The 56,641-nt window shown below is 63.7% G+C and carries 48 protein-coding genes and 1 pseudogene; 22 read left to right on the plus strand and 27 right to left on the minus strand.

Going from position 1 to position 56,641, the window contains the following annotated elements:
• Positions 1–18 precede the first annotated feature (18 nt).
• The 4 genes from N0K08_RS19585 to N0K08_RS19600 all read left to right on the plus strand — a co-directional run bounded on the left by N0K08_RS19585 (position 19) and on the right by N0K08_RS19600 (position 5,126).
• Positions 19–951 carry an electron transfer flavoprotein subunit alpha/FixB family protein gene (locus tag N0K08_RS19585; protein ID WP_261502085.1) on the plus strand — a complete coding sequence of 311 codons (933 nt, stop codon included), beginning with the start codon at positions 19–21 and terminating at the stop codon, positions 949–951.
• A 134-nt stretch (positions 952–1,085) separates the two neighbouring features.
• Positions 1,086–2,225: an ABC transporter substrate-binding protein gene (locus N0K08_RS19590; protein ID WP_261502086.1), complete on the plus strand. Its 1,140-nt coding sequence runs from the start codon at positions 1,086–1,088 to the stop codon at positions 2,223–2,225.
• Positions 2,226–2,268: 43 nt separating this feature from the next.
• Positions 2,269–4,089, plus strand: coding sequence for an acyl-CoA dehydrogenase C-terminal domain-containing protein (locus tag N0K08_RS19595; RefSeq protein ID WP_261502087.1), 1,821 nt, complete (start codon positions 2,269–2,271; stop codon positions 4,087–4,089).
• 77 nt (positions 4,090–4,166) lie between these two features.
• Positions 4,167–5,126, plus strand: coding sequence for an NAD(P)H-dependent flavin oxidoreductase (locus tag N0K08_RS19600; RefSeq protein ID WP_261502088.1), 960 nt, complete (start codon positions 4,167–4,169; stop codon positions 5,124–5,126).
• A gap of 256 nt (positions 5,127–5,382) precedes the next feature.
• Here the strand turns inward: N0K08_RS19600 and N0K08_RS19605 are convergent, their stop codons facing one another.
• Genes N0K08_RS19605 through N0K08_RS19615 form a run of 3 tightly spaced genes read right to left on the minus strand, consistent with a single transcriptional unit; the run spans position 5,383 to position 8,376 of the window.
• Positions 5,383–6,390, minus strand: coding sequence for a cytochrome d ubiquinol oxidase subunit II (locus N0K08_RS19605; protein ID WP_261502089.1), 1,008 nt, complete (start codon positions 6,388–6,390; stop codon positions 5,383–5,385).
• A gap of 10 nt (positions 6,391–6,400) precedes the next feature.
• Positions 6,401–7,777: a cytochrome ubiquinol oxidase subunit I gene (locus tag N0K08_RS19610; RefSeq protein WP_261502090.1), complete on the minus strand. Its 1,377-nt coding sequence runs from the start codon at positions 7,775–7,777 to the stop codon at positions 6,401–6,403.
• A gap of 14 nt (positions 7,778–7,791) precedes the next feature.
• Positions 7,792–8,376, minus strand: a complete 585-nt coding sequence (locus N0K08_RS19615) for a GbsR/MarR family transcriptional regulator (RefSeq protein ID WP_261502091.1) — start codon at positions 8,374–8,376, stop codon at positions 7,792–7,794.
• A gap of 220 nt (positions 8,377–8,596) precedes the next feature.
• Here N0K08_RS19615 and N0K08_RS19620 point away from each other — a divergent pair, with 220 nt between their 5' ends.
• Positions 8,597–9,727, plus strand: coding sequence for an acyltransferase family protein (locus tag N0K08_RS19620; RefSeq protein WP_261502092.1), 1,131 nt, complete (start codon positions 8,597–8,599; stop codon positions 9,725–9,727).
• Between the two features lie 44 nt (positions 9,728–9,771).
• Here N0K08_RS19620 and rnk read toward each other — a convergent pair whose 3' ends face one another.
• The 3 genes from rnk to N0K08_RS19635 form a co-directional block, all read right to left on the minus strand.
• On the minus strand, positions 9,772–10,185 hold the full coding sequence (rnk, locus tag N0K08_RS19625; RefSeq protein ID WP_261502093.1) for a nucleoside diphosphate kinase regulator: 414 nt from the start codon (positions 10,183–10,185) through the stop codon (positions 9,772–9,774).
• 264 nt (positions 10,186–10,449) lie between these two features.
• The gene (gene fghA / locus N0K08_RS19630) at positions 10,450–11,316 is read right to left on the minus strand and encodes an S-formylglutathione hydrolase (RefSeq protein ID WP_261502094.1); all 867 of its coding nucleotides are present in this window, start codon (positions 11,314–11,316) and stop codon (positions 10,450–10,452) included.
• A gap of 90 nt (positions 11,317–11,406) precedes the next feature.
• A complete protein-coding gene (locus N0K08_RS19635; protein WP_261502095.1) occupies positions 11,407–12,513 on the minus strand; it encodes an S-(hydroxymethyl)glutathione dehydrogenase/class III alcohol dehydrogenase in 1,107 nt (368 codons plus the stop codon).
• A 160-nt stretch (positions 12,514–12,673) separates the two neighbouring features.
• Here N0K08_RS19635 and N0K08_RS19640 point away from each other — a divergent pair, with 160 nt between their 5' ends.
• The gene (locus N0K08_RS19640; protein WP_261502096.1) at positions 12,674–13,699 is read left to right on the plus strand and encodes a GlxA family transcriptional regulator; all 1,026 of its coding nucleotides are present in this window, start codon (positions 12,674–12,676) and stop codon (positions 13,697–13,699) included.
• A 19-nt stretch (positions 13,700–13,718) separates the two neighbouring features.
• Here the strand turns inward: N0K08_RS19640 and N0K08_RS19645 are convergent, their stop codons facing one another.
• The 12 genes and pseudogenes from N0K08_RS19645 to N0K08_RS19700 form a co-directional block, all read right to left on the minus strand.
• On the minus strand, positions 13,719–14,048 hold the full coding sequence (locus N0K08_RS19645; protein WP_261502097.1) for a protealysin inhibitor emfourin: 330 nt from the start codon (positions 14,046–14,048) through the stop codon (positions 13,719–13,721).
• 147 nt (positions 14,049–14,195) lie between these two features.
• Positions 14,196–15,434: an MFS transporter gene (locus tag N0K08_RS19650; RefSeq protein ID WP_261502098.1), complete on the minus strand. Its 1,239-nt coding sequence runs from the start codon at positions 15,432–15,434 to the stop codon at positions 14,196–14,198.
• Positions 15,412–16,821 (minus strand): carbamoyltransferase C-terminal domain-containing protein, encoded by a 1,410-nt coding sequence (locus tag N0K08_RS19655; protein WP_261502099.1) that lies wholly within the window; start codon positions 16,819–16,821, stop codon positions 15,412–15,414. Before N0K08_RS19655 ends, N0K08_RS19650 begins: the two co-directional genes overlap by 23 nt.
• 190 nt (positions 16,822–17,011) lie before the next feature.
• On the minus strand, positions 17,012–18,112 hold the full coding sequence (locus N0K08_RS19660; protein WP_261502100.1) for a SagB/ThcOx family dehydrogenase: 1,101 nt from the start codon (positions 18,110–18,112) through the stop codon (positions 17,012–17,014).
• Between the two features lie 538 nt (positions 18,113–18,650).
• Positions 18,651–19,564: pseudogene (locus tag N0K08_RS19665) on the minus strand (IS5/IS1182 family transposase).
• A gap of 404 nt (positions 19,565–19,968) precedes the next feature.
• Positions 19,969–21,279 (minus strand): citrate synthase, encoded by a 1,311-nt coding sequence (locus N0K08_RS19670; protein ID WP_261502101.1) that lies wholly within the window; start codon positions 21,277–21,279, stop codon positions 19,969–19,971.
• A 24-nt stretch (positions 21,280–21,303) separates the two neighbouring features.
• On the minus strand, positions 21,304–21,603 hold the full coding sequence (locus N0K08_RS19675; protein ID WP_261502102.1) for an FAD assembly factor SdhE: 300 nt from the start codon (positions 21,601–21,603) through the stop codon (positions 21,304–21,306).
• Complete coding sequence (locus tag N0K08_RS19680; protein WP_261502103.1) at positions 21,603–22,304, minus strand: succinate dehydrogenase iron-sulfur subunit; 702 nt, start codon at positions 22,302–22,304, stop codon at positions 21,603–21,605. The genes N0K08_RS19675 and N0K08_RS19680 overlap by 1 nt, the downstream gene beginning before the upstream one ends.
• 28 nt (positions 22,305–22,332) lie before the next feature.
• The gene (gene sdhA, locus N0K08_RS19685) at positions 22,333–24,138 is read right to left on the minus strand and encodes a succinate dehydrogenase flavoprotein subunit (protein ID WP_261502104.1); all 1,806 of its coding nucleotides are present in this window, start codon (positions 24,136–24,138) and stop codon (positions 22,333–22,335) included.
• Positions 24,139–24,172: 34 nt separating this feature from the next.
• Positions 24,173–24,538 (minus strand): succinate dehydrogenase, hydrophobic membrane anchor protein, encoded by a 366-nt coding sequence (gene sdhD, locus N0K08_RS19690; RefSeq protein WP_261502105.1) that lies wholly within the window; start codon positions 24,536–24,538, stop codon positions 24,173–24,175.
• A gap of 35 nt (positions 24,539–24,573) precedes the next feature.
• The gene (gene sdhC / locus N0K08_RS19695; protein WP_261502106.1) at positions 24,574–25,008 is read right to left on the minus strand and encodes a succinate dehydrogenase, cytochrome b556 subunit; all 435 of its coding nucleotides are present in this window, start codon (positions 25,006–25,008) and stop codon (positions 24,574–24,576) included.
• A gap of 138 nt (positions 25,009–25,146) precedes the next feature.
• Positions 25,147–25,926 carry a GntR family transcriptional regulator gene (locus tag N0K08_RS19700; RefSeq protein ID WP_261502107.1) on the minus strand — a complete coding sequence of 260 codons (780 nt, stop codon included), beginning with the start codon at positions 25,924–25,926 and terminating at the stop codon, positions 25,147–25,149.
• 214 nt (positions 25,927–26,140) lie between these two features.
• Between N0K08_RS19700 and N0K08_RS19705 the strand changes: the two genes are divergently transcribed.
• The 14 genes from N0K08_RS19705 (at position 26,141) to N0K08_RS19770 (ending at position 45,510) form a co-directional block, all read left to right on the plus strand.
• Positions 26,141–27,127 (plus strand): malate dehydrogenase, encoded by a 987-nt coding sequence (locus N0K08_RS19705; RefSeq protein WP_261502108.1) that lies wholly within the window; start codon positions 26,141–26,143, stop codon positions 27,125–27,127.
• A 15-nt stretch (positions 27,128–27,142) separates the two neighbouring features.
• Entirely contained in the window at positions 27,143–27,919 is a 777-nt protein-coding gene (gene tam, locus N0K08_RS19710) for a trans-aconitate 2-methyltransferase (protein ID WP_261502109.1), read from the plus strand.
• Positions 27,916–28,953 carry an HpcH/HpaI aldolase/citrate lyase family protein gene (locus N0K08_RS19715; RefSeq protein ID WP_261502110.1) on the plus strand — a complete coding sequence of 346 codons (1,038 nt, stop codon included), beginning with the start codon at positions 27,916–27,918 and terminating at the stop codon, positions 28,951–28,953. Before tam ends, N0K08_RS19715 begins: the two co-directional genes overlap by 4 nt.
• A 27-nt stretch (positions 28,954–28,980) precedes the next feature.
• Positions 28,981–29,571 (plus strand): hypothetical protein, encoded by a 591-nt coding sequence (locus N0K08_RS19720; RefSeq protein ID WP_261502111.1) that lies wholly within the window; start codon positions 28,981–28,983, stop codon positions 29,569–29,571.
• Positions 29,572–29,630: 59 nt separating this feature from the next.
• The gene (gene acnB, locus N0K08_RS19725) at positions 29,631–32,222 is read left to right on the plus strand and encodes a bifunctional aconitate hydratase 2/2-methylisocitrate dehydratase (RefSeq protein ID WP_261502112.1); all 2,592 of its coding nucleotides are present in this window, start codon (positions 29,631–29,633) and stop codon (positions 32,220–32,222) included.
• Between the two features lie 270 nt (positions 32,223–32,492).
• Positions 32,493–35,396, plus strand: coding sequence for an aconitate hydratase (locus N0K08_RS19730; RefSeq protein ID WP_261502113.1), 2,904 nt, complete (start codon positions 32,493–32,495; stop codon positions 35,394–35,396).
• Positions 35,397–35,614: 218 nt separating this feature from the next.
• Positions 35,615–36,361 (plus strand): TSUP family transporter, encoded by a 747-nt coding sequence (locus tag N0K08_RS19735; RefSeq protein ID WP_261502114.1) that lies wholly within the window; start codon positions 35,615–35,617, stop codon positions 36,359–36,361.
• 143 nt (positions 36,362–36,504) lie between these two features.
• Positions 36,505–37,893 carry an aminopeptidase P N-terminal domain-containing protein gene (locus tag N0K08_RS19740; protein ID WP_261502115.1) on the plus strand — a complete coding sequence of 463 codons (1,389 nt, stop codon included), beginning with the start codon at positions 36,505–36,507 and terminating at the stop codon, positions 37,891–37,893.
• A 61-nt stretch (positions 37,894–37,954) separates the two neighbouring features.
• Entirely contained in the window at positions 37,955–38,731 is a 777-nt protein-coding gene (locus tag N0K08_RS19745; protein ID WP_261502116.1) for an abortive infection protein, read from the plus strand.
• A gap of 313 nt (positions 38,732–39,044) precedes the next feature.
• On the plus strand, positions 39,045–40,487 hold the full coding sequence (gene pyk / locus N0K08_RS19750; RefSeq protein WP_261502117.1) for a pyruvate kinase: 1,443 nt from the start codon (positions 39,045–39,047) through the stop codon (positions 40,485–40,487).
• A 309-nt stretch (positions 40,488–40,796) separates the two neighbouring features.
• Positions 40,797–41,861 carry a class II fructose-bisphosphate aldolase gene (gene fba / locus N0K08_RS19755; RefSeq protein ID WP_261502118.1) on the plus strand — a complete coding sequence of 355 codons (1,065 nt, stop codon included), beginning with the start codon at positions 40,797–40,799 and terminating at the stop codon, positions 41,859–41,861.
• A gap of 255 nt (positions 41,862–42,116) precedes the next feature.
• Entirely contained in the window at positions 42,117–42,833 is a 717-nt protein-coding gene (locus N0K08_RS19760) for a hypothetical protein (RefSeq protein ID WP_261502119.1), read from the plus strand.
• 152 nt (positions 42,834–42,985) lie between these two features.
• Entirely contained in the window at positions 42,986–44,659 is a 1,674-nt protein-coding gene (locus N0K08_RS19765; RefSeq protein ID WP_261502120.1) for a long-chain-fatty-acid--CoA ligase, read from the plus strand.
• A gap of 116 nt (positions 44,660–44,775) precedes the next feature.
• On the plus strand, positions 44,776–45,510 hold the full coding sequence (locus tag N0K08_RS19770; protein ID WP_261502121.1) for a 5'-methylthioadenosine/adenosylhomocysteine nucleosidase: 735 nt from the start codon (positions 44,776–44,778) through the stop codon (positions 45,508–45,510).
• A gap of 148 nt (positions 45,511–45,658) precedes the next feature.
• On the opposite strand, the gene corA is transcribed toward N0K08_RS19770, so the two are convergent.
• The 4 genes from corA to tsaB all read right to left on the minus strand — a co-directional run bounded on the left by corA (position 45,659) and on the right by tsaB (position 48,901).
• Complete coding sequence (corA, locus tag N0K08_RS19775) at positions 45,659–46,645, minus strand: magnesium/cobalt transporter CorA (protein WP_261502122.1); 987 nt, start codon at positions 46,643–46,645, stop codon at positions 45,659–45,661.
• A 268-nt stretch (positions 46,646–46,913) separates the two neighbouring features.
• Positions 46,914–47,720 (minus strand): uracil-DNA glycosylase family protein, encoded by an 807-nt coding sequence (locus N0K08_RS19780; protein WP_261502123.1) that lies wholly within the window; start codon positions 47,718–47,720, stop codon positions 46,914–46,916.
• Positions 47,711–48,202, minus strand: a complete 492-nt coding sequence (gene rimI / locus N0K08_RS19785; RefSeq protein ID WP_261502124.1) for a ribosomal protein S18-alanine N-acetyltransferase — start codon at positions 48,200–48,202, stop codon at positions 47,711–47,713. Before rimI ends, N0K08_RS19780 begins: the two co-directional genes overlap by 10 nt.
• Before the next feature lie 6 nt (positions 48,203–48,208).
• Positions 48,209–48,901: a tRNA (adenosine(37)-N6)-threonylcarbamoyltransferase complex dimerization subunit type 1 TsaB gene (gene tsaB, locus N0K08_RS19790; protein WP_261502125.1), complete on the minus strand. Its 693-nt coding sequence runs from the start codon at positions 48,899–48,901 to the stop codon at positions 48,209–48,211.
• A gap of 116 nt (positions 48,902–49,017) precedes the next feature.
• Between tsaB and dacB the strand changes: the two genes are divergently transcribed.
• On the plus strand, positions 49,018–50,517 hold the full coding sequence (dacB, locus tag N0K08_RS19795; protein ID WP_261502126.1) for a D-alanyl-D-alanine carboxypeptidase/D-alanyl-D-alanine endopeptidase: 1,500 nt from the start codon (positions 49,018–49,020) through the stop codon (positions 50,515–50,517).
• Between the two features lie 229 nt (positions 50,518–50,746).
• On the opposite strand, the gene N0K08_RS19800 is transcribed toward dacB, so the two are convergent.
• Genes N0K08_RS19800 through purE form a run of 4 tightly spaced genes read right to left on the minus strand, consistent with a single transcriptional unit; the run spans position 50,747 to position 54,426 of the window.
• Entirely contained in the window at positions 50,747–51,703 is a 957-nt protein-coding gene (locus N0K08_RS19800; protein ID WP_261502127.1) for an SGNH/GDSL hydrolase family protein, read from the minus strand.
• Between the two features lie 53 nt (positions 51,704–51,756).
• Positions 51,757–52,752, minus strand: coding sequence for an L-threonylcarbamoyladenylate synthase (locus N0K08_RS19805; RefSeq protein WP_261502128.1), 996 nt, complete (start codon positions 52,750–52,752; stop codon positions 51,757–51,759).
• A gap of 13 nt (positions 52,753–52,765) precedes the next feature.
• A complete protein-coding gene (locus N0K08_RS19810) occupies positions 52,766–53,932 on the minus strand; it encodes a 5-(carboxyamino)imidazole ribonucleotide synthase (protein WP_261502129.1) in 1,167 nt (388 codons plus the stop codon).
• Positions 53,929–54,426 (minus strand): 5-(carboxyamino)imidazole ribonucleotide mutase, encoded by a 498-nt coding sequence (purE, locus tag N0K08_RS19815; RefSeq protein ID WP_261502130.1) that lies wholly within the window; start codon positions 54,424–54,426, stop codon positions 53,929–53,931. The genes N0K08_RS19810 and purE overlap by 4 nt, the downstream gene beginning before the upstream one ends.
• Before the next feature lie 92 nt (positions 54,427–54,518).
• On the opposite strand from purE, the gene N0K08_RS19820 reads away from it, so the two are divergent.
• Positions 54,519–55,475 (plus strand): tetratricopeptide repeat protein, encoded by a 957-nt coding sequence (locus tag N0K08_RS19820; protein ID WP_261502131.1) that lies wholly within the window; start codon positions 54,519–54,521, stop codon positions 55,473–55,475.
• Positions 55,476–55,677: 202 nt separating this feature from the next.
• Here the strand turns inward: N0K08_RS19820 and N0K08_RS19825 are convergent, their stop codons facing one another.
• Positions 55,678–56,598 (minus strand): phosphoribosylaminoimidazolesuccinocarboxamide synthase, encoded by a 921-nt coding sequence (locus tag N0K08_RS19825; RefSeq protein ID WP_261502132.1) that lies wholly within the window; start codon positions 56,596–56,598, stop codon positions 55,678–55,680.
• Positions 56,599–56,641: the final 43 nt, after the last annotated feature.

Genomic DNA, 56,641 nt, shown 5'->3' on the forward strand with positions numbered 1-56,641 from the left:
TCTAAGGAGTTGATGGAAATGACCGCACTGGTAATTGCAGAACACGACAACGCGTCCATCAAGCCCGCGACCCTCAACACCGTCACCGCCGCTGTCGCTTGCGGTGGTGATGTGCACGTGCTGGTGGCCGGCCTCAACGCCGGCGCCGCCGCCGCTGCCGCCGCCCAGATCGCTGGCGTGAGCAAAGTCATCCACGCCGACGGTGCCAGCCTGGCCCACGGCCTGGCCGAGAATGTCGCCGCCCAAGTGCTGGCCATCGCTGGCAACTACAGCCACATCCTGTTCCCGGCCACGGCTGGCGGCAAGAACGTGGCCCCGCGTGTGGCCGCCCAGCTCGACGTGGCGCAGATCAGCGACATCACCAAGGTGATCGCCGCCGACACTTTCGAGCGCCCGATCTACGCCGGCAACGCCATTGCCACCGTGCAAGCGCTGGACGCGACCCGCGTCATCACCGTGCGCACGACCGGCTTTGACGCAGCGGCAGCCACCGGTGGTTCCGCCGCCGTGGAAACCGCCGCCGCCGCGGCCGACGCCGGCCAGAGCACCTTCGTCGGCAGCGAAATCGCCAAGAACGACCGCCCCGAACTGACCGCCGCCAAGATCATCGTTTCCGGTGGCCGGGCGCTGGGCAGCAAGGAAAAGTTCGACGAAGTGATCACGCCCCTGGCCGACAAGCTGGGCGCGGCCATCGGTGCTTCGCGCGCCGCTGTCGACGCAGGCTACGCTGCCAACGACTTGCAGGTCGGTCAGACCGGCAAGATCGTCGCGCCGCAGCTGTACATCGCGGCCGGCATCTCGGGTGCGATCCAGCATCTGGCAGGCATGAAGGACTCCAAGGTGATCGTGGCGATCAACAAGGACCCTGAAGCGCCTATCTTCTCGGTGGCCGATTACGGCCTCGAAGCGGACCTGTTCACGGCCGTGCCGGAGCTGGTCAAGGCGCTGTAAGAACGCTGCCAAAAGAAAGAGGGGCCCTGGCCCCTCTTTTCTTGTCGGGCGACAGACGCACGTTCAGGCGCTGCCGACCCCCCTCGTATAAAAATACTGCAGCGGCGACGCACGCTACAGAGGGAGACAACCGCATGAAATCTATCATCGCATCTTGGCCACGGGCCGCGGCCGCGCTGGCTTGCAGCCTGGCCTGCCTGAGCGCCAGCGCCCAATGGGTCGTGGGGCAGGTGGCGCCGTTGTCGGGCAAGGGGGCCACTCAGGGCCGGGCCTACGCACAGGGCATGCGCCTGCATTTTGAACAGGTCAACCAGGCCGGCGGCATCCAAGGTCAGCCGGTGCAGCTGGCGATGCTGGACGACGGCGGTCATCCCGACGAAACCGTCACACGCACCCGTGAATTGCTGGCCAAGTCCAAACCCGTGGTGCTGGCCGGCTACATGGGCAACAGCAATCTGGCGGGGCTGCTGGGCAGCGGTTTGCTCGAGCAGGAACGCATCAGCCTGGTGGGCTACCAGGGCAATGACACGCAAGTGGCGCGCGCCGCACAGATTTTCAGCACCCGCGCCAGTCTGCAGGACGAAATGGCCAAGATCGCCAGCCATCTGGCCACGGTGGGCATCACCCGCCTGGCGCTGGTGATCGAACCGCGGGCCGACGCCGAGGCGGTGGTCCAACTGGTCACCCAGGCCGTGACACCGGCCGGCGCCAAGCTGGTAGCCCAGCTGACGCTGAAGGACGGGCGCAATCCGGTGACCCAGGCGATTGCGCAATTGCAAAAAACCAAGCCGGCGCCGCAGGCCATCCTGCTGGTCGCGTCCAGCCCCGCGACGGCGGCTTTTGTCGAGGCTTACCGCATGGAGTCGGGGACGGCGCAGATCTATGCCAACTCCGGATCGGACATCGAGCAGTTGGCCAAACGCCTGCCGGTCGAGTTCATGAGCGGCCTGTCCATCGCGCAGGTCGTGCCCAATCCCTACAAGGTGTCCATGCGCTTGAACAAGGAGTTCCGCGATGCCCTGGCGGCCCATCCCAAGGTGGTGGACGTGCCGGTGAGCTACGCCATGATGGAAGGCTATGTGAACGCCAAGGTGATCGCCGAAGCCTTGCGCCGCTCCCAGCCCGTGAGCCGTGAAAAGCTCACCGCCAGCCTGCGCAACTTCAGCGCCCAGGATCTGGGCGGCTACTGGGTCTCGTTCAAGCCAGATTCGCAGTTCGGCTCACGCTTTGTCGATCTGTCCATCGTCAGCGCTTCCGGGCGCATCAGCCACTAGGCTGCGGGCGGGCCTGCCCGCCAATGCATTCAAAGGAAATTTCATGAGTTATTCCGCCCCTCTCAAAGACATGTTGTTCAACCTGGAGCACCTGGCCGGACTCGATCAGGTGGCACAGATTCCCGGCTTTGAAGATGCCGGGCTCGAGACGGCCCAGGCCGTGCTCGAGGAGTGCGCCAAGCTGGCCGAAGGCGTGATCGCGCCGCTGAACCGCGCGGGCGATCTCGCCCCCTCGAGCTGGAAAGACGGCGTGGTCACCACCACCGAAGGCTTCAAGCAGGCTTTTCGCCAGTACGCCGAAGGCGGCTGGCAAGGTTTGCAGCATCCGCAGGATTTCGGCGGCCAGGGCCTGCCCAAGGCGATTGGCGCGGCCTGCATCGAAATGATCAATGCGGCCAACCTGAGCTTTGCGCTGTGCCCCTTGCTCACCGACGGTGCCATCGAAGCCCTGCTCACGGCCGGCAGCGATGAGATCAAGGCCACCTACCTGGAAAAAATGGTCACCGGCGAGTGGACCGGCACCATGAACCTGACCGAGCCCCAGGCCGGTTCGGACCTGGCCCTGGTGCGCACCCGCGCCGAGCCCCAGGCCGACAAGAGCTACAAGGTCTTCGGCACCAAGATCTTCATCACCTACGGTGAGCACGACATGGCCGAGAACATCGTGCACCTGGTGCTGGCGCGCGTGGCGGGCGCACCCGAAGGCATCAAGGGCATCAGCCTGTTCGTGGTGCCCAAGTTCCTGGTGAACCAGGACGGCAGCCTGGGTGCGCGCAACGATGTGCAGTGCGTGTCCATAGAGCACAAGCTGGGCATCAAGGCCTCGCCCACGGCCGTGCTGCAATTCGGCGACGGCATCCAGGGCAGCGTTGCGGACAGCACGGGCGCGGGCGCCGTGGGCTATCTGGTCGGCGAGGAAAACCGCGGCCTGGAATACATGTTCATCATGATGAACTCCGCGCGCTACGCGGTGGGCGTGCAAGGCATTGCGATCGCCGACCGGGCTTACCAGCAGGCCGCGGCCTTCGCCAAGGAACGCGTGCAAAGCCGTCCCGTGGACGGCAGCGTGAAAGCCAGCGCAACCATCATCCACCACCCCGACGTGCGCCGCATGTTGATGGGCATGCGCTCCTTGACCGAAGGCTGCCGCGCGCTGTCGGCCACGGCGGCCGCGGCCTACGACCTGGCTCATCACCACCCCGATGCCGCGCAGCGCGCGCACAACGCGGCGATCTATGAGTTCATGGTGCCGCTGGTCAAGGGCTACAGCACGGAAATCGGCCTGGAAGTCACCAACCTGGGCGTGCAAGTACACGGCGGCATGGGCTTCATCGAGGAAACCGGCGCGGCCCAGCACTACCGCGACGCGAAAATTCTCACCATCTACGAAGGCACGACCGCCATCCAGGCCAACGACCTGGTGGGCCGCAAGACGCTGCGTGATGGCGGCGCCACGGCGCGCGAACTGGCAGGCCAGATCGCGCAGACCGAGCAGCAATTGCAGGCCTCGGGCACCCCGGCCGCACTGTCGGTGGCGCGCCAGCTGCAAAGCGCGCGCCTGGCATTTCTCGAAGTGGTGGACTATGTCCTGGCCAACGCCAAGACCCAGCCCAACGCCGTGTATGCGGGCAGCGTCCCCTATCTGATGCTGGCCGGCAATCTGATGGCCGGCTGGCAGCTGGGCCGCGCCCTGTGCGTGGCCGAGCAGTTGTTGCCCACGGGACAGGATGAGCGCTTCTTGCGCGCCAAAATCGCCACGGCCCAGTTCTACGCCGAGCACATCCTGGTCAGGGTCTCCTCGCTGCGCGACAGCGTGCTGCAGGGCGGAAACAGCGTGATGGCGCTGGCCATCGAAGATTTCTGATCTGAACCGCCACCGCTGCAGGCGCCCGCCAGAGTTGCGCCGCGGCGACCCCTATGTTCCCAAGAGAGGAGACAAACATGTCCAAGCTTCCCAAGGCCTTGCAAGGTCTGTCCTTGCCGGTGATCGCTTCGCCGCTGTTCATCATCAGCAACCCGAAAATGGTGATCGCCCAGTGCCAGGCCGGCGTCGTCGGCTCCGTGCCTGCGCTCAATGCCCGGCCCGCGGCCCAGCTCGAAGACTGGCTGGCCGAGATCACCGAGACGCTGGACGCCTACAACCGGGCCCATCCCGACCAGCCGGCCGCGCCGTTCGCGATCAACCAGATCGTGCACAAGAGCAATGACCGGCTGGACCACGACATGGAAGTCTGCGCCAAGTACCACGTGCCCATCGTCATCACGTCGCTGGGCGCGCGCGAGGACGTGAACCAGGCCGTGCACAACTGGGGCGGCGTGGTGCTGCACGACATCATCAACAACAAGTTCGCGCACAAGGCTGTGGAAAAGGGCGCTGACGGTCTGGTGGCCGTGGCCGCCGGCGCGGGCGGCCACGCCGGTGGGAAAAGCCCGTTTGCGCTGATCCAGGAAATCCGCCAGTGGTTTGACGGCCCGCTGGCCTTGTCGGGCGCGATTGCTTCAGGCGGCGCGGTGCTCGCGGCCCAGGCCATGGGAGCCGACTTCGGCTACATCGGCTCGGCCTTCATCGCCACCCATGAAGCGCGTGCCAGCGAAGCCTACAAGCAGGCCATCGTCGAAGGCAACTCCGACGACATCGTCTACAGCAACCTGTTCACCGGCGTGCACGGCAACTACCTCGCACCGTCGATCCGCGCCGCGGGCCTGGACCCGGACAACCTGCCCGAGTCGGACCCCAGCAAGATGAACTTTGGCGGCGCCTCCACCAAGGCCTGGAAAGACATCTGGGGCTGCGGCCAGGGCATTGGCGCGATTTCGTCCGTGGTCAGCGTGGCCGAGCTCGTGGCCCAGCTGCGCAGCGAATACCAGGCAGCGCGAGAGAGATTGAAATGCACCCCCTGAGCGGCTGACGCCGCTTCCCCCTCTCATCCTTCGGTGGAGGGGGACGGCAGCCTCGGTGCGGGGCGGCCCTTCCTCGCTGCCCCCTTGCTGGGGCACGCCAGTTGCGTAGGCTGTGCGTTTTTGCTGGCGGAGGGCGTCAGTAACCGTAGCGGAGCCTTTGAAAAGACCACGTTCGCCGCCGCCGGGCCGCCCCAAGGCGGCGACGGCCCCCTTGGGGGGCAGCGGCTACGCGAAGCGAGCAAGCGTGGGGGCGACCTTACAACCCATAGCGCAGTGCGCTGGCTTTGCCGTGGAACACGTAGTACATGAAGATCGTGTAGGCGATGATCACCGGCAGCACCACGGCCACGCCCACGCCCATGAAGCCCAGGGCTTCGACCGAAGCCGCGGCCTCCCACAGCGTCATGCGGTCGATGACGATGTAGGGGTAGATGCTGTAGGCCAGGCCGAAGAACGCCAGCACCACGATGCCTGCCGTGGCCACGAAGGCCGTCCAGCCGTAGCCTGCGGCGATGATGCCCGGACGGGTCACCACATGGTGTATGGCCCAGAAGCCCAGCAGACAGGCGATGGGAATCGGCAGCAGCAGGAAGAACTCCGGCATGGTGAACCATTTGTCGAACACCGACCGGCTGACCAGGGGCGTGGCCACCGAGATCAGCGCCAGTGACAGCGCCATGGGCCACAGCGCACGCCGGGCCCAGACGGCGGCCCGGGCCTGCAGGCTGCCTTCGGTCTTCATGATCAGCCAGCCGCAGGCCAGCAGGATGTAGACCGCGGGCAGGGTCAGGGCAATCACGGCCGAGAACAGCAGGCCCCAGGCCGAATGGTCAAAGCCCAGCACGTAGCTGCCCAGCATCCAGCCCTGGGCAATCGACGTGACCAGCGAACCGGCGAAGAACAGTTGGTTCCAGCGCGCCTTGTGCTCGTCGCGCGCCTTGACGCGAAAGTCGAACGATACGCCGCGCAGGACCAGGCCGACCAGCATGGCCAGCGTGGGCAGGTACAGCGCGCTCAGCACCACGCCGTGGGCGCGCGGAAACGCCACCAGCAGCACGCCCACGCCCAGCACCAGCCAGGTCTCGTTGGCGTCCCAGAACGGTCCGATGGAGCTGACCATGATGTCCTTGTCGTCGTCAGGCACCAGCGGCAGCAACATGCCTACGCCCAGATCGTAGCCGTCCAAAATCACATAGATCAGCATGCACAAGCCCATCACGGCCATGAAGGCCATGGGCAGCCAGTGGGCCCAGTCGATAGTCATGGTGTGCTCCTTAAATGGGTTGGGGTGCGGGGGGCTTGACCGCCGCCGTGGGCATGGTCGAATGCTCGGCCATATAGGCCAGCACGGCGATGTAGGACAGCAGCAGGAAGGCGTAGAGCAGCAGATAGACCGTGAGCGACAAGGCCACCGTGACCGGCGCATGCGGGGCCACCGCTTCCGAGGTCTTCAGCAGGCCGTAGACCAGATAGGGCTGGCGGCCGATTTCGGTGACGAACCAGCCCGCCAGCGTGGCGACCCAGCCCGAAAACGTCATGCCGACCAGCGTCCACAGCACAGGGCGGGACAGCTGCAGCGCATCGGCCTTTTGCCGGCGTTGCTGCCAGAGCTTCCAGCCGCAGAACCAGGACACCAGCAGCATCAGGCTGCCTACGCCGACCATCACGCGAAAGCTCCAGAACACGGGCGCGACCGGTGGATGCGCGCCCGGAAACTCGTTGAGTCCCTTGAGTTCGGCATTCATGTCGTGGGCCAGGATCAGGCTGGCCAGCTTGGGAATTTGCAGCGCGTAGTCGGTGCGGCCTTCGGCTTCGTTGGGCCAGCCCAGCAAAGTCAGGGGCGCGCCTTTTTCGGTGTGCCAGATGCCTTCGATGGCGGCGATCTTGGCCGGCTGGTGCTCCAGGGTGTTGAGCCCGTGCTGGTCGCCGAAAAACACCTGCAGCGGGATCGCCACGGCCACGGCCGTGATGGCGGTGCGCAGCGCGCGATAGGTGCCGGGCGTGGCCTTGCCGCGCAGCAGTTGCCAGGCGCTCAGGCCGGCGATCAGAAAGCCCGTGGTCAAGGTCGACGCCAGCAGCATGTGGGCCAGGCGATAGGGGAAGGACGGGTTGAAGATGATGGCCAGCCAGTCGGTGGGGTGGAACACGCCATCAATCAGCGCATAGCCCGCCGGTGTCTGCATCCAGGAGTTCAGGCTCAGGATCCAGAATGCCGACAAGGTGGTGCCGCCGGCGACCAGCAGCGTGGCCGCAAAGTGCACGCGGTCAGACACCCGTCCCTTGCCGAACAGCATGATGCCCAGGAACGAAGCTTCGAGGAAAAAGGCGGTGAGGATTTCGTAGCCCAGCAGCGGCCCGGCGATGTTGCCGGCCCGCTCCATGTAGCCCGGCCAGTTGGTGCCGAACTGAAAGCTCATGGTCACGCCCGAGACCACGCCCATGGCGAAGGACAGGGCGAAGACCTTGGTCCAGAAGTAGTAGGTCTGCTCCCAGGCGCTGGCTTCCGCGGTGTTGTGGGCTGCCTGTGCCCGGTTGTGGCGCACGCGAAAGTAGACCAGGAACCAGCACAGTGCAATGTTGATGGTCGGGAACAGGATGTGGAAGGAAATATTGGTCGCGAACTGTATGCGCGACAGCGTCAAGACGTCCATGGCGAGAGCCTTTCTTAGTCCGTTTTGCTGCTGCGCGCAGCGCTGCTTTTGCCGGTCAGCCGGTCCTTGAGCTCCAGCACCCGCGTCACGGTCGCGCCCATGCCCATCAGCTGCTTGGCGGTTTCCGGCGACAGGCGCTGGATTTCATCGAACCAGGTCATCAGACGGTCGATGAGTTCGTGCATGTCGCGCATGCGTTCCTGCGCATAGCGCTCTTCTTCGCTTTGCGGATCTTCCAGCAGGGCGGCGCGCAGCATGGACTGGGTGGGCTCGATTTCCCGGCGGCGGCGTTCCTCGGCCAGGCGGCGGAAAATTTCCCAGACGTCCTGGGGGGCATCAAAGTATTCACGGCGGTCGCCCGGATGGTGGCGCAAATGCACCAACCGCCAGGCCTGCAGCTCCTTGAGCCCCATGCTCACGTTGGAGCGCGAAAAAGCCAGCGCTTCGGCAATCTGGTCTGCGTTCAGCGCCACGGGCGACAGGAACAGCAGTGCGTAGATCTGGCCCACGGTACGATTGATGCCCCAGCGGCTACCCATCTCGCCAAAATGTGAAATGAATTGACGGTTGAGTTCGGGAAGAGGAGTGCTTTGCGTCATGGAGGCATTGTCCCTTTGTTTATTTGCATTTCAGTAATTACTGAAAATTCAAAACACTAAAGTAGGGTCATTTTTCCGCGATCACGCTCCGGCGCCTGCAATGGATGGGCGAAAAGCGCAAAATCCAGGGCGCATGCCATCGCATGCCTGCTTATTCGGCCATACCGGCGCCTTGGGCGTTGTAGGTTGGCACCGCCACTGTGATCCCTTTTCCCCTTTTATGTCTTCTACGTTACCTGCCTCGCGCAATGCCGTCATCGACTGCACCAAGGGCCTGGCCTGCGCTGCCATTGTCTGGCATCACCTGGCTTTTTACGGCCCCTTGTCGGACGTGCTGCTGCCCTACGCCCCTGGCCTGATCGGCTGGTTGTCCGAATACGCACGCATGGCCGTGCAACTGTTCCTGGTGCTCGGCGGCTACCTGGCCGCGGCCAGCCTGGCCCCAGCCGGCCTGGCCCGGCACAGCCAGGCGCTGCCCCTGATAGGCAAGCGTTTCATGCGCCTGGTCGTGCCTCTGGCCGTGGCGCTGATGATCGCGGTGCTGGTGTCGGCGCTGGTGCGGCCCTGGTTCGCGCATTCTTCGGTGTCAGATGAGCCCAGCCTGTCCCAGCTGCTGGCCCATGCCCTGCTGCTGCAAGGCATTCTGGGCGAGGAGTCGTTGTCGGCCGGTGTCTGGTATGTGTCCATCGACTTTCAACTGTTCGCGCTGTCGGCGCTGATGTTCGCGGCCTGCCGCTGGCTGGCCGCGCGCCGACCCGTGGCCGACCCGGCGGCGCAGCCGGGCTTGACGCCTGGCCAGATGCTGGTCGTGGCGCTGGCGGCCGCCTCGCTGTGGAGCTTCAACCGGGATGCGGACCTGGATAACTGGGCGTTGTACTTCTTTGGCGCCTACGGCCTGGGCATGATGGCCTGGTGGGCCTCGCGCTCGGCCCGTCCCTGGGCCTGGAGCGCGGCCATGGCCGTGCTGCTGGCCGTGGCGCTGTGGCTGGAGTGGCGCACGCGCATCGCGCTGGCCGGTGCCACGGCCCTGGCCCTGGTGGCCGTCATGCGCAGCCCGCGGCTGACCGCCTGGCGCGGTGTGGCGCCCTTGCAGTGGCTGGGGCAGATTTCCTACTCCGTGTTTCTGGTGCACTTCCCCGTGTGTCTGCTGGTCAACGCCGTGGTGGACCATCTCTGGCCCGGTTCGGTGCCGGCAAGCCTGCTGGGCCTGGTGGGGGCGTTTGCGCTGTCGGTGGCCGTGGGCCATCAGCTGTATGAGCGCGTGGAGCGCCGCATGCCCAACTGGCAGGTCGCCTTGCGCTGGCAGGCCGGCCTGGTCGGTGCAGGCCTGGTGACGGCCTGGTTGAGTTGAAGTGAAGCCTTCCCTGGCGGCGAAGCCGCTCAGGGGACTTTCTTTCAGCGGTGCAGTTCGCCCGCGCTTTCGGGCTGATAGATGATGCCGGTCACGCGCACCGTCATGGTCTTGCCGCCGGGGCCGGGCCAGGCGAGTTCGTCACCCACAGCCAGGCCCAGCAGCGCACTGCCAACGGGGGCGAAGATGGACACGCGGTCGGCGCTGCCATCGATGTCGCGCGGGTAGACCAGGGTCAGGCGGAAGTCTTGCCGTGTCTCGAGGATCTCGAACTGCACGGTGGAGTTCATGGTCACCACGTTGGGTGGAATCTGGTCGGGCTCGACCACGTCCGCGCGGTCCAATTCGGCCTCGAGATCGGCCTTGCCGGGAAAGACGGATGCGGGAAGGGCCGCCAGCAAGGCCTCGATGCGGTCGAGATCCAGGGAGGAAATGGTGATCTGGGGCTTGCGTGTCATGGGACAACCTTGCTGAAGACTAACACTCGACTGTAGGGGATGTACCTATGTCGCACTATTCTTGTGCGAATTGGCCGGGCGGCTCAGTTGTTCCTGATGCCACCAGTTTGGGGTGTTTTTCAACGATCGCATAGCCTGCAGTGCTACGCAACTGGCGTGCTCCAGCATGGGGCAGCGAGGAAGGGCAGCCCCGCACCGAGGCTGCCGTCCCTGGCCGGGCGCCCCCCTCCACCGAAGAATGAGAGGGGGAAGCGACGGAGTCGCTCAGGGGGGGTTCAATTGCCTCGCGTGGTGGCGCAAATGGTCGTCGATGAACGTCTGGATGAAGTAGTAGCCGTGGTCATAGCCGGGCTGGCGGCGCAGCGTCAAAGGCTGGCCGACCTGGGCGCAGGCCGCTTCCAGGGCTTCGGGCAGCAGCTGTTTTTCCATCAGGAATTTGTCCGCCAGGCCTTGGTCGACGAGGATGCCGCCGGGGTAGGGCACGGACTCTTGCGCGGCCATCAGCGCGCTGGCGTCATGCGCGGCCCAGGCCGATTCGTCTTCGCCCAGGTAGCCGGTGAAGGCCTTGCGGCCCCAGGCGCATTGGCTGGGGTTGGCGATGGGGGCGAACGCCGACAGGCTTTTGAACAGGCCAGGGTGGCGCAGCGCCAGGGTCAGCGCGCCGTGGCCGCCCATGGAGTGACCGAAGATGCCCAGGCGGTCCATGTCAATCGGCAGCTTGTGGCCCAGCAGCGGCAGCAGCTCTTCGACGATGTAGCTTTCCATGCGCCAGTTCAGGCCCCAGGGGCGGGTGGTGGCGTCGAGGTAAAAGCCCGCGCCCACGCCAAAGTCCCAACTGGCCGACTCGCCGGGCAGGTCGGCGCCGCGCGGGCTGGTGTCGGGGGCGATCAATGCCATGCCCAGTTCGGCCGCCAGGCGCTGGGCACCGGCCTTGGTCATGAAAGTTTCCTCGGTGCAGGTCAGCCCGGCCAGATAGACCAGGGCCGGCACCTTCTCACCGGCCACGGCCTTGGGCGGCAGATAGACCGAGAACTTCATAGGCAAACCGATTTCGGTCGACGCGTGGCGGTAAAAGCGCTGGGCGCCACCAAAGGCGGCGTGGGCGCTGAGCAATTCCAGGGTGGCAGTCATGCAGGTGTTTCCTCAAAATGACACTGCCCGTGCAGTGGGGCGGCACGGGCAGTCGTGGAGCGCTCAGGTGAGCGCTTCGCGTAGCGGTTCTTAGTAGACTACAACTGAACGAATGGACTCGCCCGACTTCATCAGATCAAAGCCCTTGTTGATGTCTTCGAGCTTGAGGTGGTGGGTGATCAGGTCGTCGATGTTGATCTTGCCTTCCATGTACCAGTCGACGATCTTCGGCACGTCGGTGCGACCGCGCGCGCCGCCGAAGGCCGAGCCCTTCCATTCGCGGCCCGTGACCAACTGGAATGGGCGCGTGGAGATTTCGGCTCCGGCTTCGGCCACGCCGATGATGATGCTCTGGCCCCAGCCCTTGTGCGTGCATTCCAGCGCCTGGCGCATCACCTGCGTGTTGCCAATGCACTCGAAGCTGTAGTCGGCGCCGCCGTCGGTGATCTGCACGATGGCATCGACCACGTTGTCGACTTCCTTGGGGTTGATGAAGTGGGTCATGCCGAACTTGCGCGCCATTTCCTGGCGTTCGGGGTTGATGTCCACGCCGATGATCTTGTCCGCGCCGACCATCTTCGCGCCCTGGATCACGTTCAGGCCGATGCCGCCCAGACCGAAAACGGCCACGTTGGCGCCGGCTTCGACCTTGGCGGTGAACAGCACCGCGCCCAGACCCGTGGTCACGCCGCAGCCGATGTAGCAGACCTTGTCGAACGGCGCGTCGCTGCGGATCTTGGCCAGCGCGATTTCAGGCACGACGGTGTAGTTGGAGAAGGTGGACGTGCCCATGTAGTGCAGGATGGGCTGGCCGTCGATGCTGAAGCGGCTGCTGCTGTCGGGCATCAGGCCCTTGCCCTGCGTGGCGCGCACGGCCTGGCAGAGGTTGGTCTTGCGCGACAGGCAGAACTTGCACTGGCGGCATTCGGCCGTGTACAGCGGAATCACGTGGTCGCCCTTTTTCAGGCCGGTCACGCCCGGGCCTACGTCGACCACCACGCCTGCACCTTCATGGCCCAGGATGGCCGGGAACAGGCCTTCCGGGTCCGCGCCCGAGAGCGTGTAGTAGTCGGTGTGGCAAATGCCCGTGGCCTTGATCTCGACCAGCACTTCGCCGAACTTGGGGCCTTCGAGGTCCACGGTTTCAATGGTCAGGGGCTGGCCTGCTTTCCAGGCGACGGCGGCTTTGGTTTTCATGGGGGAGTCCTTGGGACAAAAAAGAGGGGGAGGGTAGGGGACAATGCCGGGGCAGCCGGCGTCCCGCCCGCAGTGGCATGACTGTAGGGCATGGCTGCAGCCTTGAAAAGTGCCATGGCCGACAACGCGGCCGCAATGTCCGAATTCCAGTGACCAGCCCATGGACCATTCCTCTCCCACAGCCCATACCCCCCATTCCGGCGCCCACAGCGTCGACATCCTGGTCTATCCCGGCTTCAAGGCGCTTGAAGCCATAGGCCCGATGTCGGTCTTCGATTACGCCAACGTGCACCTGGCCTTGCAGGGCCGGCCCGCGGGCTATGCGGTGCGCGTGGTGGCCCAGGCCCGCGGCGCAGTGCGCTCGGACACCTTGATGGCCCTGGAAGCCACGCTGAGCCTGGCCGAGGCCGAAGCCGATCCGGCCTGCACGGTGCTGCTGGTGGGCTCGCGCCAATTGGCCCAGACCGTGGATGCGCAAAGCGAGCTCGTGGCCTGGACGGCGCGCGTGGCGCAGCGGGTGGCGCGGGTCATCGCGCTGTGCTCGGGCAGCTTCTTCCTGGCCGCGGCCGGCCTGCTCGACGGGCGGCGCGCCGCCACCCACTGGAGCGTGGCGGCCCTGCTGCAGCAGCGCTATCCGGCGATCGACGTCGATGCCGATGCCATCTATGTGCGCGACGGCCACTTCTGGACCTCGGCCGGCGTGACGGCCGGCATCGACCTGGCGCTGGCCGTGGTCGAAGAGGATTTCGGCCATGCGCTGGCGCTGGATGTGGCGCGCGATCTGGTGATGTACTTGAAGCGCCCGGGCGGGCAGTCGCAGTTCAGCGTGCAACTGGCCAGCCAGGCCACTCAGAACGGCGCCGTGAAGAGCGTGCAGGACTGGGTGCTGGCCCATCTGGCCGAGCCGCTGGGCGTAGCCGTGCTGGCCGAGAAGGCGGCCATGAGCGAGCGCCATTTCCGCCGCGTATTCCAGCAGGAGACCGGCCAAAGCCCCTCGGCCTTTGTCGAGGCGGCGCGGCTTGAGGGCGCCAAGCTGCTGCTGCAGGCCCCGGGCCATCTGCCGCTCAAGACCGTGGCGGCCCGCGTCGGCCTGGGCTCGGAGCAGGCGCTGCGCCATTTGTTCGTGCGCCACCTGGGCATCACGCCCGTGGCCTACCGCGAGCGCTTTGGCGGGCAAAGCCGGTAAAGCAGCGCCGACCCGGGCCTCAAGGGGAAACGAGTTCGTCGCGCAGGCAGTTCAGGATGGCTTCGGGGACAGCCGTTTCGGCCACGACCACCGTGTGAAGCCGGTTGTCGCACTGTCGGGTGAGGCTGTAGCGAAAGGCATCGCGCGTCTGGACCAAGGCGTCAATGGGATGCAGAAAGAGCTCTTGCAGCGTGGCCTGGTCGACGAGGCTCAGGCCATGGGCCATGATGAAGCCGCGGCTGCGCAGGCGCGCGCCCGGCATGCCGTAGCCCGCCAGCCCGCCCAGCCGTTCCACATCGATTCTTCCCCAGCCGCTGACCGGATCCGCGGAAAGTGTGTCGCTTGCCATCACTGTGCCCTCCTTTTTTGGCCGGCGCACCAGGCCCGGGCAAGTCACCTCGGCCGTGGCGCACAGTGCATTCATCGTAAGCCTGCGAGGTCTGCGCCGAAGCCAAGGCCCTGCCGGCGCGGATGACTTCGGCTGGAGGTGCCGCCTTCAATCCGTTGGCATTCCATGCTTTGGAGGCGCGACCATGACAGTCCAGAGCAGGGCAAGGGCAATCACGGCCGAGACGCCAAAAGGCATTGCCCGCGATTGCACGCTGATGAGCCAGGCGCCGATGAGGGGGCCTGCAACCACGGCCGCCATCTGAAGGCTTCGCGCTGAGGTGCTGACCCTGCCCAGCAGATGGGGCGGGCACAGGTTCTGCATGTTGACATTGCAGCCAATCATGAAAATCTCGTATCCCAGCCCATTGATGAACCACAGAAACATCAATGGCACGATGCCGATGGCCTGGGCATAAAAACCCGAAAGAATGGCGGCGCTGGCGGTTGCCGTGAAAAACAAGGCAAGCCCGGTTCGCATGAGCTGGCTGGGATGCGCACTCTTCCCAAAAAAGCGCACCAACAAGGCACCGCAAACGGCACCAAATCCCGTCGACGAAACCAGCAGGGCGAACGCGGTTGCATCCAGCTGGATGGAGTTCAGAAAGGCCGCCAAATGGGGATCGTAGATCGCCAATGCAAGCGATACGCCTATTCCCAGACCTATGCTCACGACCAGACCAGAGGGAAGCGTTCGTATCGACTTCCACCCGTAGGAAAGCCCTTTCCAGGCATCGATCAAAAGGTGCTTTCCCCTTTCTTGGTGCGTCGTTGCCGACTGGGGCAAGAAGAAGAGCCACAGTGCACACACCAATGTCAGGGCGCACGACAAGAGAAAGATCAGCTGCGCATCCATGGTCAATGTCGCCGCGCCTGCAATCAATGGCGTCATGACCTTGGTGACTTGATCGAGCGCGCTGAGGCTGCTGAAGTACTGGACGCGTGCGGCCGGGGCCACCAGCTGCTGGGTCAATATCGCCGTCGCGGGCCAGTAGAAAACGTTGGCCACGCCTTTGAGTAGTACCAAGGCGGCAAAAAATTCAAATCCCGGTGCAAAAGCGATGAAACCGGTGAGGGCGGTCCGCGCCACAGCTGCGCAGCATGCCGCACGTCTTGCATCCAGCTGGTCCAGCAGTGCTCCGATCATGGGGCCCAAAAAAAGACCCGGCAGGCCGAAGCATGAAGCAATGAAGGCAATTTGAGCTGGGGTAGATTCCCAAAGAAATGCTGGTACTGAGAATATCAGTAATATGTCAACCCACTGTGAAAATCCAGCACAAGTTTGAATTATCAGAAGATATCGAGCATGCTCGCGCTGTGGGTGTTTATTTTTGTTTGAGATTGGCATCAGTTTTCTTTATGAAAGTTCTATTTTCGAAAACAAATCCATCGAGATTTTTTTCTAAAGAAAATTTATAAAGATCGCTGAGTTTGTTTAGAAAGCCATTGCCGTTGAAGTTCAAAGATGTATTGCACAGCACGGAAATTCCAGATATCTCCTTGAACTTTAAAAGCAATTGATGGAGGACAGGGTTTTGATAGTTGGAGATGGATTGTGGTCGGGAGGAACCATCGATGTGCGTCACTGCTGGAATTGATGGTGATATGACTTTTCTGAATTCCAGCATGTAGGGGCTGGGGGTCGATGGATAGAAATAATATTCCATATCTTCCTCCAGGCAAACCGGTGCTATTGGTCTGAAAAATTCTCGATTTTTTATAGAGTTCAATCGATTCAACATGCCAGGAGAGACCGGCGAAGCCAGGATGGATCTGGCGCCGAGGGATCGAGGGCCAATTTCATATCGTCCACGCATCCATCCAAATACATTTCCTTTCATTAGTAGGCTGGCAACATGTGCTGGGTCGTAGTCATATTCAATGAATCCTGGGAAATTATTAATATCCGCAGTGGGATTTTCTCCACTGTAGACGTTCCATCTGACTTTTGCTCGCCCTGTTAATTCCAGCATTGCATCTACAGCTGTCCCGATCGCTGACCCACTGTCGTTCGTGCAAGGTGGAATAAAGACATCTGAAAACAACCCGCTTGAGATCCATTTTGAATTCCATTCGCAATTTAATCCGCAGCCTCCAGATATCAGAAGAGGGTATTTTTTGGTTATTACTGAGCGTGCTGCATTTTCGAATGTTTGATAAATTCTATCTGCCAAGAGCTTTGCTAAATCTGCAAAATCAGGATGAGTTATGCCGCAATTGTAGTAGGAGTATGACTTGAAATCCTCCTTGCTGAAATTCTTTGCTTTGACTTGTGGGTCAAGTATTCGATCAATGAGATCCCGCCCCTCTTTGGGAACGGATTTTCCAGTGGAAAAGGCAGAGATGGCCATTAATTTTCCCGCGTCGCTGAGTCTAATTGCTCCTCGGTACATGCTGAAACTTGGGTCAGCCAATGCGTATAAAAATGCATAACGGTGGCCAGGGTTCAGCAGGACTTCCCTTAGCTTCATGATCTCAATATTTTCGTTTATGAAATAAATTGATCCAATGTATCCTTCCCACACCAAGGCATAACAAGGATTTCCTTGTTTGAAAGGGGACAGGCCGTAAGCGCAAAGCAAGTGCGAGCGTTCGTGGCTTGAGGAAAAATAGAATATAGGCTTTCCTGCAAGGGTTGCTTCGTGGTGCGATCCTCGATTGATCCCCAAATATCCCGCTTCGATTGAAGTTCCTTCGGGATCGATGCCTTCGCTCCATCCGCCAGAGGCGATCACATCAGGAATAACGTTTCAGGCTGAGAAAGATTTCAGAAAAGTTTTGCAGTCTATCTCTGAATATCTCTTGCCATTATCCTTTTCACTTTCGTAGGAGAAGTCAAGAACGCCATTAATGATGTGAGCTATTGCTCCATCGTGGCCGTTCTTAATTCCTAAAATTCCAGTTTTTTTGTTTCTTGATACTTTTTCAAGAGATTTGAATTTTGTTGAATTCATTTCGTGACTCTCTGGAGAAAGAACTCCCAGACCCACTGCCAGCTCCGACAATTAACATTGGTTCCTCTTTTTCATGGGGGCAAGACAATAGTTCTGAAATATCTTTGTCATGAAAATATCCTGTAATCCAGGGGTGAAGCCCTTTGGCAGTAATGCACATATTAAGAGTCTGGGAGAGGTGTCCTACATCCATCAGCATTGGCCGATAAGCTCTGGAGTGAGGGTACTTCCACCATAATTTATCCATTCGGCAGGTCATGATAATGGCGAAGGCCAGATCATTGGCCCAATTTTGATTGCAAAGATAGGTTCCTATCGGATATTTTGCGTTGCCTTGAAGTACATTTTCGAGTTTATGTCGGCGCGAGAGGTAATGGTAAATACCTGATGGTAAGCCATTAATGTTAATTGCCCAAAGGTAGGGCTCGGTGCACTGCAGTCCACCGGTGGACGGTGATGTACGACGATACCCATGCACTTTTGCATTAAGTGGCGTGGTGGGGTCAGGGGAGCATTGATCACCAAAGGTTGCGAATAGAATGTCGGATAGGTCAGATAATTCTGCGCTAGAGCCATTAAAATCCCTGCATGTTCGACGATTAATCAAAGTATCCCATAAGGATATTGATTTAAATGAATCGATGTTGGGATCTGGTAGATTGAATATTTTCCCTCCTCTAATGACATCTATTTCAGGTTCGTTATGTGCGATGGATGCGCAATATTCGATGTAACTTTTTGCGTTCTCTGAGTTTGTTTTTTCAAAGCCTCTGAATTCTGGGGGGGAAGGGTGGCAGGTCCCATAGTGGTAAATATGGGCCAGCCAATCCCACCCCCAGTGGGATTCATGCTTCTTCTTTACTATGACAGCCGAGTTAAATATCTCTCTGTCCAGGGATGTGTTTTTTAAAAAACTTCCTTTTGAAAAATCAATTAATCTGGATGCATGCCTGGGTGTTATCTCGAACTGTTCATGTGATTTGTAATTCCAGAATATCAACTTTCCTTTGTCTATTTTTAGAAAGTGATGATCTTCCAGCCAAAATCTGTTGTTTTCTTGGTTGTTAAGCATGATTTATGATTTTGATGAAGTATGTGTTTTCGATTTATATTTTCATATAAAATAATATTTCCAATATGGATGAGTGAAGCGGAGTGGTTTAACCATGTTCCAATGTGTCTTGTAGGCGTCATGAGATTGGCACTTAAGGATGGGTTCGATGAAAACTTTTTTCATGATAGTCCTCGTGGTGGTTGAGTCAGCGAAGTTAATGGAGTTTTTACTTTAACAACAGAGGAAGATGAAATAAAGCTAGAAGTTGCTTGGATTTCCTGGAGAATTGCAACAAAGTGCATTGAGTGGTCTGTGCTTGTGTGAATATTCTCTTTTCTTTTCTTTTCTTTGCTTTAGCGCCAGGAGTCCGCGAGCCGGTGTCACCGCTGACAAAGCAATGCGTTGCGTCATGCTGGAGCGTTTTAGCTCTAAGGACGGTCTGCACAAATGGGTGCGGGCTGTACTTGGGCGGTTCATTTGGCCCAGAGTGCGTCCAGGTGTGCTTCCGGAGGGGGAAAATGCAGTTCGCGTCCGTTTTTGTTCTGTTTGGGCGGACTCATGCCCCCGCTCCCATCAACGACCGGCGTACCATCCACAGATTGAGCAGTACAAACAGCGTGTGCAGTTGAACGGTTTTCATGATCAAGCTGCAGTGGCGCCCCTTGACTTGGGATGGGTGCTCGATCTTGGCTTGAGTGCGGGCCTTGATTTACTCGATGTGCTCAGTCAAGGTGTTCTAAGGCCTGTTCTTGTTCAGCAGCCTCCACAACCTCCGGCGTATGGCGATGTGTCAGCCCACACGGGCTTGGGCGTTCGGCCTCTTGTGCGCCCCTTGGAAACTCGCATCGGCAAGGACATCGCGCTCAAATAGCGAGTCGGCATTCACCATGTTTCTGACGCTGCTTGTAGTGCCACGCACGGTATGTACCAGAGCGGATGTTGCATCCACGCGAATGTGAGCCTTCGCGCTAAAGTAACACTGCTGGCCTTTGCAGCTTTGCTTCATCTGCAGGTCATGCTCACCGCTAGCGTTCTTGGTCGAACTGGGCGCCGAGATCAGCGTGGCTTCGACTACTGTGTCGCTGCGCTGCATCAAGCCCTTGGCTCAAAAAATCGTTGAACATTCCAAGGATTTTCTCGGCGAGCTTGTGCATCTCCAGCACATTTCGAAACCGCAAGATGGCGCTCTATTCTGGCAGCTGATCATCCCAGCCGCCTAAGCTGGCGAAGTCCTGGAACAACTGGATGTCGTGCAGCGTGGGTGCTAAACATGAATCACTGTTGCATGAATTGGATGCGCGGCAACGGTTCAACTGGAAACGGCGGATGACAGCTCTTGCCTTGGGGTATGTAGGGCGCAACCATTGTCACCAGGTTTACCCAAGGCACGACACGCTCCACATCTTCAAGAACCTCTCGACGACGCGTGCACTTCGTCGAAGTTCCTAATCTCAGGCTCATTTGACTCATGAGCCACAATGATTTCAGGCAATCGGGTCTGCCCCAAGCCCATATCTTGGCGACTTGTGCAGACTTTCCCTAGGGGCTGCCAACCCAACCGTTGAGCCGTCGTTGCTTCCATTGTTGTGGTGCCCACACCGTCTGCGGCTGCGGCCCTGGTCTCGAATGCATGCCGGGGGGTGTGAACGGCTCTAAGCACATCGCTCCTCCGTCGACAGTGCACGTTCTGCGTCAAGCTTAGGGCGAACGAATAATTCAGCGGTTATCCAGTGTTAACCATAGCGGCTACGTCGAAGGTGATGTTGATCGCTTGATGCGAAAGCGTTCAAGACACGGGTAAACAGACGCAAAAAAGCCCGCAGGGCCAAAGGCATTGCGGGCTTGCTGTGGGCGCGGCCGGGGCCGCGCGCCGATCAACGCTGGGCCAGGGGCTTGACGTCGCGGCTCACGGAGCCGGTGAACAGCTGGCGGGGACGGCCGATCTTGTACTCGGGGTCACCCATTTGTTCGTTCAGCTGGGCGATCCAGCCGACAGTGCGGGCCAGGGCGAACACGCCGGTGAAGATGTTCACGGGGATGCCCATGGCGCGCTGGACGATGCCGGAGTAGAAGTCGACGTTGGGGTAGAGCTTGCGCTGCACGAAGTAGTCGTCTTCCAGGGCGATCTTCTCGACGGCCTTGGCCAGTGCGAACAGAGGATCGTTTTCCAGGCCCAGTTCGGCCAGCACTTCATTGCAGGTTTCCTGCATCAGCGTGGCGCGGGGGTCGTAGTTCTTGTAGACGCGGTGGCCAAAGCCCATCAGCTTGACGCCGGAGTTCTTGTCCTTGACCTGTTCCATGAACTCACCGACCTTGGCGATGCCGCCGTTGGCCTGGATCTGTTCCAGCATGTTCAGGCAGGCTTCGTTGGCGCCGCCGTGGGCAGGGCCCCAGAGGCAGGCCACGCCGGCCGAAATCGCGGCGAACGGGTTGGTGCCCGACGAACCGCACAGGCGCACGGTGGACGTCGAAGCGTTTTGCTCGTGGTCAGCGTGCAGGATGAAGATGCGGTCCAGTGCGCGTTCGAGCACGGGGTTGACGACATAGTCTTCGCAGGGGTTGCCGAACATCATGCGCAAGAAGTTGCCGGAGTACGACAGGTCATTCTTGGGGTACATGTAAGGCTGGCCGACGCCGTACTTGTAAGCCATGGACACCAGGGTAGGCATCTTGGCGATCAAGCGGATGGCGGCGATTTCACGGTGCTCGGGATTGTTGATGTCCGTGCTGTCGTGGTAGAAGGCCGACATGCCGCCCACCAGGCCCGTCAGGACGGCCATGGGGTGTGCGTCACGACGGAAGCCGCGCAGGAAGAACTGCATCTGCTCGTTGACCATGGTGTGCTGGGTCACGCGCTCGACGAAATCCGCCTTTTCGGTTGCGTTGGGCAGTTCGCCGTACAGCAGCAGATAGCAGGTTTCGAGGTAGTCGCAGTTCTTGGCCAACTGGTCGATGGGGTAGCCGCGGTACAGCAGTTCACCCTTGTCGCCATCGATATAGGTGATGGCCGACTGGCAAGACGCCGTAGAGAGGAAGCCGGGATCGTAAGTGAACATGCCGGTCTGGCCGTACAACTTGCGAATGTCAATCACGTCAGGGCCAATATTGCCTTGGTATACGGGCAATTCAACGCTGGGGCTGCCATTAGTGAACGACAGCGTTGCTTTGTTATCGGCGAGTTTCATTTCCAACTTCCTTCTCTAGTTTGCCTAGCCTACATGCGATAGTGATCCGGGCTTGCGCTTGCGCACCAGCTCCAGTACTTCTTTGATTTCTTCTGTGTCGAGTGCGCCTTCTGGTTCCTTGCGAAGCAGGAACAGGTCCAGAAGGTCGTTGTCTGCCAATTCCATCAGGGCAGACAGGCCAGCTGCGTGTCTGTGCGTCAGCTGGTCTCCGTAGGTGGCGAAGAACTGCTCGATGAAGATATCGTTCTCGACCAGGCCCCGGCGGCTGCGCCACTGAAGCAGGTTGCGTTCGCGTTCGTCGAGCAGGGTGTTCGTCATGTTCATCAGACGGCGCGGCGGACCATCAATTCCTTGATCTTGCCAATGGCCTTCGTGGGGTTCAGGTGCTTGGGGCACACGTCCACGCAGTTCATGATGGTGTGGCAGCGGAACAGCCGGTACGGATCTTCCAGGTTGTCCAGGCGCTCGCCCGTGGCTTCGTCGCGGCTGTCGGCGATGAAGCGGTAGGCTTGCAGCAGACCGGCGGGGCCCACGAACTTGTCGGGGTTCCACCAGAACGAGGGGCAGCTGGTCGAGCAGCTCGCGCACAAGATGCACTCGTACAGGCCGTTGAGCTCTTCACGCTCTTCGGGCGACTGCAGACGCTCTTTCTCGGGCGTGATCGTCTCGGTGATCAGGTAAGGCTTGATCGAGTGGTACTGCTTGAAGAACTGGGTCATGTCCACGATCATGTCGCGGATGACTGGCAGGCCTGGCAGGGGCTTCAAGACGATGGTGCCGGGCAAGGTGTTCATGTTGGTCAGGCAGGCCAGACCATTCTTGCCGTTGATGTTCATCGCGTCGGAGCCACACACGCCTTCACGGCAGGAGCGACGGAACGAGATCGTGGGATCCTGTTCCTTGAGCTTGACCAGGGCGTCGAGCAACATGCGTTCCTGGCCGTCGAGTTCGACTTCCACGGTTTGCATGTAGGGCTTGGCATCCTTGTCCGGATCGTAACGGTAGATTTGGAATTTACGCTTCATGGTGTTTTCTCGTCAGGCTGCGGGGCGATCAGAACGTACGGACCTTGGGAGGCACGCTGTCCACCGTCAGGGGCTTGAGGTTCACGGGCTTGTAGCTGAGCGTGTTGCCAGCGCTGTGCCACAGGGTGTGCTTGAGCCATTCCTTGTCGTTGCGACCAAGGGGGAATTCAGCGTGGTCGGCATCGTGTTCGTAGTCGTACACGGTGTGGGCGCCACGGCATTCCGTGCGCGCTGCGGCCGACGTCATGGTGGCCTGGGCGACTTCGATCAGGTTGTCGACTTCCAGGGCTTCCATGCGGGCCGTGTTCCAGACCATGGACTTGTCCTTGAGGGTCACGGAAGCCACGGTGTCACGGATGGCGTTGATCTTGCCCACGCCTTCGTCCATGCTCTTTTGCGTGCGGAACACGCCGGCATGCTGCTGCATGGTGGTGCGGATGTTGCCGGCCACGTCCTGGGCGTAGGAGCCGTCGGTCGAGTCTTGCAACTGGTTGAGGCGGGCCAGGGTGCGGTCCGCGCCGTCGGCTGGCATGGGCTTGTGCTCCACACCGCTGCGCACGAAGTCGACGATGTGGCGGCCGGCGGCCTTGCCGAAGACCAGCAGGTCGAGCAGCGAGTTGGTGCCCAGGCGGTTGGCGCCGTGCACCGACACGCAGGAGCATTCGCCCACGGCGTACAAGCCGTTGACGACCTGGTTGGCCTGGCCGTCATGGACCACGACCTGACCGTTGATGTTGGTGGGGATGCCACCCATCTGGTAGTGGATGGTCGGCACCACGGGAATGTCTTCCTTGGTGATGTCGACGTTGGCGAAGTTCACGCCGATTTCGTAGACCGAAGGCAGACGCTTGTGGATGGTGTCGGCGCCCAGGTGGCTGAGCTTGAGCATCACGTGGTCCTTGTTCGGACCGCAGCCGCGACCTTCCTTGATTTCCTGGTCCATGGAGCGGGACACGAAGTCACGCGGAGCCAGATCCTTCAAGGTGGGCGCATAACGCTCCATGAAGCGCTCGCCTTCGCTGTTCAGCAAGATGGCGCCTTCGCCACGGCAGCCTTCGGTCAGCAGCACGCCCGCACCGGCCACGCCGGTGGGGTGGAATTGCCAGAATTCCATGTCCTGCAGCGGGATGCCGGCACGTGCCGCCATGCCCAGGCCGTCGCCGGTGTTGATGAAGGCATTGGTCGAAGCCGCGAAGATGCGACCCGCACCGCCGGTGGCCAGCAGCACGGCCTTGGCCTGCAGCTCGTACAGGTCACCGGTTTCGAGTTCCAGGGCGGTGACACCGACCACGTCGCCGGCTTCGTCGCGGATCAGGTCCAGCGCCATCCACTCGACGAAGAAGTTGGTCTTGGCCTTGACGTTTTGCTGGTACAGCGTGTGCAGCATGGCGTGACCGGTACGGTCAGCGGCAGCGCAGGCGCGTTGCACGGGCTTTTCGCCGTAGTTGGCGGTGTGGCCGCCGAACGGACGCTGGTAAATCGTGCCATCGGGGTTGCGGTCGAACGGCATGCCGAAGTGTTCGAGCTCGTAGACCACCTTGGGGGCTTCACGGCACATGAACTCGATCGCATCCTGGTCGCCGAGCCAGTCGGAACCCTTGATGGTGTCGTAGAAGTGATAGTGCCAGTTGTCTTCCGACATGTTGCCCAGCGACGCGGACACGCCACCCTGGGCGGCCACGGTGTGCGAACGGGTGGGGAAGACCTTGGACAGCGAGGCCACATTCAGGCCGGCACGGGACAGTTCCAGGGCGGCACGCATGCCGGAGCCGCCAGCGCCGACGATGACGACGTCAAACTTGCGCTTGGTGATTTTTGCTTTGGTGTAGCTCATTCTTAACCTTCAATCGTGGAGATCGTTGTGTGGATCACAGGCGCCACAGCACCTGGAAGCCCCAGCCTGCACAGGCTGCAAGCCAGACCAGGGTGAGCACTTGCAGCACGAAGCGGATACCCACGGGCTGGACATAGTCCATCCAGACGTCGCGCATGCCGACCCAGGCATGCCATGCCAGGGCAATGATCACGGCAAAAGTCAGGCCCTTCATCCACTGGGCGGCAAAGATGCCGGCCCACAGGTCGTAGCCGATGGCGCCCTTGGAGAAGATCACCTGGGCCAGCAAGGCGACGGTGAAGAGGGCCATGATGACCGCAGTGGCGCGCTGGACCAGCCAATCGCGCAGACCGTAGTGGGCACCGACGACGGTGCGTTTGGAGCCGTAGTTCACGGACATGTGAATTCCTTTGTATGCAGGGAGCGGGGAGCGGATCAGTACAGGCCGAACAGCTTGGCGCCGAGCACCGCTGTCAGGCTAAGGCTGATCACCAGGGTGGCGATGGCCGACGATTTGCCGAATTCCTTGGTCACGGCAGCGTGGCTGATGTCCATCCAGATGTGGCGCAGGCCGGCGGTGAAGTGGTGCAGGTAGGCCCAGATCAGGACCAGTACCACCAGTTTCAGGACGGCGCCCGGCACGAAGCCGATGCCGGCGCGGAAAGCGGCCGTGAAGGCGTCGAACGAAATTTCAGACGTCAGCGACTTGTCGAACATCCACAGGATGAAGGGCAGCAGCAGGAGCATGATCGCGCCGCTGGCACGGTGCAGGATCGAAACCCACGCAGCGACGGGCATGCGGTAAGTGGGCAGGTCTTTGAGTGCGTTGATGTTGCGGAACTCTGGCCGCTTTTTGGCTAACTCTGTCATGGGATGCGCTTTCGTGGGTGGTAACTGCTTCGTAATCGGGCGATGCGATCGACGCAAAATTCTATTGCAATGCAGCGGCAAAGGCTCGCGTGCTGCGGCGTATTTTCGTCATTTGCGTTGATTTTCGCCCGCCTGTACTCAATTCAGGGCGTTTCGGTAGTGGTGGGTGTCGGTGCGGTAGAGCCCGCGCCGTAACTCCATCGGAACATCGTTGTAAGTGTAGGCCACACGCTCGACACTGAGCAATGGCGTGGAATTACTTACTGCCAGCAGTTCGGCCTGCTCGGCATCGGGCAAGACGGCGCGGATTTTCTCGTCCGCGCGCACCATGCGCACGCCGTATTCGAGTTCGAACATGGCATAGGTCGGGCCCTGGTAGGAGCCCATCTGCTCGGCTGTGAGGCCTTTGAAGGCCTGGCCAGGCAGCCAGATTTCCTCGAGAATGGTCGGCACGCCGGCAAACGCCAGCACGCGGCGCACCTGCATCACGGCATCGCCGCTGCGCAGTGCCAGCAGGCGGGCCACTTCGGCGGGCGCGCGCAGGCGCTTGCAGTCGATGATCTGGCGCTGGGCACGGCCTTCCTCGCGCAGGTCGCCGACGTCGGGCTGCAGCTTGAGAAAGCGGTACTGGACCTGCTGGGCGGCGTGGGTGGCGACAAACGTGCCCTTGCCCTGGCGACGCATCACCAGGTTCTCGGCCGCCAGCTCGTCAATGGCCTTGCGAACGGTGCCCTGGCTCACGCGAAAGCGCGCGGCCAGCTCCATTTCGCTGGGAATCAGCTCGCCCGGGCGCCATTCTCCGGCCTCCAGGCCCTGCAGGATCAGTCCCTTGATCTGTTGGTACAGCGGGCTGAAGGCAGGACCCTGGGCTGGCGCGGTCGGCGGCGTGTCAGTGACGGGTGTGGAAGGAAAAGACATGTAGTTTTGTGTAATGGTTAGCGCCGGCGACGCACGGGTGGCGCTCATTGCACAGAGCCTCGATCATATCTTATATAAGACATAAGACAAATTGACCGGAGGGCAAAATCAAGCGTACACTTGCGCCCTGTTTGCGGGGCACAGGCTTGCTGGTAACAACAGATGCTGGTGCAAGAATGCGCCCACCATTTTTTCTGTTTCTGGAGTTATCACTATGAGCAAAGCACCTGTTCGCGTCGCCGTCACTGGCGCTGCTGGTCAAATCGGTTACGCGCTGCTGTTCCGCATCGCTTCCGGCGAAATGCTGGGCAAGGATCAGCCCGTCATTTTGCAACTCCTGGAAATCCCCGACGAGAAGGCCCAGAACGCGCTCAAGGGCGTGATCATGGAACTCGAAGACTGCGCTTTCCCGCTGCTGGCCGGCATCGAAGCCCATTCTGACCCTCTGCAAGCCTTCAAGGACACCGACTACGCATTGCTGGTCGGCGCCCGTCCTCGCGGCCCCGGCATGGAGCGCGCCGACCTGCTGGCCGCCAACGCACAGATTTTCACTGCCCAGGGCAAGGCCCTGAACGCCGTGGCTTCGCGCAACGTCAAGGTGCTGGTGGTGGGCAACCCCGCCAACACCAATGCCTACATCGCCATGAAGTCGGCTCCCGATCTGCCAGCGAAGAACTTCACCGCCATGCTGCGCCTGGACCACAACCGTGCAGCTTCGCAGCTCGCGGCCAAGGCTGGCTTCAAGGTCGGTGACATCCGCAAGCTGACTGTCTGGGGCAACCACTCGCCCACGATGTACGCTGACTACCGTTTCGCCACGGTGAACGGCAAGTCGGTCAAGGAAATGATCAACGACCAGGAATGGAACGCCAACGTGTTCCTGCCCACCGTGGGCAAGCGCGGCGCGGCCATCATTGCCGCTCGCGGCCTGTCGTCGGCAGCTTCGGCCGCCAACGCTGCCATCGACCACATGCGTGACTGGGCCCTGGGCTCCAACGGCGAATGGGTCACCATGGGCGTGCCTTCCAACGGCGAATACGGCATTCCTGCCGGTGTGGTCTTTGGCTTCCCCGTGATCACGGCTGGCGGCGAATACAAGATCGTCGAAGGCCTGGAAATCGACGCTTTCTCGCAAGAAGGCATCAACAAGACGCTGGCCGAGCTGCAAGGCGAGCAAGACGGCGTCAAGCACCTGCTGTAAAAACCGAGCCGCTTGATGTCCGACTGGAATCCCGCGCTCTACCTGCGCTTCGCCGAAGAGCGTACGCGTCCGGCCAGCGAACTGCTGGCCCGCGTTGCCCATCCCGGGCCCACCCATGTGGTGGACCTGGGCTGCGGGCCGGGCAATTCCACCGAACTCCTGCTGCAGCGCTTTCCCCAGGCGCGGATCCTGGGCATAGACAACTCCGCTGCCATGCTTGCTGAAGCACGGCAGCGGCTGCCACAGCTGGCGTTTGACCAGGCTGACATTGCCGATTGGGCGCCTTCGCAGGCGCCCGATCTGATTTACGCGAATGCCGCACTGCAATGGGTGGGCGGACATGAGCAACTGATTCCGCGCCTGTTCGCGGCCCTGGCTCCGGGTGGCGTTCTGGCCATCCAGATGCCGGACAATTTCGAAGAGCCCTCGCACCGCCTGATGCGCGAAGTGGCGGGGATGCCGGCGTTTGCTGCGCATATCGATGTGCAGACCGTCCGCGGGCGTTTTCTGCGTCCTATCCATGATTACTACGACCTGTTGGCAAATCATGCCGCGCAGGTCGATGTCTGGCACACCATCTACCAGCACCCGATGGCCGACGCCCAGGCCATCGTGCAGTGGCTGCGCAGCACCGGCCTCAAGCCGTTTGTCGAATCGCTGCCCCAGGCACTGCAGACCGCTTTTCTTGAAGAATACGAGCGCCGCGTGGCGCAGGCCTACCCTGCACGTGCAGACGGCCGGCGCCTGCTGGCCTTTCCCCGCATGTTCATCGTTGCCCGACGCGCCCCATGAGCCCCACGCCTGCCGATTCTTCCGTTCCCGTTTCCGCTGCCGCCTCTGTCCACCCCGCCACGGTATTGCTGGATGCGCAAGCCAGCGCCCAGCGCCTGCCGGTCTGCGACCATTACAGCGGCGTGGAATTACGCATGCGCAAAAGCCTGCAATTGCAGGCCGAGATGACGCAGGAGTTCGGCACCTGTGTGTTCGACGTCACGCTGGACTGTGAAGACGGCGCCCCGGTGGGCGACGAGGCCGCGCATGCGAGCCTGGTCGCCAGCCTGGCGCGCGACGCAGCCCCGGGCGCCCGGGTGGCGGCGCGCGTGCATGCCGTGGACCACCCCGCATTCGCGCAAGACATGGCGACCATCGTGGGTGAAGCCAGCCACCGCCTGTCGCACATCATGGTGCCCAAGGTCGAGTCGGTCGATGACGTGCTGCTGGCCGAAAAAGCCCTGGAACGTGCTTCGGGCAGCCATTTGCCGCTGCATGTGCTGATCGAGTCGCCCGCGGCCATTTACCGCGCGTTCGAGATTGCCGCCCATCCGCGCGTGCAAAGCATCTCCTTCGGCCTGATGGATTTCGTGTCGGCCCACGGCGGCGCGATTCCGGCTTCGGCCATGGGCTCGCAAGGCCAGTTTGAGCATCCGCTGGTGGTGCGCGCCAAGCTGGAAATTGCCGCTGCCTGCCATGCCCACGGCAAAGTGCCTTCGCACTGCGTGGTCACTGAATTCAAAGACCCTGATCTCATGCAGGCGGCGGCCTCGCGCGCCGCCCGTGAGTTCGGATATACCCGTATGTGGAGTATCCACCCCGGCCAGATTCGCTCTATTTTGGCGGCTTTTGCGCCTGCCCAGCAGGAAGTCGATCAAGCCGCGTACATACTCCAGTCCGCCGCCGCCGTGCACTGGGCTCCTATCAGTGCCGATGGCGTGCTCCATGACCGCGCCAGTTACCGCTATTACTGGCAGTTACTGGAGCGAGCGCACCAAACGGGGCGCAGCCTGCCTGCCAGTGTGCAGCCATGGTTTGCAAGCCCTTCTCTCTGACCTCTTTTTTTGATCGCTGGAGCTCACATGAAATCCTTCATCGCCTCCGTTTTGATTCTGGCTCCTGTCCTGGCCCTGACGGCCGGCAGCGTGGCCGCCGCCACTGACAAGCCTGCCGATGCGAAGTCGTCCGTCCAGGCCAAGAAGGCTGCCAAGCCCGTGGCCAAGAAGACCGTGACCAAGGCCAAGGTGGCGCCCAAGGCCGCTGCTGCCGCCGGCGCTGTCGCCGTGGCCGGTGTTGCCACGGCTGCCGTGCTGCTGACGCCGGACGAACTGTCGATCGCCCAGCGCGTGCACACCGGTCGCATCGCCTGCGAACTCGGCGCCCACGTCAATGTGAATGCCATCCAGCAAAGCCCCGGCCATTTCCAGGTCGACGGCAAGGGCTTCAAGTACAGCATGGTGCCCGTGGCCACGACCACCGGCACGGTGCGTCTGGAAGACAAGCAGGCTGGCGCGGTCTGGCTGCAGATCGCCAACAAATCCATGCTCATGAACCAGAAGCTGGGCCAGCGCCTGGCCGACGAATGCATGAGCCCGGAGCAACTGCAGGTGGCGGAAGCTATCAAGAAGAACCCCCCGCCGAGCGTGTTTGACCCGCTGCCAAGCAGCAAATAAGCCGTCGCTGGCTTAAGGCTTACGCCGCCCCACTTTAGAAAACCATTGGAGAGAGAACCATGTTGAAAGCCTATCGCGATCATGTGGCTGAGCGCGCCGCGCTTGGCATTCCGCCCCTGCCGCTGGAGGCCAAGCAAGTGGCGGATCTGATCGAGCTGATCAAGAACCCGCCCGCTGGCGAAGACGCCTTTTTGCTGGACCTGCTGACCCACCGCGTTCCCCCGGGCGTGGATGATGCGGCCAAGGTCAAGGCATCGTTCCTGGCAGCCGTGGCGCATGGTGACCTCAAGGTTGCTCTCATCTCCAAGGCCCAAGCTACTGAATTGCTGGGCACCATGGTGGGTGGCTACAACGTGCATCCGCTGATCGAGCTGCTCGACGACGCGGAAGTCGCCGGCGTGGCCGCGACCGCGCTGAAGAAGACGCTGCTGATGTTCGACTTCTTCAACGACGTCGAAACCAAGGCCAAGGCTGGCAATGCCAAGGCCAAGGAAGTGCTGCAAAGCTGGGCCGAAGCCGAATGGTTCACCAGCCGTCCGGAAGTCGCGCAGAAGATCACCGTCACGGTGTTCAAGGTGCCCGGCGAAACCAATACCGACGATTTGTCGCCCGCTCCCGATGCCTGGAGCCGCCCCGACATTCCGTTGCACTACCTGGCGATGCTCAAGAACACGCGTCCCGACGCGGCGTTCCGCCCCGAGGAAGACGGCAAGCGCGGCCCGATGAAGTTCATCGAGGACCTCAAGGCCAAGGGCCACATCGTTGCCTACGTGGGCGACGTGGTGGGCACGGGCTCGTCGCGCAAGTCGGCGACCAACTCGGTGGTCTGGGCCACGGGCCAGGACATCCCCTTTGTGCCGAACAAGCGTTTCGGCGGTGTGACGCTGGGCGGCAAGATTGCCCCCATCTTCTTCAACACCCAGGAAGACTCGGGCTCGCTGCCCATCGAAGTCGACGTCTCCAAGCTCGAAATGGGCGATGTGGTCGACGTCCTGCCCTATGAAGGCAAGATCCTGCGCGACGGCAAGACCGTGGTCGAGTTCCAGCTCAAGAGCGATGTGCTGCTGGACGAAGTGCGCGCCGGCGGCCGTATCAACCTGATCATCGGCCGTTCGCTGACCGCCAAGGCACGTGAATCGCTGGGCCTGCCCGCGTCCACGACCTTCCGTCTGCCCCAGGCGCCTGTCGCCACCCAGGCCGGCTTCACCGTGGCGCAGAAGATGGTCGGCCGTGCGGTCGGCCTGCCTGAAGGCCAGGGCGTGCGTCCCGGTACCTACTGCGAACCGCGCATGACCACCGTGGGTTCGCAAGACACCACCGGCCCCATGACCCGTGACGAACTGAAGGACCTGGCTTGCCTGGGCTTCTCGGCCGACATGGTCATGCAGTCGTTCTGCCACACCGCCGCCTACCCCAAGTCGGTGGACGTCAAGACCCACCGCGAACTGCCGGCTTTCATCAGCAACCGCGGCGGCGTGGCCCTGCGTCCTGGTGACGGCGTGATCCACAGCTGGCTCAACCGCCTGCTGTTGCCCGACACCGTCGGCACGGGCGGCGATTCGCACACTCGTTTCCCCATCGGCATTTCCTTCCCCGCGGGCTCGGGCCTGGTCGCCTTCGGCGCGGCCACCGGCGTGATGCCCCTGGACATGCCTGAATCGGTGCTGGTGCGCTTCAAGGGCGAAATGCAGCCCGGCGTGACCCTGCGCGATCTGGTGCACGCGATTCCCCTGTACGCCATCAAGGCCGGTCTGCTGACCGTGGCCAAGGCCGGCAAGATCAACATCTTCTCGGGTCGCATCCTGGAAATCGAAGGCTTGCCAGACCTCAAGGTCGAACAGGCATTCGAGCTGTCCGACGCTTCGGCTGAACGTTCGGCCGCCGGCTGCACGATCAAGCTCAACACCGCGCCTGTGCAGGAATACCTGACCAGCAACGTGGTGCTGATGAAGAACATGATCGCCGAAGGCTACGAAGACAAGCGCACCCTGCAGCGCCGTATCGAAAAAGTCGAAGCCTGGCTGGCCAACCCCAGCCTGCTGGAAGCCGACAAGGATGCCGAGTACGCAGCCGTCATCGAAATCGATCTGGCCGACATCAAGGAACCCATCGTTTGCTGCCCTAACGATCCGGATGACGCCAAGTTCCTGTCCGAAGTGGCCGGCACCAAGATCGACGAGTCCTTCCTCGGTTCGTGCATGACCAACATCGGCCATTTCCGCGCAGCTGCCACGCTGCTGGGCGGCCAGCGCGACATCCCCGTCAAGATGTGGGTTGCGCCTCCGACCAAGATGGACGAGAGCGAGCTGATCAAGGAAGGCCATTACGCGGCGTTCGGCGCATCCGGTGCCCGCACCGAAATGCCCGGCTGCTCGCTGTGCATGGGCAACCAGGCCCAGGTGCGCGAAGGCGCGACGGTGATCTCCACCTCGACCCGCAACTTCCCCAACCGCCTGGGCAAGAACACCAACGTCTACCTGGGTTCGGCCGAACTCACGGCCATCGCTTCCAAGCTGGGCTACCTGCCCACCAAGGAAGAGTACCTCAAGGCCATGGGCATCATCAATGCCGACAAGGCCAGCGTCTACCGCTACATGAACTTCGACCAGATCGAAGAGTACGCTGAAGTGGCCAAGGGCGTAGTCGCTTAAGACACCCCCTGAGCCGCTTCGCGGCTTCCCCCTCTCATCCTACGGTGGAGGGGGGCGCCCGGCCAGGGACGGCAGCCTCGGTGCGGGGCGGCCCTTCCTCGCTGCCCCATTGCCGGGGCGCGCAAGGGGTAGCGCGAGCGCCCTGGATTACCAAGAAAACCCGCTTCGGCGGGTTTTTTTATGCCTGCGCGCAATGCAACAGGAGCTTGGCACACAGCATTTTGGAGTGGTCCGGGGCACAATGCCAGGACAGCACTCTGGAGAGCCTCGATGAAACACGCGTTCGCCCCGACCCTGAAAAACTTTAAAACGGCGTCAGGCACCACCGGCCGCTTTTATTCGCTGCCGGCCCTGGCCAAGCAGTTTCCCAGCGTGCAGCGGCTACCGCAGTCGCTGCGTATCGTGCTCGAAGCCGTGCTGCGCCACTGCGACGGCAAGAAAGTCACGCCCGAGCATGTGCGCCAGCTGGCCCAGTGGCAGCCGCAGGGCAGCCGTACCGAGGAAATTCCCTTTGTGGTGGCGCGCGTGGTGCTGCAGGACTTCACCGGCGTGCCGCTGCTTGCCGACCTGGCAGCGATGCGCAGCGTGGCCGCGCGCCTGGGCAAGAAGCCCGATGCCATAGAGCCGCTGGTGCCCGTGGACCTGGTTGTCGACCACTCCATCATGGTCGACTACTACGGCACGAAAAAAGCCCTGGACCTGAACATGCAGCTGGAGTTCAAGCGCAACCAGGAGCGCTACCAGTTCATGAAGTGGGGCATGCAGGCCTTTGACACCTTTGGCGTCGTGCCGCCGGGCTTTGGCATCGTCCACCAGGTCAACCTCGAGTACCTGGCGCGCGGCGTGCACCATGGCAAGGACGGCGTCTACTACCCCGACACCCTGGTCGGCACGGACAGCCACACGACCATGATCAACGGCATCGGCGTGGTCGGCTGGGGCGTGGGCGGTATCGAGGCCGAAGCGGCCATGCTGGGCCAGCCGGTCTATATCCTGATGCCCGACGTGGTGGGCTTCGAGCTCACGGGCCGGCTGCGCGAAGGCGTGACCGCGACCGATCTGGTGCTGACCATCACCGAGCGGCTGCGGCGCGAAAAGGTGGTCGGCCAGTTTGTGGAATTCTTTGGTGAAGGCACGCAAAGCCTGGCCGTTCCCGACCGCGCGACCATAGGCAATATGGCGCCCGAATACGGCGCCACCATGGGCTTCTTCCCGGTTGACGACAAGACCCTGGACTATTTCCGCGGCACGGGCCGCAGCCCGGCCGAGATCGAGGCTTTCGAAGCCTATTTCCGCGCCCAGGGCCTGTTCGGCGTGCCCAAGTCCGGCGACATCGACTACTCGCGCGTGGTGACGCTGGACCTGGGCAGCGTCGCGCCCAGCCTGGCCGGCCCCAAGCGCCCGCAGGACCGCATCGAGATCGGCCATGTGGCCGCGCAGTTTGCCGACCTGTTCAGCGCGCCGGCCGCGCGCAACGGTTTCAACCAGCCGGCCGCGCTGCTGCAGACCCGCCATCTGGTGCAAGGCAACGGCAACGAAGCCGGCCTGCCGATAAACCGGCCCACGCCCGACGGCGCGGAGCGCCAGGTGGTGGAAATGGAGTCCAACAAGCCGATGCGCGCCACGGCCCATGCATCGGCCAAGGTGCCCACGCCGACCCAGTCCAGCCAGCCGGCCGAAGGGCAGGGCTTTTCCATAGGCAATGGCGACGTGCTGATCGCGGCCATCACCAGCTGCACCAACACTTCCAACCCCAGCGTGATGCTGGCGGCCGGCTTGCTGGCGAAAAAAGCCGTGGAAGCCGGGTTGACGGTGCAGCCGCACATCAAGACCTCGCTGGCACCGGGCTCGCGCCTGGTCACGCAGTACCTGAGCGAAGCCGGCCTGCTGCCCTATCTGGAAAAGCTGGGCTTTGCGCTGGCCGGCTACGGCTGCACCACCTGCATCGGCAATGCCGGCGACCTCACGCCTGAAATCAATGCGGCCATACGCCAAAGCGATCTGGTCTGCGCCGCCGTGCTGTCGGGCAATCGCAACTTCGAAGCCCGCATCCACCCCAACCTCAAGGCCAACTTCCTGGCCAGCCCGCCGCTGGTCGTGGCCTATGCGATTGCCGGCACGGTGCTCACCGACTTGATGACCCAGCCTGTGGGCCAGGGGCATGGCGGCAAGAACATCTATCTGGGCGACATCTGGCCGAGCACGGACGAAATCCAGGCGCTGATGCACCACGCCATGAACGGCCAGGCTTTCCGCGAGAACTACCAGAAGGTCAGCGCCGAGCCGGGCAAGCTGTGGGAGAAGATCCGCGGCGTCAGCGGCGCCACCTACACCTGGCCCAGCAGTACCTACATCGCCGAGCCGCCGTTCTTTGAGCAATTCACGCTGGACCTGGCGGTGCCCGAGGCCGGCGTCGGCGCCGTCAATCCCTATGCCGTGCACGGTGCGCGCGTCATGGCCTTGTTCGGTGACTCCATCACCACCGACCACATCTCGCCCGCGGGCTCCATCCACCCGGATTCGCCCGCCGGCCAATGGCTGCGCGCGCACGGCGTGCAGCAGGCCGACTTCAACAGCTACGGCTCGCGCCGCGGCAACCATGAAGTGATGATGCGCGGCACTTTCGCCAATGTGCGCATCAAGAACCTGATGCTGCCGCCGCTGGCGGACGGCGGGCGCGAGGAGGGCGGTCTCACGCTGTACCGCGATGCCGCGGGCGCGGCCCACAAGATGCCCATTTACGACGCGGCCATGCAATACCAGGCCGAAGGCCGGGGCAGCGTGGTGTTCGCCGGCGAGGAGTACGGCACGGGCTCGAGCCGCGACTGGGCGGCCAAGGGCACGCAGCTGCTGGGCATCAAGGCCGTGGTGGCGCGCAGCTTCGAGCGCATCCACCGCAACAACCTGGTGGGCATGGGCGTGCTGCCGCTGCAGTTCCGTGGCGAGGACAGCTGGAGCCGCCTGGGACTGGTCGGCGACGAGCATGTCGAAGTCATTCCCGACCCGCAGCTCACGCCGCAAAGCGACGCCGAGCTGTGCATCACCCGCGCCGACGGCAGCCAGATCCGGCGCACCGTGACGCTGCGCATCGACACGCCCATCGAAGCCGACTACTACCGTCACGGTGGCATCCTGCCCTTCGTGCTGCGGCAATTATTGGGGAACACCCCCTGAGCCGCTTCGCGCTAGGCGCGCCCCGTCTTCCCCCTCTCAACCTTCGGTGGAGGGGGACGGCAGCCTCGGTGCGGGGCGGCCCTTCCTCGCTGCCCCCTTGCTGGGGCGCGCCAGTTGCATGGGCGATGTACTGCATTATCGTTACCTGAAACCGTCCCCTTGATGGGCAGTTCTTTGTCTTCCCCCCGATCTTTCGCGCAACCGGTTTGCGCTGCTTCATGAGTGTTACCCAGTACCTGTTTTTCTTCGGCGTCGTGGCCCTGGCTTCGCTGTGCCAGAACCTCACCGGCTTTGCTTTCGGCCTGATCCTGGTGGGCCTGGCCGGCGCCCTGCAGCTGATGCCGATTGCCGATGCGGCCAACGTGGCCGGCCTGCTGTCCCTGGTCAATGGCGTGGTCTATCTGCGCAGCCACCCTTTCCAGCCTCAATGGGCCATGCTGCGGCCCATGCTCATCAGCAGCGTGATCGGTGTGATCGGCGGGCTGGCGCTGCTGAACTGGCTCAGCGGCAATGCACTCAGCGTGCTGCGCCTGTTGCTGGGCGTGGCCATTGTGGGTTGCTCGGTGGCGCTGATGGCGCAGACGAAGACGCGCAGCCAGATGTCCGGCCAGGGCTCGTTGTGGACCGCGGGTCTGCTGTCGGGGCTGTTGGGCGGGCTGTTTTCCACGGCCGGCCCGCCCATGGTCTACCACCTCTATCGCCAGCCGCTCGCGCCGCTGCTGGTGCGCCAGTGCCTGCTGGTGATGTTCCTGACCTGCTCGGTGTTGCGCATGGGCGTGGTCGTCGCGGCGGGCGACCTGGGGAGCAATGTGCTCTGGGTGAGTGCCGTGGCCTTTCCGGTGGTGACGGCAGTGACCTGGCTGCATGCCAGATACCCGCTGCCCCTGCCGCAGCGGCTGACCCAATGGCTGGTGTGCGGCCTGCTGCTGGTGGCCGGTTTGAGCCTGATCGCTTCGGCATTCTGAGGGGTATGCAGCACTTGCTGGCGAGCGGCGTAGGACAAGGCCGCGACCTGCGTTCAGCGCGCTGCGGCCAGGAATGTGAATTGTTGTCCTGGAATTAATTCAGGGGATACATTTGCAAGCAACTGCGCAGTACGATAGCCGGCATGACTTCTGTTTATGCCCAACGCCGCGCGCGCTTGGCCGCCCAGCTGGGCGCCCAGGGTGTTGCCATCATTCCCACCGCGCCGGTGCGTTCGCGCAACCGCGACACGGACTTTCTCTATCGGCATGACAGCTATTTCTACTACCTGACCGGATTCACCGAGCCCCAGGCCTGCCTGGTGCTCAGGGGCGATGGCAGCAGCACGCTGTTCTGCCAGCCCAAGGACCTGGAGCGCGAAATCTGGGACGGCTTTCGCCTCGGGCCGGAAGCCGCCGTGGCCGCGCTGGGCGTGGACCAGGCCTATTCGAGCAACGACATAGACACCCGCCTGCCGCGCCTGCTGGACAACACCGACTGCGTGTGGTTCCCGTTCGCCACGCATACCGGCCTGGCCGCGCAGGTGGAAACCTGGCTGGCCCAGGTCCGCGCCCGCGTGCGCCTGGGCGTGCAGTGCCCGACGCAGCAGGGCGACCTGTGTGCGCTGCTCGACGAGATGCGGCTGGTCAAGGACGTGCACGAGCAGGACATCATGCGCCGGGCCGCGCAGATCAGCGCCGGCGCCCATATCCGTGCCATGCAGCGCTCGGCGCGCATGCTGCGTGCCGGCGAGGAGGTGCGTGAATACCACCTCGACGCCGAACTGCTGCACGAATTCCGCCAGCATGGCTCGCAGTACCCGGCCTACGGCTCCATCGTCGCGGCCGGCGCCAATGCCTGCGTGCTGCACTACCAGGCCGACAAGGCCCTGGTGCGCTCGGGCGACCTGGTGCTGATCGACGCAGGCTGTGAGCTCGACGGCTATGCCAGCGACATCACCCGCACTTTTCCGGCCAACGGCAAGTTCAGCGGCCCGCAGCGCGCGGTCTACGACCTGGTGCTGGCCAGCCAGGAAGCGGCCGTGGCGGTCACCCGCCCGGGCAAGCGCTTCAGCGACCCGCATGATGCGACGCTGGCCGTGCTGGCCCAGGGCCTGCTGGATCTGGGCATCCTCGACGTCAACCGCGTGGGTTCGGCCCAGGACGTGATCGCCACCCGCGCCTATTTCCCGTATTACATGCACCGCACCGGCCACTGGCTGGGCATGGACGTGCACGACTGCGGCAGCTACGTCGAAGCCGGCGAGCCCGATGTCGGCCAGGCACGCCGCGATCCGCTGAGCGGCGAAGTCGTCACCCAGCGCCCCAGCCGCATCCTGCGCGCGGGCATGTGCACCACCATCGAGCCTGGCCTGTACCTGCGCGCCAGTGCTGACCTGCCGGAAGCGTTCCACAACATCGGCATCCGCATCGAGGATGACGCCATCGTCACCGACAGCGGATGTGAGTTGATTTCACGCGGCGTGCCTGTCAAGCCCGATGAGATCGAAGCGCTGATGCGCGATCTGGCATGAAGGCTGCTGGCGCCCGCGCACGCCCCGGACTGCGCTTGCTTTTTTGCTGACCGCCTGCCCCATGTCCGACGCTTCCAGCCCGCCCCTCGCACCACCGCGTCTGCAGTGGCGCATCTTCGCCGTGCTTTGGCTGCTGGGCATGCCCGGCATGTCGGCCCTGGTGTGGTCGATTGTTCCGCAGTGGCTGGATTTTCATGCCGTGCCGCTGCGCACGGGCCATCCCCCGGGCCTGCAGTTGCTGCTGCTGGCCTTGGTGCTGGCGCTGGCGGTGGGCATCGGTGTGCTGCTGGCCCCGCGCGTAGGCCTGGCCGCGCCCGTGCTGACGACCTGGATCGCCGGGCGCTCGCCGCGCCTGCCCCTCAAGAACCTGTGGCTGCCGGGCATCGCCGGCGGCGTGATCGGTGCGGCCTGGCTGGTCACCGCGGCCGTTCTGTGGCCTGACAGCCTCAAGGCCGCGGAGCCGCTGTACGCCATGTCGCTGCTGCCCAAGATGCTGTACGGCGGGCTGACCAGTGAATTGCTGATGCGTTGGGGCATGCTGGCCATCGTGTTCTGGGGCGTGTGGCGGCTGGCGGGCAGCAATGCGGCGCCCACGCGGGCCATGGGCTGGACGGCGGTGGTGCTGTGCGCGCTGCTGTGGGCGGTGATCCATTGGCTGCTCGCCGAGTGGCTGCTGGGGCCCTTGCCCTGGCTGATGCTGGTGCATGTGATGATGTTCAAGGCTGTCTATGGGCTGATGGCCGGTTTCCTGTGCTGGCGCTACGGCCTGGAAGCGGCGCTGCTGGCCCATTTGCTGACCTATCTGTTCTCGCACGGGCTGATCGGGCCGGTGCTGTAAGGGCCCTGGGGGGCTTCGCCCCCCAGCGCGACCCACACGCAGTGGGCGAACGTGGGGGCAACTCCGCAGGCGCCGGGCCACACCTGGGCGGCCCCCCCAAGCCAGCGGACGGCCCCCTCGGGGGGCAGCGGCTACGCGAAGCAAGCAAGCGTGGGGGCAACCCGCCGCCGCCGGGCCGCCCCAAGGCGGCGGACGGCCCCCTCGGGGGGCAGCGGCTACGCGAAGCGAGCAAGCGTGGGGGCCTCATTTCGTACCCTCCATGTAACCGCTTCCGTGTGAGAATCGAATTCCGATCACCATTTGCGAAAGCCTTATGTCCAAGCCGTTGACCCGCGCCACCAAGATTGTTGCCACCCTGGGTCCTGCGTCTAGCGATCCGCAACTGCTCGAGCGCATGGTGCGCGCCGGCGTCAACGTCGTGCGACTGAACTTCAGCCACGGCACGGCGCAGGACCATATCGACCGCGCCACCATGGTGCGCGCCGCGGCCCAGCGTGCGGGCCGTGAAGTGGCCATCATGGCCGACCTGCAAGGCCCCAAGATCCGCGTCGGCAAGTTTGCCGAAGGCCGGGTCATGCTCGTGCCCGGCGCGCCTTTCGTGCTGGATGCTTCGCGCACCGCGCCTGGCGACCTGCTGGGCGTGGGCCTGGACTACAAGGAACTGCCGCGCGACGTGAAGCCCGGCGACCTGCTGCTGCTCAATGACGGACTGATCGTGCTCACCGTGGATTCGGTGCTGGGCGAAGAGGTGAACACCACCGTCAAGCTCGGCGGCGAGCTGTCCAACAACAAGGGCATCAACAAGCAGGGCGGGGGCCTCACGGCGCCGGCGCTGACGGCCAAGGACATGGAAGACATCAAGACCGCCATGGGCCTGCTGGCCGACTATGTGGCCGTGAGTTTTCCGAAGAACGCCACCGACATGGAAATGGCGCGCCAGCTGTGCAATGTGGCCGGCGCTCCCTGGGGCCACAAGCCCGGCTTGATCGCCAAGATCGAGCGTGCCGAAGCGATTCCCCACCTGGCCGACATCCTGCGCGTGTCCGACGGCATCATGGTCGCGCGTGGCGACCTGGCCGTGGAAGTGGGCAATGCCGCCGTGCCGGCGCTGCAGAAAAAGATGATCCGCATGGCGCGCGAGATGGACAAGGTCGTCATCACCGCGACGCAGATGATGGAAAGCATGATCACCAACCCCGTGCCCACGCGCGCCGAAGTCAGCGACGTGGCCAATGCCGTGCTCGACGGCACGGACGCCGTGATGCTCAGCGCGGAAACTGCGGCCGGCAAGTACCCACTGGAAACGGTGGAAGAAATGGCCCGCATCTGCACGGCCGCCGAAGCCGCGGAAGATGTGGAGCGCGATGCGGACTTCACCGGTCGCACTTTTGGCCGCATCGACCAGAGCATCGCCATGGGCGCGCTGTTCACCGCCCACCACCTGGGTGCCAAGGCCCTGGTGGCCATGACCGACAGCGGCTCGACGGCGCTGTGGATGAGCCGCCGGCGCATCCACATCCCGATCTACGCCTTGACGCCCAAGGTCCAGACCCAGCGGCGCATGGCGCTGTACCGCAACGTGCGCCCGCTGCTGATGGACACTTCGGCCGACCGTGACACGGCGCTGCAACAGGCCGAAGCCCACCTCAAGGCCCGCGGCATCGTGCAGCAGGGCGACGTCTACGCCATCACCTGCGGCCTGCCCATGGGGCAGCCAGGCGGGACCAATATGCTGCAGATCTGCAGAGCTAGCTAAGAGGCTCCCCCTGAGCGGCTTACGCCGCTTCCCCCTCTCTCGCTTCGCGGGAGGGGGACGGCAGCCTCGGTTCGGGGGGGCCGCCTAGGTGCGGCCCTTCCTCGCTGCCCCCTTGCTGGGGGGCGCCAGTTGCGTCGGTCTTGGGAGTTGCGAGCTCCATGGATAACTGAGTCCGGTCGGGGGCGGCAACGGCAGCACTGGTGCGGGCTTTGCAGCCCGGGTAAAATCTCGGGTTACACAGCGGTTACCACCGCTGGGCCCGGACTCACACCGCGGGCTGTTAACCCACCCTGAATTGGATCCACGACCATGTCCCTCGTCTCGATGCGCGAACTGCTCGACCATGCTGCAGAAAACGGCTATGGCATTCCTGCTTTCAACGTCAACAACCTGGAGCAAGTCCAGGCCGTGATGGCTGCGGCCGATGAAGTCGGCGCACCCGTGATCCTGCAAGCCAGCGCTGGCGCTCGCAAGTACGCCGGCGAAGCCTTCATCAAGCACCTGATCCAGGCTGCGATCGAACAGTACCCGCACATTCCCCTGGTCATGCACCAGGACCACGGTCAGTCGCCAGCGATCTGCCAGGGCGCGATCGACCTGGGCTTCTCGTCGGTGATGATGGACGGCTCGCTGATGGAAGACGGCAAGACGCCGGCTTCGTTCGACTACAACGTCGAAGTGACCCGCAAGGTCGTGGAAATGGCCCACCGCGTGGGCGTGACCGTGGAAGGCGAGCTGGGCTGCCTGGGTTCGCTGGAAACCGGCGAAGCCGGTGAAGAAGACGGCATCGGCGCCGTGGGCAAGCTGGACCACAGCCAGATGCTGACCGACCCCGAAGAAGCCGCGCAGTTCGTCAAGGCCACGCAGCTCGACGCGCTGGCCATCGCCATCGGCACCAGCCATGGCGCCTACAAGTTCACGCGCAAGCCCACAGGCGACATCCTGTCGATCCAGCGCGTCAAGGACATCCACGCCCGCCTGCCCAACACCCACCTGGTGATGCACGGCTCCTCGTCCGTGCCCCAGGAACTGCTGGCCATCATTCGCCAGTACGGCGGCAACATGAAGGAAACCTACGGCGTGCCCGTGGAAGAAATTCAGGAAGCCATCAAGTACGGCGTGCGCAAGATCAACATCGACACCGACATCCGCCTGGCCATGACGGCCGCGGTGCGCAAGTTCCTGTTCGAGAACCCCGAGAAGTTCGATGCCCGCGAATGGCTCAAGCCTGCCCGCGAAGCTGCCAAGCAGATCTGCAAGCAGCGCTACATGGAATTCGGCTGCGAAGGCCAGGCCGGCAAGATCAAGGGCCACAACCTGCAAGTCGTCGCCGGCATGTACGCCCAGGGCGTGCTGAAGCAAGTGGTGAACTGAAGCCGGCCGCGCTGCATCGCCCCCGCAGGGGCCGCAGCCACCGCAAAAGCCCCCAGGCCTCTTGGCCTCGGGGCTTTTTTTGCGTGCGTCGCCGGACCGCGGACCCCTTGTGGGGGCAGCGGCTACGTGAAGCAAGCAGGCGTGGGGGGCATATTCCTGGTTTGCGTTTTTCCCGCGCAGCGTGCAGCATGTGCTCTACTGATAACAATCCGAACCGGCCTGGCAGGCTGCGTTCATGAGCAGGGAGACCAAGGCATGAAGAGAATGGGATGGCCGAGGGCGCGCTGGGCGTTGTGGGGCGCCGGCGTACTGCTGGGCTTGAGTGGCTGTGCTCTGCAAACGCCGGCAACGTCGAAAGCGCCGGCAGGGAACTATGCGGTGGGTCGGGCGCAGCTCGTTTTGCCCGCGGGCTCCTGGGCCGATCTGGGTGCTGCCGATGAGGCCTGGGCAGCCATGCCGGCGGCGGCCGCCAAGGTGGCGCTGCGCAGCCGTGCGCTGGTGCTGCGCGGACCGCAGCGCGAGACGCTGGCGGTGCTGCTGGTGCGCACCAATGCCTCCAACCTGTTCTGGAAACCCGTGACCTGGGGCGTGGGCTGTCCGCGCGAGCTGGACGTGCTGATGCGCGATGACGCCTCCGGCAGTCCCGACCGCCTGGATTGCCTGCGCTTGCGCCGCAATGCCGATGCGCAGCAGTGGCTGCAGCGCACCAAGCCCGAAACCCAGGCCTGGCTGGAGCGCAACCGGCTGCAGCCCCAGCGGGCCTACAGCCACTTGAGCTACCGCTTCGCGACCGAGGACGGGGGCTTTGTGGAGCTGCAAATCGTCGCCGATCAGCGCCTGCTGCAGACCGAGACGGGCAGCCAGGTCCGGCAGCAACGCGCCTGGGCCCTGGCCGTGGCCAGCGCCGCGCGCGACAGCCTGTCTTCGCTGGACGGTCAGCTGGTGGTGCCGGCTTTCCCGGGATCGCCCTGATCAAAGGCGCCCCCTGAGCGGCGGCCCTTGCCGGGCCACGCCAGTTTTGGGGCCGCGGTCCATTGACTAGGGTAATCACAGGCTGCCAGCGTACGGGGCTACGCTGACAATCGTCTGAGCTTTGGCGAACAAACAATGGAGACACAAAGACTATGAGTGATCGTCCCTGGCTGGGCGCGTATCCCCAAGGGGTGCCTGCGGATATCGATGCCTCCCAATACACGTCGCTGGTGGCCCTGATGGAAGAGGCATTCACCCGGCACCGCGACAGCGTGGCGTACAGCTTCATGGGCAAGGAACTGACCTATGCCCAGACCGATGCGCAAAGCCGGGCGTTTGCCGCGTATCTGCAGGGGCTGGGCCTGGTCAAGGGCGATCGCGTGGCGCTGATGATGCCCAATATGCCGCAGTACCCGGTGGCCGTGGCCGCCGTGCTGCGCGCGGGCTACGTGGTGGTCAATGTGAACCCCTTGTACACCGCGCCGGAGCTCGAACACCAGCTCAAGGACTCGGGTGCCAAGGCGATTGTCGTCATCGAGAACTTTGCCACCACGCTGCAGGCCTGCATCGCCGCCACGGCCGTCAAGCATGTGGTGCTGTGCGCCATGGGCGACTCGCTGGGCCTGATCAAGGGCATGCTGGTCAACTACGTGGTGCGCCAGGTGAAGAAAATGGTGCCGCCTTTCCAGCTGCCCGGTGCCGTGCGCTTCAATGATGCGCTGGCCAAGGGCGCGCATGCCAGCTTCCAGGCCCCGCAGCTGAAGGCCGACGATATCGCCTTGCTGCAGTACACCGGCGGCACGACGGGCGTGAGCAAGGGCGCCGTGCTGCTGCACCGCAATGTGATTGCCAACGTGCTGCAGTCCGAAGCCTGGAATGCGCCGGCCATGGGCAAGGTCCCCGCGGGCGAACAACCCACCAGCGTCTGCGCCCTGCCGCTGTACCATATCTTCGCCTTCACGGTGAACATGATGCTGTCCATGCGCACGGGCGGCAAGACCCTGCTGATTCCCAATCCGCGCGACCTCAAGGCCACGCTGCAGGAGCTGTCCAAGCACCGCTTCCACAGTTTTCCGGCCGTCAGCACGCTGTTCAACGGCCTAGCCCACCATCCCGATTTCAATACCGTGGACTGGTCGCACCTCAAAGTGTCGGTCGGCGGCGGCATGGCGGTGCAAAGCGCCGTGGCCCAGCTGTGGCTGGAGAAGACCGGCTGCCCGATCTGCGAGGGCTATGGCCTGTCGGAAACCAGCCCTTCGGTCAGCTGCAATCCCGTCACCGTGAGCCAGTTCACCGGCACCATCGGCGTGCCCCTGCCCAGCACCTACATGAAGCTGATCGACGATGCGGGCAACGAAGTGACCGAACCCGGCCAGCCGGGCGAAATCGTCATCAAGGGCCCGCAGGTCATGGCCGGTTACTGGCAACTGCCCGACGAAACCGCCAAGTCCATGACGGCCGACGGCTTCTTCAAGTCCGGCGACATCGGCACGTTCGATGAAAACGGCTTTTTCAAGGTGGTCGACCGCAAGAAGGACATGGTGCTGGTCAGCGGTTTCAACGTCTACCCCAACGAAGTCGAAGACGTGGTGGCCAAATGCCCGGGCGTGCTGGAATGCGCGGTGGTCGGTATTCCCGACGAGAAGACGGGCGAGGCCGTGAAACTGGTGATCGTGAAGAAAGACCCGGGCCTGACCGAGCAGGCCGTGCGCGACTTCTGCCGCTCCCACCTCACGGGCTACAAGCAGCCGCGCGTGATCGAGTTCCGCACGGAGCTGCCCAAGACGCCTGTCGGCAAGATCCTGCGCCGCGAGCTGAGGAAGTAAGGCCGCTGCCAAAAACCCGCCGGCCGTGGCCGGATGCAATCCACCGCACAATAGGCGCCCGCCGCCCAGTCTCTTGAGGTTGGGCGGCGGTTTCTTTTTGCACGCCTTGGAAGCACATGACGATTGCCATTTTGAGCGCCCTGCCCGAAGAGCAGGCCGGTTGGGTTGAGATGTTGCAGGACGTGCGCGGCACGCGCCATGCGGGCCGGCAGTTCTGGCAAGGCCGCTGGCAGGGCACGGGCCATGGCCATGACGTGGTCTGCGCGCTGTCGGGCATAGGCAAGGTGGCTGCCGCCACCACGGCCGCGGCGCTGATCGAGCGTTTTGGCGTCACGCGCATTGTCTTCACTGGCGTCGCGGGCGGCGTGGGCGCTGGCGTGCAGGTCGGCGACGTGGTCGTGGCCAGCGAATACCTGCAGCATGACCTCGACGCTTCGCCGCTGTTCCCGCGCTGGGAGCTGCCCGGTTACGGCCGCACGCGCCTGGCCTGCGACCCGGTGATGAGCGCGGCGCTGCATGCGGCCAGCCAGGCCTGCGTCGGCAGCGCGGCGCGCGCGCACCAGGGCCTGGTGGTCAGCGGCGACCAGTTCGTCGGCACGGCCCAGGCCTCGCAGTCGCTGCGCGCCGGCCTCGAAGCCGCGGGCCATGCGGTGCTGGCCGTAGAAATGGAAGGCGCGGCCGTGGCCCAGACCTGCCACGACTATGGCGTGCCGTTCGCCGCCATGCGCACCATCTCCGATCGCGCCGACGACAGCGCATCGGTCGACTTCGCGGCTTTCGTGCAAACCGTGGCCAGCCGCTATGCGCAGCACATCCTCACCGGATTCTTGGAACGGCTGCCGCAGCGATAGCCGAACGGGGGCTGAATTTTTGCAGCGCTCGCGCGACCCGCGACCCATGCTACTGGCGCGCCCCAGCAAGGGGGCACCGAGCAAGCGCCGCCGCGCAGCGAGGGTGCCGTCCCCCTTGGGGGAAGCGGCGCAGCCGCACAGGGGGGGGTTATTTCAACCAGCCCCGCTTGCTGAAGTACAGCATCGGTGCGACGGCGCTGATGGCCATCAGCGCCAGTGCGAAGGGGTAGCCCAGCGCCCAGTCCAGCTCGGGCATGAACTTGAAGTTCATGCCGTAGGCGCTGGCCACCAGCGTGGGCGGCAGCAGCGCCACGCTGGCCACCGAGAAGATGCGGATGATCTTGTTCTGGTTGATGTTGATGAAACCGACCGTGGCGTCCATCAAGAAGTTGATCTTGTCGAACAGGAAGGCCGTGTGGCTGTCCAGTGACTCGATGTCGCGCAGAATCTGGCGCGCTTCCTCGAACTGCTCGGCGTTGAGCATCTTGCTGCGCATCATGAAGCTGACGGCGCGGCGCGTGTCCATGACGTTGCGGCGGATGCGCGAGTTCAAATCTTCCTGCAAGGCGATGGCCGACAGCACTTCGCTGGCGCGCGCGTCGTCGACCTCGCCCGACAGCACCTGGGTGCTGACTTTTTCCAGCGCGTCGTAAATGCGCTCCAGCGTGTCGGCCGAGTACTCTGCGTCGGCGTCGAACAGCTTGAGCAGCACTTCCTTGGCATCCTCGAGCAGGCCGGGCGCGCGCCGCGCACGCATGCGCAGCAGGCGGAACACGGGCACGTCTTCGTCATGGATGGAAAATAGCACGCCGCGGCTCTTGAGCTCGGCGTTGTGCTGGTTCAGGATGAAAGCCACGCGCACCGAGCGCGGGTCTTCGTCATCGTCGATCAAGAAGTCGCTGCGGATGTGCAGTTCGCCGTTGTCTTCTTCGTAAAAACGCGCGGATTCCTCGATGTCCTCGTCCATGGCGTCTTCAGGAATCGACAGGCCGTAATGCTGTTTGATCCAGCGTTTTTCTTCCAGCGTAGGCGATTCCAGGTCCACCCAGATAGGTTGAAACCGTGCCAGCTCTTCCAGCGAGTCGATTTCTTCCTGAACCAGGCGGCCATTGGCCAACGTAAAGATGTTGAGCATCGCTCACTCCCATGTCATTTTTTGGCTTGCAGCGGTGAAAGAGGTAGCGCTTTCAACCCCCGCAGCAGGCACGATGGGAGTTGAAAGCTACCAACTAGGGTAGGTTTCCACGGAGCGATCTCCTAGATATTGAAGTCGGGAATTATGGCATTGCCGCCGGGCACTGCCCAACAGAAAAGCCCGGCGCGGGGGGCTTCTTCTTGGCGCTCGAACGACCCACAGTCCCTGTAACTGGCGCGCCTCAGCAAGGGGGAAGACGCGCAGCCGCTCAGGGGGTGTGCAACATACGGGCCCTGCACAGGTCAGCCCAGGCCGCGGGCTTGGCGTGCGCGGCGCGCAGCAGGTAGCCGGGGTCGTAGGTGACCACGGCCGGCAGGCCGGCGACCTGGTGGGGCTCGGCGCGCAGCCGGCCCAGTGCATCGCTGCGGCCGAGCACGGCGCGTGCCGCCGACAGGCCCAGCACCAGGATGCGGGCCGGGCGCAAGGTCTGGACCATGGCTTGCAGGCCGTCGTCCAGGGGCCGGCTGTCTTCGGCCGCTGTGGTCTGGGCGGTTTCGCGCTCCAGCGTGGCACTCCAGACGCGTGGATGCCGGTGCAGCCGCAATGCCCGCAGCATGTTGTCCAGCAAGCGCGCGGCGTCACCCTCGAGCGCCGTGCCAGCGGCCGTCGGGTCGGGGGCGGATGCCGGGTGGGCGGGCAGGCCCGTGGCTGTCGGGTGTTCGAGCAGGATCAGCCAGCCGCCGTCGGCCGCGGCGTCTGCCGTTTCGGCGGGCGCGTAGACCGGGCGGGCCGGGTGCAGCCGCCAGCCCGTGGCTGTCGGCTGGCTGATGCTCGGGGTTTGGGCCGGCAGTTGGGCCGGAGTGCGGGAGGCGGGGGCTGCAGCCGCTGGAGCCCGTGCGGGCGCGGACGGTGCTGGGGCCGCACGGTGGGCCGGGGCCGGCCTGTCGGCGACGGCTACCGCCGCCATCACGGGCGCCATGGGCGCGCTCAGCGCCTCTGGTGGGCCGGGCAACCAGACGGTAATCCCCATTTCCAGCAACATGGCGCGCTGGCGCGCGTCGAGATTCAGGGCCATAGCTTCTTGCTCATGATGATGGCGTGCTCGCGTTGGCCGTCGACTGCCGGGTAATAGTTCTTGCGCTGGGCAATCTGTTGGTAGCCATTTTTTTCGTAGAGGGCGCGGGCGCGGGTGTTGCTCTCACGCACTTCCAGCCATAGCCAGCGGGCATTGCGCTGGCGTGCCCACAGCGTCAGCCCGTCGAGCATGACCCGGGCCCAGCCCCGGCCCTGGTGGGCGGGCGCGACGGTGATGTTGAGCAGGTGGACTTCGTCGAGCACGGGCATGGCCACGAAGTAGCCCAGCAACTGGCCCTGGGCATCCAGCAGCAGCTGGGCTTCATAGCCCGAGGCCAGCGAATCGATGAAGTTGCCGCGCGTCCAGGGGTGGCTGTAGGCCTGCTGCTCTATGGGCAACAAGGCTTCCAGCCAGTCCACCGTCAGGGGCGCAAAGCGGAATTCTTCCTGATCGGCGAAGGCATGCGTGCTGGCGGAACTCATGGGCGGTCAGGGGGCAGGGTTGGCGGCCAGGCGCGCGGCGGCGCGTTCGGCGGTAGTTTGTGCCACTTTATCGCGGATATACAAGGGCAGGGCCGCGCCGGCCGGCAGACTGCCTTGCGTCGCGAGCAGGCCGGGCGCCAGGCGCAGCAGGGCCGCGGCCGTGGGCAGGGCTGCCACATGCAGCGCCTGGGGCGCGAGGCGCTCGCCGTAGGCTGCCTGGGCGTTGCCGGCGACGGTCCAGCCCGCGGGCACGGGCAGGGCTTCGGGCGCGCACAGGCCGAGCTCGCCTTCCGCCAGCCAGGCGCCATCCTGCCAGCGGTAGGGCGCGTGGTAGACCTCGTTCATGCGCGCGTCGAGCACGGCCACGACTTGCGTGCAGCCATGGACCGTGCGCGCTTCCTCGGCCACCGCCAGCAGGGTGTCGACCGGCAGCACCGGTACGCCGGCACCAAAGGCCAGGCCCTGGGCAATCGAGCAGGCCGTGCGCAGACCGGTGAACGAGCCCGGGCCGCGTCCGAAGACGATGGCGTCGAGCGCCTTGAAGTCCAGTTGCGCTTCGCCCATCAGCCGCTGAATGGACGGCAGCAGATGGGCTGACGTCTGGGCGCCGCCCGGCCCGCGGTGCTGCCACAGCGCGTCGGCGCGCTGTACGGCAATGCAAAGGGTGTCGGTGCTGGTATCGAAGGCAAGCAGGTTCATGGGGGGGCGCGAGAAAGGACGGCAAAGCGCAGGTGCGCAAGCCTTTGATTATCGGCGCCGGCGCCAGTCCTTGTGCGCCGCGCCGGCAAAGCCCGGTGCCGCTAGACTGGCTGGCTATGTTGTTGCAGTCTGTTGTGGGGCGCCTGCGGGTCGCCCGTCATCGTGCGCGGGCCGTCCTGGCCTTGTGCTTTTGCCTTGCTGTGCCGGCCCTGGCCGCCCCCCCGTCTTCCTCGGCCTTGCCGCCGGCGGTGGTGGCCGCGCTGGCGCGTGCCCAGTTGCCGCAGGAGGCGCTGTCGGTGGTGGTGGTCGAAGCCGAAGGCGGCAAGGCCCCGCGCCTGGCCTACCAACCCGCGCTGGCCATGAACCCGGCCTCGGTGATGAAGCTGGTGACCACCTTTGCCGCGCTCGACCAGCTGGGCCCGGCCTATACCTGGCGCACCCCGTTTTATCTGGGCGGTCCGGTGCGCGCTGGCGTGCTCCAGGGCCCGCTGTATATCCAGGGCCAGGGCGATCCGCGGCTGGTGATGGAGCGTCTGTGGCTGGCGCTGCGCCGCCTGCAGGCTCAGGGCGTGCGCACTATCGCCGGAGATATCGTGCTGGACCGTTCGGCGTTTGCGCTGGCCGCGCACGACCCGGGACGGTTTGACGGTGAGCCGTTGCGGCCCTACAACGTCTCGCCCGATGCCCTGCTGGTCAATTACAAGTCCTTGATCATGGGTTTCTTGCCGGATGCGGCAGCCGGCCTGGCCCGTATCCAGTACGACCCGCCGCTGGCCGGCATGGCGCTGCAGGCCAGCGTGCCGCTGGCGCCCGAAGGCACGCCCTGCGGCGACTGGCATGCGCGTCTGCAAGGCACTTTGGAGGATCCGGGGCGCATGGCTTTTGCGGGCAATTACCCGCTCTCCTGCGGCGAACGCAACTGGGCGGTGGCGCCGGTCGACAGCGCGCAGTTCGCGGCGCGGGCGATCGAAGGCATGTGGCGCGAACTGGGCGGACAGCTCGGCGGCACGGTGCGTGAAGGGAAGGTGCCGGCTGGCCTGACGCCGGCCATGACTGTCGAGTCGCCAGCCCTGTCCGAAGTGGTCAGGGATATCAACAAATATAGCAACAACGTGATGGCCCAGCAGGTTTTCCTGACCTTGGGCTGGCAGCGCACGGGGGTGGGCAGCTGGGACAGCGCGCGTGCCGTTCTGGACCAGTGGTGGCGGCAACGGGTGGGCCAGCAGGAGCTGCCCGTGGTGGATAACGGCGCGGGCCTGAGCCGCGATTCCCGCATCACGGCCCAGGGCCTGGCGCGCATGCTGCAGGTGGCCTGGGCCTCGCCGGTGATGCCTGAATTCCTGGCCTCGCTGCCCGTGCTGGGCGTGGATGGCACGCTGCGCCGCAATCGGTCGCGTGCGACCGGCGTGGCCCACCTCAAGACCGGCACATTGCGCGATGCGTCGGCCCTGGCCGGCTTTGTGCATGCCGCCAGCGGGCGGCGTTATGTGCTGGTGGCGATGGTCAATCACAGCCAGGCTGCGGCGGCCCGCCCGGCCTTGGCCGCTTTGGTGGAATGGGCGGCCAGCGATCGGGCGGCCAGCGATCTGGCGGCCAGCGACCTCGCGCCTCGATAAGGTGGGGGCGTGCAGGCTGGAACGGCCTGCAGGTTCCGTCACACCAGAATCGGGAGGCACAGCATGAAGACGCAATGGACAGCCATGGTGGTGGCCGGTGTCGTGGGAGCACTGGCGGCGCGCCGATTTTTTCAGCAGGTGATCGCGCAGGAGAAATGAAGCGCCGCGCGCAGGCCATGAAAAAACCGACCCAGAGGGTCGGTTCGTGGCAAGGCCGTGGGCCGGTGATTTACCAGCGTGCCTTGAACTTGTCGTAAGCGTAGGTGCCGAACTGGCGATAGGCCGAAGGCGTGAGGTAGACCTTGTCGGCGAACAGGTAGGCATTCTGGCTGGCGCCGGGGAGCAGCGTCGCCGTGGTGCACAGTGCCGAGTTGATCTGGCCTGCGCCAATGCCAATGCCCGGGCCTGCGTCCACCGAAGTGCAGACCGGCGTGGTGACGTTCGTGAAGCTGTAGCCGCTGGGCGAAAAGACGAGCAGGTTGACGTAATAGGTCAGGTCCACGTACAGCGCGACATTGCCCAGGTCATTGACCCCGATCAGCAGGCTTTCGTTGAAGGCCTTGCTGGCGGCGGAGGCTACGTCGACCTTGCCTTTTTCAATCGCCCACAGCGATTTGCCCAGGTCGTAGGTGCCGGTGAACACCACATGCTTGGCGCCGGCGGTGGTCAGGCGGCGGATCTGGTCAGCGTACTGCTTGCCGAGCGTGCGGGCCGTGGCTTCGATCTGGGTGGCAGTCTGCGAGCCGTCGATCACGGACGACAGGGCGACAATCATGTCGCTGGTGCCGGCGCTGAGCAGCACCACATCGTCATTTTGCAGGGCGCTGCCCGAGGCCAGGAAGCCGTTGATCTGCGCGGCCAGCGTAGGCGTGGCGGCATTGCCGGCGGCGTCGGGCGTGGCCGCGATGCGGGCATTGCCGTAGGCGTAGTTCAGGCCGCCCTTGGACGAAGCGGTCAGCGTCTTGCCGTACTGCTGGGCCACGTAAAGGGCCCAGTTGTTGACCGTGCCGTCATTGACGGAGTAGCTGGAGCCGTTCTGGCCGACATCGATGATGGCATCGCCAAAGCCGATGAAACGGCTGGGCGTGATTGCCGAATCCGTGGTGCTTGAGCCGCAGGCCGCAAGCAGCACAGTCGATGCACAAGCGACGACCAAGGCGGTACGACGCATCCAATTTGCTGCCATGAGATTCTCCAGAAGGAATGTGGACAAGAGTTTAACGAGGCGGATTCGCGGACTTAAGCGGCCGCCGCACGCTGCAGGCGGTCACGCACGCCTTCCCACGCAGGCGTGGACGGCGGTGTTTCTATCCAGATCAGCCGAACACCCGTGGCGTCAAAATGGCGCAACGTGGCGAACAGTTCACGCGCAGCGGCATCGGCATCGTCCGGCATGCGACGCAACTGGACTTTGGCCGAAGCCATCTGCAAAGGAGTTCGAGCATACACCGCCAGATGGGCAGCGTCGGCGCCCAGCAGGTCCAGGCCGGCTTGCAGTTGCTTCGCGTCCATCAGCCGTACCTTGGCATCCGGGGCGTAATGCGCGAGCAAGGTGCCGGATGCGCGGGGCGTGTGCGCGGGCAGCTCTTCCTTTGACAGGGGGGTGATGCCGCAGGCGCGCGCGATGTCGGCGCGCGACACGGCGCCGGGCCGCAGCAGCACCGGCACGCCGCGCGTGCAGTCGATGATGGTCGACTCGATGCCGACCGCGCATTCGCCGCCGTCGAGCACCAGCAGGTCGTCGCCGAATTCGCTTTGCACATGGGCGGCCGTGGTCGGGCTCACGCGGCCGAAACGGTTGGCGCTGGGTGCGGCCACGCCCCATACAGGTGGTTGCAGTTTCGTACAAGCCTGCAACAAGGAATGTGCGACCGGATGCGCGGGGCACCGCAGTCCCACGCTGTCCTGGCCGCCCGTGGCCGCGCTCACCCGGCCTGCCAGGCGCGGCAGGATCAGCGTCAGCGGACCGGGCCAGAAAGCGTCGATCAGTTGCTGGGCAAACAGCGGCACTTCCTTGGCGAAGCGCGTGATCGCCGCTGCGTCGGCGACGTGCACGATCAGCGGGTGGTTGCTGGGCCGGCCCTTGGCGGCAAAGATGGCGGCCACGGCCGCCTCGTTGTCGGCATCGGCGGCCAGGCCGTACACGGTTTCGGTCGGCAGGCCCAGCAGTTCACCGCGTTGCAGCGCGTGCGCTGCCTGGTCGATGGCCGCGGGCAGGTTCCCGTTGAGGATCATGGCAGGCCCTTGGCTAGTACGGCGCAATGCCCAGGATGGCGGCGGCCTGCAAGGCCACGCCACGGGCTTGCTCGGGCGTGGCGGCGGTGATGTTCAAGTGGCCCATCTTGCGCGCCGGCTTGGCATCGGTCTTGCCGTAAAGGTGCAGGTGGGTGCCGGGCAGGGCCAGCACCTGGTCCCAGGCCGGAGTCCGGGGCATGCCGTCCTGGAACCACAGGTCGCCGAGCAGGTTGAGCATCACGGCGGCGCTGTGCTGGCGCGGCTGCACCAGCGGCAGGCCGGTCATGCAGCGCACCTGCAGCTCGAACTGCGAGACATCCATTGCGTTCTGGCTGTAATGGCCGCTGTTGTGCGGGCGCGGGGCGATCTCGTTGACCACCAGGCTGCCGTCGTCGAGCACGAAGAACTCCACGCACAGCACGCCCACGTAGTTCAGGCCGTGGGCCACCGACTCGGCGGCGGCCACGGCTTGAGCGGCCTGAGTTTCAGGCACGTTGCCCGCATGGACTTCGGTCACGGCCAGGATGCCGTCGCGGTGCAGATTGCGCTGCACCGGCAGGTGGACGATGGCGCCGTCGCGGCCGCGCGCCACGATGACCGAGCATTCGTGCACCAGCGGCAGCATTTTTTCGAGCACGCAGTCCACGCGGCCCATCGCGTCCCAGGCCGCAGCCAGTTCGGCGGCCGTGCGTACGCGGGCCTGTCCCTTGCCGTCGTAGCCCATGCGCGTGGTCTTCAGAATGCCGGGCAGCAAATTCGCACCCACGGCCGCGAGCTGCGCGGGCGTGGTGATTTCCGCATAGGGCGCACAGGGCACGCCGCAGCGCACAAAGTGGGCTTTCTCGGCGGCACGGTCCTGGGCAATCGCCACGGCGTCGCCCGCGGGCGAGACCGGCAGCTGGAGCGCCAGGGTGCGCAGCGCGGCCGCGGGCACGTTCTCGAACTCAGTGGTCACGGCCGCGCACAGCTGCGCCAGTTCGGCCAGGCCTTGGGGGTCTTCGTAGCCGCTGCGCACATGCGCGTGGCTGACCAGGCCAGCGGGGCTGGTCGGGTCGGCGTCGAGCACGGCCGTACGGTAGCCCATGGCCTGGGCGGCGTGCACGAACATCTGTCCGAGCTGGCCGCCGCCGAGCACGCCCAGCGTGGCGCCGGGCAAGATGGGCGCGAGGAGCTCGCTCATGGCGCCACCGGCGGCAGGGTCATTGCACGGGCCGCGGCGGTCTGCTCGGCGCGAAAAGCTTCGAGCTTGGCGCGCAGGGCCGGGTCTTCGCTGGCCAGCAAGGCCACGGCAAACAGTGCGGCATTGGCCGCACCGGCCTGACCGATGGCGAAGGTGGCCACGGGGATGCCCTTGGGCATCTGCACGATGGAGTGCAGCGAGTCCACGCCTTGCAGGTGGCGGCTGGCCACGGGAACGCCCAGCACGGGCACCACGGTTTTGGCCGCGATCATGCCCGGCAGGTGGGCTGCCCCGCCCGCGCCGGCAATGATGGCTTTGAGGCCACGGTCCGCCGCCGCCTCGGCATAGGCGAACATATCATCGGGCATACGGTGCGCCGAGACGACCTGCGCTTCATGGGCGATGCCAAATTGCTGGAGAATCTGCACTGCGTGTTGCATGGTGTCCCAGTCGCTGCTGGAGCCCATGACTACGCCGATTTGAATGGGTTTCATGTCAAGTGGGGCGGCCAAGCAGGCGCCCTCCAAAGTGGAACCCGTGATTTTACTTTTCCCTTATCCACCGGCCCGTCAAAGGGCTTCGACCCATGATCGATGTCACTATAGAAAACTTTGAAGCCGAGGTGATCACCGCCTCGATGGCTGTGCCCGTGCTGGTGGACTTCTGGGCTCCCTGGTGTGGTCCGTGCAAGACGCTGGGCCCGCTGCTGGACCAGCTGGAAGTCGCCTATGGCGGCCGTTTCAAGCTGGTCAAGGTCGACTCCGACCAGGAGCAGCAGCTGGCCGGCATGTTCGGCATCCGCTCGGTGCCGACCTGTGTGCTGATGATGGGCGGCCGGCCGGTGGACGGCTTCATGGGCGCCCAGACCGAAGGCCAGCTGCGCGAATTCCTCGACAAGCACCTGCCTTCCGAAGCCGTGCTGGCGGCCGAGTCCGAAGTCGATGCGGCGCAGCAGCTGCTCGAAGCCGGCGACACCGGTGCCGCCCTGCAGAAGCTGGCCGATGCCGTGGCCGCCGACCCGGGCAATGACGACGCGCGCTTTGACTACCTGCGTCTGCTGATCGCCACGGGCGGCTTCGAAGAAGCCGAAGCCCTGCTGCGCGATCCGCTCAAGCGCATTCCGCTGGCGCTGCGCTTTGATGCGCTGTCGCGCTGGCTCGACGCCTTGCAGTTTGTCGACACCAACGAGCGCGGCAACTGGCCGCTCGAGGATTTCGACGCGCTGATCGCCGCCAACCGCCGCGATTTCGACGCCCGCTTCGACAAGGCCCGGGTGCTGGTCGCCGAAGGCCAGTGGACCGAAGCCATGGACGAGCTGCTGGAAATCATCATGCGCGACAAGACCTGGAACCAGGACGCTGCGCGCAAGCTGTATGTGGGCGTGCTCGAGCTGCTGACCCCGGCCAAGCCCAAGGCCGACGCCGGCGTGCCCGGCAAGACGGCCGGCGGCATCGAGTTGACCGGCAAGTCGGCACAGCAGGAAGACGAAACCACGGCCATGCTCAACAGCTACCGCCGCAAGCTCAGCATGGCGCTGAATTAAAGCACCCCCTGAGCCGCTGACGCGCAACCTTCGGTGGAGGGGGACGGCAGCCTCGGTGCGGGGCGGCCCTTCCTCGCTGCCCCCTTGCTGGGGCGCGCCAGTTGCATGGGACAGCGGGCATCGCTGATTCCGCTGAATACCCCTCCAATCCGGCCTTTGCGGCCGGTTAGGTTTTGGGCGGCAAGCCGCCCAAAACCTAACTTCAAGCCGTCAAGCGATCCAGGGCTTCGCGGTACTTGGCGGCGGTCTTGGTGATCACTTCCTGGGGCAGGCGCGGCGCGGGCGCCGTCTTGTCCCAGGGCTTGCCGTTGACCTTGGCCTGTTCCAGCCAGTCGCGCACGAACTGCTTGTCGTAGCTCGGTGGGTTGGCGCCGGCGGCCAGGGCGTCGGCATAGCCTTCCACGGGCCAGTAGCGCGAGCTGTCGGGCGTCAGCACTTCGTCCATCAGCACCAGTTCGCCGTCGGTGGTCAGGCCGAACTCGAACTTGGTGTCGGCAATGATCATGCCCTTGGTCAGCGCAATCGCCGCGGCTTCCTTGTAGATCTGGATGCTCAGGTCGCGAATGCGGGTGGCCAGTTCTACACCGACCATCTCTACCGTGCGCTCGAACGTGATGTTCTCGTCGTGGTCACCCATTTCGGCCTTGGCCGCGGGCGTGTAGATGGGCTCGGGCAGCTTGGCGGCATTGGTCAGGCCGGCGGGCAGCGGCACGCCGCAGACCGACTGGCTTGCCTGGTATTCCTGCCAGCCGCTGCCGGCCAGGTAGCCGCGCACCACGGCTTCGACCAGGATGGGCTTGAGGCGCTTGACCAGCATGGAGCGGCCCTGGACCTGGGGGATTTCAGCCGGCGTGACCACGCTTTCGGGCACGTCGCCTGTCAGGTGGTTGGGGCAGATGTGGCCGAGCTTGTCGAACCAGAACAAGGCCATTTGCGTAAGCAGCACGCCTTTGCCGGGAATGGGCTCGCCCATGATCACGTCGAAGGCCGACAGGCGGTCGCTGGCCACCATCAGGATGCGGTCATCGCCCACGGCGTAGTTGTCACGCACCTTGCCACGCGCCAGCAGGGGCAGCGAAGTCAGGGCGGAAGTGTGCAGGGCGGAAGGGCTGGGCTGGTTCATGGGTACGAATGGTTGCGATCAAGGCCTGGGCAGGGTGCGGGAC

The sequence above is a fragment of the Acidovorax bellezanensis genome, from assembly GCF_025421555.1.
Lineage (GTDB): Bacteria > Pseudomonadota > Gammaproteobacteria > Burkholderiales > Burkholderiaceae_C > Comamonas > Comamonas bellezanensis.

Bases quoted from the DNA above. Each gene is read 5' to 3' on its own strand.
- N0K08_RS19585 (WP_261502085.1), top strand. From the start codon at position 19: ATGACCGCACTGGTAATTGCAGAACACGACAACGCGTCCATCAAGCCC.
- N0K08_RS19590 (WP_261502086.1), top strand. From the start codon at position 1,086: ATGAAATCTATCATCGCATCTTGGCCACGGGCCGCGGCCGCGCTGGCT.
- N0K08_RS19595 (WP_261502087.1), top strand. From the start codon at position 2,269: ATGAGTTATTCCGCCCCTCTCAAAGACATGTTGTTCAACCTGGAGCAC.
- N0K08_RS19600 (WP_261502088.1), top strand. From the start codon at position 4,167: ATGTCCAAGCTTCCCAAGGCCTTGCAAGGTCTGTCCTTGCCGGTGATC.
- N0K08_RS19605 (WP_261502089.1), bottom strand. From the start codon at position 6,390: ATGACTATCGACTGGGCCCACTGGCTGCCCATGGCCTTCATGGCCGTG.
- N0K08_RS19610 (WP_261502090.1), bottom strand. From the start codon at position 7,777: ATGGACGTCTTGACGCTGTCGCGCATACAGTTCGCGACCAATATTTCC.
- N0K08_RS19615 (WP_261502091.1), bottom strand. From the start codon at position 8,376: ATGACGCAAAGCACTCCTCTTCCCGAACTCAACCGTCAATTCATTTCA.
- N0K08_RS19620 (WP_261502092.1), top strand. From the start codon at position 8,597: ATGTCTTCTACGTTACCTGCCTCGCGCAATGCCGTCATCGACTGCACC.
- rnk (WP_261502093.1), bottom strand. From the start codon at position 10,185: ATGACACGCAAGCCCCAGATCACCATTTCCTCCCTGGATCTCGACCGC.
- fghA (WP_261502094.1), bottom strand. From the start codon at position 11,316: ATGACTGCCACCCTGGAATTGCTCAGCGCCCACGCCGCCTTTGGTGGC.
- N0K08_RS19635 (WP_261502095.1), bottom strand. From the start codon at position 12,513: ATGAAAACCAAAGCCGCCGTCGCCTGGAAAGCAGGCCAGCCCCTGACC.
- N0K08_RS19640 (WP_261502096.1), top strand. From the start codon at position 12,674: ATGGACCATTCCTCTCCCACAGCCCATACCCCCCATTCCGGCGCCCAC.
- N0K08_RS19645 (WP_261502097.1), bottom strand. From the start codon at position 14,048: ATGGCAAGCGACACACTTTCCGCGGATCCGGTCAGCGGCTGGGGAAGA.
- N0K08_RS19650 (WP_261502098.1), bottom strand. From the start codon at position 15,434: ATGCCAATCTCAAACAAAAATAAACACCCACAGCGCGAGCATGCTCGA.
- N0K08_RS19660 (WP_261502100.1), bottom strand. From the start codon at position 18,112: ATGCTTAACAACCAAGAAAACAACAGATTTTGGCTGGAAGATCATCAC.
- N0K08_RS19670 (WP_261502101.1), bottom strand. From the start codon at position 21,279: ATGAAACTCGCCGATAACAAAGCAACGCTGTCGTTCACTAATGGCAGC.
- N0K08_RS19675 (WP_261502102.1), bottom strand. From the start codon at position 21,603: ATGAACATGACGAACACCCTGCTCGACGAACGCGAACGCAACCTGCTT.
- N0K08_RS19680 (WP_261502103.1), bottom strand. From the start codon at position 22,304: ATGAAGCGTAAATTCCAAATCTACCGTTACGATCCGGACAAGGATGCC.
- sdhA (WP_261502104.1), bottom strand. From the start codon at position 24,138: ATGAGCTACACCAAAGCAAAAATCACCAAGCGCAAGTTTGACGTCGTC.
- sdhD (WP_261502105.1), bottom strand. From the start codon at position 24,538: ATGTCCGTGAACTACGGCTCCAAACGCACCGTCGTCGGTGCCCACTAC.
- sdhC (WP_261502106.1), bottom strand. From the start codon at position 25,008: ATGACAGAGTTAGCCAAAAAGCGGCCAGAGTTCCGCAACATCAACGCA.
- N0K08_RS19700 (WP_261502107.1), bottom strand. From the start codon at position 25,926: ATGTCTTTTCCTTCCACACCCGTCACTGACACGCCGCCGACCGCGCCA.
- N0K08_RS19705 (WP_261502108.1), top strand. From the start codon at position 26,141: ATGAGCAAAGCACCTGTTCGCGTCGCCGTCACTGGCGCTGCTGGTCAA.
- tam (WP_261502109.1), top strand. From the start codon at position 27,143: ATGTCCGACTGGAATCCCGCGCTCTACCTGCGCTTCGCCGAAGAGCGT.
- N0K08_RS19715 (WP_261502110.1), top strand. From the start codon at position 27,916: ATGAGCCCCACGCCTGCCGATTCTTCCGTTCCCGTTTCCGCTGCCGCC.
- N0K08_RS19720 (WP_261502111.1), top strand. From the start codon at position 28,981: ATGAAATCCTTCATCGCCTCCGTTTTGATTCTGGCTCCTGTCCTGGCC.
- acnB (WP_261502112.1), top strand. From the start codon at position 29,631: ATGTTGAAAGCCTATCGCGATCATGTGGCTGAGCGCGCCGCGCTTGGC.
- N0K08_RS19730 (WP_261502113.1), top strand. From the start codon at position 32,493: ATGAAACACGCGTTCGCCCCGACCCTGAAAAACTTTAAAACGGCGTCA.
- N0K08_RS19735 (WP_261502114.1), top strand. From the start codon at position 35,615: ATGAGTGTTACCCAGTACCTGTTTTTCTTCGGCGTCGTGGCCCTGGCT.
- N0K08_RS19740 (WP_261502115.1), top strand. From the start codon at position 36,505: ATGACTTCTGTTTATGCCCAACGCCGCGCGCGCTTGGCCGCCCAGCTG.
- N0K08_RS19745 (WP_261502116.1), top strand. From the start codon at position 37,955: ATGTCCGACGCTTCCAGCCCGCCCCTCGCACCACCGCGTCTGCAGTGG.
- pyk (WP_261502117.1), top strand. From the start codon at position 39,045: ATGTCCAAGCCGTTGACCCGCGCCACCAAGATTGTTGCCACCCTGGGT.
- fba (WP_261502118.1), top strand. From the start codon at position 40,797: ATGTCCCTCGTCTCGATGCGCGAACTGCTCGACCATGCTGCAGAAAAC.
- N0K08_RS19760 (WP_261502119.1), top strand. From the start codon at position 42,117: ATGAAGAGAATGGGATGGCCGAGGGCGCGCTGGGCGTTGTGGGGCGCC.
- N0K08_RS19765 (WP_261502120.1), top strand. From the start codon at position 42,986: ATGAGTGATCGTCCCTGGCTGGGCGCGTATCCCCAAGGGGTGCCTGCG.
- N0K08_RS19770 (WP_261502121.1), top strand. From the start codon at position 44,776: ATGACGATTGCCATTTTGAGCGCCCTGCCCGAAGAGCAGGCCGGTTGG.
- corA (WP_261502122.1), bottom strand. From the start codon at position 46,645: ATGCTCAACATCTTTACGTTGGCCAATGGCCGCCTGGTTCAGGAAGAA.
- N0K08_RS19780 (WP_261502123.1), bottom strand. From the start codon at position 47,720: ATGGCCCTGAATCTCGACGCGCGCCAGCGCGCCATGTTGCTGGAAATG.
- rimI (WP_261502124.1), bottom strand. From the start codon at position 48,202: ATGAGTTCCGCCAGCACGCATGCCTTCGCCGATCAGGAAGAATTCCGC.
- tsaB (WP_261502125.1), bottom strand. From the start codon at position 48,901: ATGAACCTGCTTGCCTTCGATACCAGCACCGACACCCTTTGCATTGCC.
- dacB (WP_261502126.1), top strand. From the start codon at position 49,018: ATGTTGTTGCAGTCTGTTGTGGGGCGCCTGCGGGTCGCCCGTCATCGT.
- N0K08_RS19800 (WP_261502127.1), bottom strand. From the start codon at position 51,703: ATGGCAGCAAATTGGATGCGTCGTACCGCCTTGGTCGTCGCTTGTGCA.
- N0K08_RS19805 (WP_261502128.1), bottom strand. From the start codon at position 52,752: ATGATCCTCAACGGGAACCTGCCCGCGGCCATCGACCAGGCAGCGCAC.
- N0K08_RS19810 (WP_261502129.1), bottom strand. From the start codon at position 53,932: ATGAGCGAGCTCCTCGCGCCCATCTTGCCCGGCGCCACGCTGGGCGTG.
- purE (WP_261502130.1), bottom strand. From the start codon at position 54,426: ATGAAACCCATTCAAATCGGCGTAGTCATGGGCTCCAGCAGCGACTGG.
- N0K08_RS19820 (WP_261502131.1), top strand. From the start codon at position 54,519: ATGATCGATGTCACTATAGAAAACTTTGAAGCCGAGGTGATCACCGCC.
- N0K08_RS19825 (WP_261502132.1), bottom strand. From the start codon at position 56,598: ATGAACCAGCCCAGCCCTTCCGCCCTGCACACTTCCGCCCTGACTTCG.